Raw genomic sequence first — 57,671 nt, 5'->3', positions numbered from 1 at the left:
ATATCAATGCACATGGAACGGCAACTCCAAACAACGATTTGTCTGAAGGAAGAGCCATCCAACGTATTTTTGGAAATGAAGCACCTGTGTTTAGCTCTACCAAACCCTTTACAGGACATACCTTGGCAGCAGCAGGCGCAATTGAAGCTGTGTATAGTATTTTATCCCTTCAACATGACGTTGTATTTGCTAATTTGAATCATAGCACCCCTATGGAAGAGTTGACTATTGTACCTCAAAGAGAAACCGTATATCAACCCATTGAGGCTGTTATGTCGAATTCATTTGGATTTGGAGGAAATTGTTCAACGATTATTTTTACTAAAGCCTAACAGATGAAAAAGGTATATATCAACGGGTTATCCTCTATTTCAATCCAAGAACAAACGCGTAATTTTTCGGTAGAAACACTGAATAAAATTGAACAAGGTGTCAATGAAGCACAACAGCCTTCGTATAAAGAATTGATTGCTCCTGCTATGGTAAGAAGAATGGCAAAAGGAGTAAAAATGGGAATCTATACGGCTCATAAAGCGCTAGAGGAAGCACATCTTCAAGTGCCTCAGGCCATTATTACCGGAACGGGATTAGGCTGTTTAGTCGATTCGGAAAAATTCTTAGAATTGATGCTAGACAACAACGAGAGTTACCTAACACCTACTTCCTTTATTCAATCGACACACAATACCGTTGGCGGACAAATTGCCTTGCATTTAGGATGTAAGGGATATAATTTTACTTATGTACATCAAAACAGTTCGTTTGAATCAGCCTTACTTGATGGTTTCTTGCAAATCAAAGCGGAAGAAATAGAGCATGCATTGATTGGTGGTATTGATGAAATAGGTAAAACGACAATTATCAATCAACAAGTAGCAGAAATAGTCAATACGGCGGATACGGTTTTTGAAGCAGGGATCAATACAGGAGAAGGAGCTACTTTCTTTGTGTTGGACCAACAGCATACACCTTCTAGTTATGCGGAAATAGTGGATATACAAATCAGTAATGCACCAATAAAGGTAAGCGATTTTTTAGCTCAACATAATTTGACAGCTGATGTCATTGATCTTGTTTATGTAGGAAGTTGTGATTTACCTGTTGATCAAGATTATTTTGATGAGGTAAAACAAACGTTGAATCAAGCTGAAATTGTAACTTATAAGGAATATGTAGGACACCATCATACCGCTTCGTCTTTTGGCTTATTATTAGCTGCAGAGCGAATGAAAAGAGCGGATGGGATGACTTATATTCTGCTGTACAATCAATTTCGAGGAAAAGATCACAGTTTTATATTGCTCAAAAAATGTGGAGAAAAATAGTCGTTGGAATAACCGTTGCCTATGCAATAATTGCGCTTTATTTGATTGTAAATAATAGCCTATCTCTTGCGTGGTTACTTCCAGGATTACTCTTCTTTATTGGTCTGTTTAGTTGGGGGGTTTTTGATATTCGCTTGGGGTTTTTTATTCCTGTTGTTTTTAAAAGCCCAAACCCTCAACCCAGAACCGTTGCCTTAACTTTTGACGACGGACCGACTCCATACACACTCGAAGTATTGGATTTGCTACAGCAATATCAAGCCAAAGCAACTTTTTTTTGCATCGGTCAACAACTCGAGCAATATCCTGATATTGCAAAACGAATCCTAGCGGATGGCCATACTATTGGCAATCACAGCTATTCACATCCCAATTCCATGGGATTTCTATCAACAGCTCAAGTCAAGGAAGAAATACAGAAGTGCGATCAGATCATAGAGCAGCTACTGCAGATTAAATCGCCTTTTTATCGCCCTCCTTTTGGGATTACCAATCCGCATATCGCAAAAGCCCTGCGTCAAACTAAACACCGTGTGATTGGGTGGAATAATCGATCTTTAGATACTGTAATCCAAGATGAAAACACTATTTTTAAGCGCATATACAAGCGCATAGATCGACAGCCGATTGTGTTGCTACACGATACAAGCAATCGATCGGTACAGGTCTTAGCCACACTTTTAAAACAATTGCAGCAAGACAACTATAAATTAGTTAATTTAGTAGAGTTCTTAAACGAAGAAAAACAATGAAAAAATTAATCTTTACCGCTTTATTATGGGGAACAACCCTTGTGGGGTTCAGCCAAGAAAAGGCCATGACAAATGACGAAAAAAGCGCGTTTAAAAAGGAAGTTGTCAGCAGTACTAAAGATATAAAAACCCTATCAACGGATTTTGTTCAATACAAAAACATGAGTTTTATGTCCAAAGAAATTGAGTCTAAAGGACAGATGCAGTTGAGTATTCCCAATAAATTGCTTTGGAAGTACACAACTCCTTTCGCCTATAGTATTGCCTTTGCAGATAATAAAATCACGATTAATGATCAAGGAAAAAAGAATAAAATAGACATTGGAAACAATAAAAAGTTTGCCAAAATCAATACACTGATTGTCGGCAGTATTAGTGGAAATATGTTCGATGAGAAGGAATTCACCATTACCTATTTTAAAAATAAAAATCGACGCATTGCTAAATTAGTTCCGTTGAGCAAGGAAATTGCACAATACATCAGTGAGATTGTCTTGTATTTTGACGAAGGACAAAACACAGTTTCGGAAGTGAAGTTGATTGAACCTTCAGCGGATTATACGCGCATTGTATTTAGCAATAAAAAAGTTAATACTAAATTAGATGAAAAGGCTTTTACTAATTAGTCTGGTTTCTTTAATCTTGTTTTCTTGCAAGAGTTACCACGGCCCCGTGGAGCACAAAGAAAATTATACGCAAGGAACTTTTACGGTGACAAATAACTATTTCGCCACGATTGGAGAAGAGCACATTTTTCGCGCTCATATTCAGGCTTTTAAAAAAGAACTGAGCGGTTTATTAGTTGTAAAACGCATGGATGAGCAACTTCATCGCGTTGTTTTGACCTCTGATTTTGGCAATACCCTCTTCGATTTCTCGATTTACAAAGACCAGCCTTATACGGTTAATTACGTCATGCCCGATTTAGATAAAAAAATTATCCTCAACTTCTTAGCTAAAGATTTTAGCTATTTAGTGGAAGATACCTATACCCTAAATGCCAAAGCGGTGGAGAAGAATACAACGGTTTACAGTGGAAAATACAAAAAGAAAAAAACCTTTGTTGTGGTTAATCAACAAGAGGAAGTAACAGAAGTAATTGCTGCGAGTGCTAGAAAACCAAAAATTTTCTTTGTCTACACCAAAGAAAAGGGAGCCGTTATTGAACACAAAAATTTTCCAATTCGAATTGATTTAACACCTGTAGGAAATTAAAAATTAATGTATGATAAAAAAAATACTATTTGTTACTTGTTTAGCTTTAGGAATTGCTTTTAGTTCTTATGCGCAAAAGAAAAGATGGTTTACTCCTGGGATTAGAGGTGGAGTCAATTTATCTACATTGACAAGTATAGAATCTGATTATAAAACGGATTTTTATATTGGTGTGCAACTTCCAGTCCACTTAGCTAAGTTTTATTCCATACAACCTGAATTGAATTATACGCGCCAAGGAGCTAGAAATGCCAATTTTTATGGAGGTAAAACTTTATGGCCCAGTGATCCTTTTAGTAGTACTCCTGAAACGAATTCCGTTGATTTGTCGTATATTGATGCGAATGTTATCAATAAATTTCGATTTAATAAATTCAATGCACATATTGGTCCAGGTGTAGCTTTTTTATTGAAGGGCAGTGATTATACGGATATAGATGTCGATCTAACAATAAATTTAGGCGTAGGATATAAAATAACCAAATATGTAGAAATTGAAGCTAGATGGAGAACTGGTTTACTTTCTATTGTAGATGAATATGGATATTGGAGTCAAAATAAACATCATATTATAGAGGGAGAGGGGGTACGAAATTCAACGTTTCAAATTGGTGCAACCTTTACCTTTTAAATTTTAGGAATAGCATTTTCTTACCTTGTTTACAAAACGAAATAACCAATAAATTATGATCAAAAAATTACTATTTATTACGTGTTTAACAGTTGGAGTTACTGCTAGCTCGTATGCACAAAAGAAATTCGCACCTGGAGTTAGAGGTGGATTGAGTTTATCTACTATTACTAATGCGGAGGCAGATTTCAAACCTGGTTTCTATGTTGGGGTACAATTCCCTATTCACATTGTAAAGTTTTATACCTTACAACCCGAATTGAACTATACGATGCAAGGGGCTAAAAATGCCAATTTATCTTACATTAGAAATAGCTGGAACAACGGTTGGGAAAGTGCAAATCAAGGAGTAAAATCGGAGGATATCAACCTATCTTATCTCGATATCAATGTGATTAATAAATTCAGTTTTAAAAAATTCAATGCACATGTAGGCCCTGGATTAGCTATTATGACGGAAGGAAAGAGCAAAACAGATTTTTATGCTGATTTAACATTTAACGTGGGAGTTGGTTACCAACTTATGGATAAATTAGAAGTAGAAGCGAGATGGAGACAAGGTGTTGTTCGTGTGGTTGATAAGGATGACTATTATTGGGACAACTATTGGTCTAACAACGATAGCTTTAACTCAAGCTTCCAAATAGGATTGACTTATACTTTTTAATAAAGAAAGAATATAGAGCTCTCTTTCACTCTTGAAAGAGAGTTTTTTGTTTCCAATAAGTAATGTTAAAGCCATTTACATCAATACGAATGGTTTTTCCATAACTATATGTATTTTTTAATTAGTTTTGTGAAATTAAAAATGCAATCTGATATTTTATGTTGATAAAGGATTTTTATCGTGTAGTTTCAATTCAAAATGTGGAAACTGGTTATCAAGCGACCCTTGAACTTAATAAGGACCATGTAGTGTTTGAAGGGCATTTTCCCAATAATCCAGTGATGCCTGGGGTGTGTATGATCCAAATCATCAAAGAATTGGTTGAAACCACCACAGATAAGACACTTTTTATGCAGCAAGTATCCAATGTGAAGTTCATGACACTGATTAATCCACAAGTAGACAATACCCTAGTTGTTCATTTCTCAGTAGAAGAAAAAGAAGACCTAGTAAAAGTGAAAAGCAGTATCAGCTTTCAAGATACCGTAGCGCTCAAAATGAGCAGTGTGTACACGCAAAAATAGAAAACAAATGAAGATAGCCTTAGTTTTATTGGTCAGTTTTATTAGCTTTTTTCAAGTTTCAACTACTGATTTAAGCAAGAGTTTTCAGCAAGCGAGTTTGTCTGCAGAACAAGCCCAAGCCTTTTATGAAAAGGCCTTGACGATTAAAACAACGGACGAATCGGCTACGCTTTACAAAGGAGCAGCCTTGGTGACTAAAGCGAAATTTGAAAAGAAAATCAAAGACAAAAAGGATTTAGTCAAAGAAGGTGCTTTGTTGATTGAAGCCGCTATCGAAAAAGAACCTGCAAATGTAGAATTTCGATTGGTTCGCTTGATTATTCAAGAGAATACACCCAAAATTGTAGGCTATTACAAGAATATTGACAGTGACAAAAATATGATTATCAAACAGTACAGTCACCAATCGACCGCTTTGAAAAAATGGATTAAATCCTACGCAGAGCAATCGAAAGCCTTTACTGCTGATGACCGGAATAAATTGCTTTAACAAGCACGAAGATGACAACAGAGAACCTTGCAACTTATACAACTAAGCTAAAAGAATGGGGTATTTGCATTTTAATCCCCACTTATAATAACCACAAAACGTTACAACGTGTTTTAGATGGCGTGTTAGCCTATACGACAGATGTTGTGGTTGTAAATGATGGTTCTACTGATGAAACAGCCGCTATTTTAGCAACTTATCAAGATCGAATAACACTTATTTCTGTTCCAGCAAATAGAGGAAAGGGAAATGCATTACGAGTAGGATTTACCAAGGCCCAAGCGTTGGGATTTACCTATGCCATTACCATTGATTCAGACGGACAACATTATCCTTCGGATATCCCTGTTTTTGTCGATGCACTAGAGGAAGCAAAAAACAAAGAGGTGTTGTTCATTGGTTCAAGAAATATGAATCAAGATGGAGTACCTAAGAAAAGTAGTTTCGGCAATAAATTCTCTAACTTTTGGTTTTGGTTTGAAACGGGTATTTCCTTGTCTGATACACAATCAGGCTATCGCCTATACCCTTTAAATAAGCTAGCGAAGACTTATTATACGCGCAAGTTTGAATTCGAAATAGAAGTAATCGTAAGAGCCGCGTGGAATGACGTTGAGGTAAAAAATGTACCCGTACAGGTTTTATACAATAGCAGTGAACGCGTGTCTCACTTCCGTCCTTTTAAAGATTTTACGAGAATTAGTGTACTAAACACCCTATTGGTGTGTATTACCTTGTTGTATATTATCCCGAGAAACTTCTTTCGCAGCTTTAAAAAAAAAAGCTTTAAATCCTTTATAACCGAGGATATCCTTGGAAGTAATGATACCGCTTCAGTTAAGGCCTTGTCCATTGGATTGGGTACTTTTATTGGGTTATCACCCTTGTGGGGACTACATTCATTCCTCTCGATTTTTTTAGCCATTACCTTTCGATTAAACAAGGTTTTAGCTTTTGCCTTTTCCAACGTAAGCATACCTCCTATGATTCCCCTTATTGTATATGCTTCCCTTCAAATAGGCTATTTTATGGTGCCTAATGGCAGTCAAAATATATTGATAAGTGAATATAGTTTTTCGGCAATTTCAGAGCATTTATGGCAATATATTTTAGGTAGCTTTGCATTGGCAGTGATGGCTAGCTTTTGTTTAGGATCCATCAGTTTCTTTTTAATCTCAATCGCTCAAAAACAGAAAAATTAAAAATGGCAAATTGGTTTTATAAAATCTATCAATGGGGAGAGAAAAATAAAATACTATTTTTCATTAGTGTGGTGCTGTTTATCAGTTGCATGGCAATGGGAGCATGGCAAATTAAGTTCGAAGAAGATATTACGCGCATTCTACCCAAAAGTGAAAAGTCCAATGTAACAGCAAAAGTATTGGAGCAATTGCGCTTTTCAGATAAGATTACCATTATCATTGAAAAACAAAAGGAGGGTACAACAGACGATATGGTTGAACTAGCTTCGAATCTACTCGATACCCTAGCAACTAAAGAAGAATATATCAAACACATTCAAGGGAAAATTGAGGACGAAAATATCAATGAAACCATCGCCTTTGTTTACCAAAATTTGCCCTTGTTTTTAGAGGAAGAAGATTATCGACAATTAGATCAAAAGATACAACTAGATAGCGTTGCACAAACGGTTGAAGCAAACTATAAAACCTTAGTTTCACCGACGAGTTTAGTGGCCAAGCAATTCATTCAAAAAGACCCTTTTGGCATTGGATTTATCGCCTTAAAGAAATTGCAGAAACTCAATATTGGAGATGGATTTCAATTGATAGATGGATTTTTATTCAACAAGGAAGAAGACAAGTTGTTGTTGTTTATTGATCCTGTATACAGTGGAAGTGATACAGCGCATAATACCGATTTTATTCGCTTTTTAAACGGCGTAAAAGAAGAATTTAATCACAAACAAGAGCAAGTTACCTTGGATTACTTTGGCGCCTCTTTTGTCGCAGTAGCCAATGCTACGCAGATTAAAAGTGATATTCAACAAACGGTGGCCATTTCAATCACCATCCTGATGATCCTGCTCATCGCTTTTTACCGAAGAATAACCATTCCACTTATCCTCTTTATCCCCACGTTTATTAGCGCTTTAATTGCATTGTGTTTCTTGTACTTCATGACTGATGCCATTTCCGCTATTTCCTTGAGTATTGGAGCGATATTAATCGGAATTACCATTGATTATGCCCTGCATATTATGACGCATTACAAGCATTGTAATGACATCAAAGTACTCTATCAAGAAATTACAAATCCCATTATGATGAGTGCTTCTACAACAGCCATAGCCTTTTTGTGTTTGGTTTTTGTGCATTCGGAAGCCCTGAGAGATTTAGGGGTATTTGCCTCTATTACGGTAATGGGAGCGGGAATTTTATCGCTTTTATTGGTTCCGCATTTATATAAACCTTCAGAAAAAGACCGACTCAACCAGTCGAATTCACTCTTAGATAAAATTGCCCATTTTCCTTTTGATCAAAGCAAAGTGCTATTAGGATTGTGTGGCATCATTGTTATTATCAGCCTTTTTACGTTTAAAAATGTCAAGTTTAACAGCGATTTATCTTCGTTGAATTACTTCCCGGAAGAACTAAAACAGGCCGAACAAAAGTTAGAATCCACCGTAGATAGCGGTTCAAAATCCCTTTATTTAACCTGTTTTGGAGACGATATCGAGCAAGTTGTGGAACAAAATGTGGCTTTAGCTAAACAGTTAGAACAAGCCAAAGCCAAAGGAGAAATTTTACATTTTAGCTCGTTAGGTGATTTTGTGTTATCTACTGCACAACAGCAAATAAAAATTGCCCAATGGCAGGATTTTTGGACAAAAAAGAACGCCCCTCAATTCATTGAAAAACTAAAGCAAGAAGGAGCGAAATACGGCTTTAATGAAACCGCCTATCAACCCTTTTTTGCCTTGTTAAATACAACCTTTGAACCGATTAATATCAAAGAATATTCAGAATTAAATCCGCAGATTATCGATGAATTTCTAATCGAGAAAAACGGACATTATACACTGAGTACGGTAGTAAAATTGCCAGAAGAAAATAGACAAGCCTTTATGCAGGCCTTCCCTTCTTCCGATCACTTTATCGTCATTGACAGAAAAGAAATGAACGAAACGTTTTTGGGGAATATCGTCCATGATTTCAACGATTTAGTAAATTATTCTTTTGTTGCAGTATTTGCTATTTTATGGTTGTTCTTTAGGAGAATTGAATTGGTAATTGTCTCCATGATTCCCATTGTAGTTACTGGGTTAATTACCGCTGGATTAATGGGCTTGTTTAATATTGAATTCAATATTTTTAGCACCATTGTGTGTACGATAATTTTTGGACAAGGCGTTGATTTTACCATCTTTATCACCAATGGCTTACAAAAAGAATATACCACAGGAGAAGAAAGTATGCCGACCTATCGCGCCTCTATTATCTTAGCCGTCTTAACAACATTATTGGCGGTGGGAACCTTGGTATTTGCCAAACACCCCGCATTGAAATCCATTTCTTTTGTTTCCATTATAGGGATGAGTGTGGCTGCAATCAATGCGTTTGTGATATACCCTCGTCTATTTAAAATATGCTTCGTCAACAGACAGCGAAAAGGCAACTCGCCTATTACGTTGCGTTTGTTGTTACATAGCATGTTATCCTTTGCGTATTTTGGAGTATTCGGCTTTTTGTATTCTTTGGTGTCCAAAGTATTTTTAATGGTGGCACCAGGGAAAGAGCGAACGAAACTGCGCTTATTTAGCAAGGGGATGCAAGCGTATATGACTTCCGTTTTATACCTCAATGCTTTTGTGCGTAAAAAAGTGAGAAATCCCCATCAAGAAACTTTCGAAAAACCCGCGATTATCATCGCTAATCATACCTCATTTTTGGATTCATTGGTTATGGGAATGGTTTATCCCAATGTCGTTTATTTAGTAAACGATTGGGTATATAAATCGCCAATTTTTGGTAAGGCTATTCAATCAGCTGGTTTTTATCGCGTCTCAGAGGGCGTAGACAACAGCATTGATCACTTAAAGAAACGGGTGGAAATGGGATTCTCCTTGATGATTTTTCCAGAAGGAACTCGTTCTTATTCGAATCAAGTACAACGCTTTCACAAAGGAGCTTTTTTCTTAGCAGAGACCTTACAGTTAGATGTCGTTCCGGTCTATATACACGGAAATTCAGAAACCATTCCCAAAGGAGATTATATCATTTATGATGGACATATTATTGCTACCGTAGGGAAGCGAATCTCACATGACGATGCTTCCTTTGGATCTACCTATACACAGCGAACAAAAGCCATTAGCAAGCACTTTAAAGCGGAATTTGCCCAAATTCGAACTGAATTAGAAGGCGTTGACTACTTCAAGAAAAAAGTTTTCTGGGCGTATTTGTACAAGTTCCCTTATGTGATTAAAGCCGTTAAAGCAGATTATAAACAGTATAGAACATACTATTTTGAACTGAATAAGCATTTGGGTGCACAAGCGGTGATTCACCATCTCGCTGATGATTACGGTCAATTGAATATGTTGTTGACTTTACAACAAAGCAAGCGAAAGATTTATAGTTATATAGCGAATATAGAGAAACGCAGGATTGCAAATACACTTTATATTGTCAAGAGAAGAAAGATTCAATACGTTGATACGCTTGAGGTACAAAGAAAATGTGATACCCTTTTAGTGAGTAGTGCCCATACAGCATTAACCACTGGTTTTATTGCACAGTATAACACCCTTGTTGTGTTGAAAAAAGAAGGTGTTCTCTTGGAGAATTATGAAGGATTTACAAAAAAAGTGGAAGACAACTACGTCGTAGTTTGGAACAAAATAGAAGATGGAAAATAAATATGATGTAGTCATTGTTGGAAGTGGTATTGGAGGATTGGCCTCTGCGGTTATTCTTGCCAAAGAAGGCAAGAAAGTATGCGTATTGGAAAAAAATAACCAATATGGAGGAAATCTGCAGACCTTTTCCAGAGAGAAATCCATTTTTGATACAGGCGTACACTATATCGGAGGATTGGAACAAGGACAAAATTTATACAAGTACTTTTCCTATTTAGGCATTATGGACAAGCTAAAATTGAAGCAAATGGATCCCAATGGATATGATTTGATCTCTTTTGGCGATGAAATGATTCAATACCCCCATGGACAAGGATATGAAAATTTTGTACAGCAATTACTGGTACACTTCCCGGAGGAAGAACAAGCATTGCGCCAATATGTAGAAAAGATTCAAACCATTTGCGATAGTTTTCCCATGTATAACCTTGAGCAAGGAACTGGGTATAACGATCAAATTGTCTCTTATAAACTGTGTGATTTTTTAGATGAAATTACAACCAATGAGCGACTCAAAGGGGTGCTAGTAGGATCTAATTTCCTCTATGTAGCCAACAAAGAGAAAACGCCATTGTATGTACATGCATTAACCGTGAATTCGTACATTCAAAGTGCTTGGCGTTGTATCAATGGGGGGAGTCAGATTAGTAAACTACTCATTGCTGAATTAAAAAAATACGGCGGAGAAGTACATAAAAACACAGCAGTGATCGATTTCGAATTTGACGGAGAAAAGATTACAGCGTGTAAAACCAAAGAAGGTAAAATTTTTAAAGGAGAACAGTTTATTTCCAATATAAATTTAAAACAAACCATTCGCATGGTGGGACCCAATCACTTTTCCAAACCTTTTGTTAAACGCATCATGAGTTTAGAGGAAGTGACGTCGGTTTTTTCCTTGTACATTGTCTTTAAAAAAGATCAATTTCCCTATCACAACAACAATATCTATCATTATAACAGCATGGAAGATATTTGGGATACCAATGGGAAGTGTACGTCAGCTTGGCCAAATTTAGTGGTAGCCTCTATGAATGCAAGTCATTCAGAGCAAACTTTTGCGGATAGTATGACAGCCATGACTTATATGGATTTCTCAGAAGTAGAGCAATGGGAACACACCCATAATGTGTCCACCATCAAAAATTTAGAACAACGCAATGACGCTTACGAACAATTTAAAGCAGAAAAGGCAGAATTACTCCTTCAAAAGCTGGAGCAAATATATCCAGGGATTCGCGAGGCTATTCAAGGGATGTATACCTCAACCCCACTAACCTATCGCGATTTTATCGGGTCAGAAAAAGGAAATATGTATGGATTCATTAAGGATGCAAATAGTCCGATGAAAACTTTTATTTCTCCTCGTTCCAAAATTGGCAATTTGTTTTTTAGTGGGCAAAATGTGCGCATGCACGGAATAATGGGGGTAACCATTGGTGCCTTTGTGACCTGTATGGAGATGATTGATCGAGAAATTCTAACGCAAAAATTAAATCAATATCGAGATGAAGCACCACATATATAGCTTAGTATCTGTAATTCTACTTGCTGTATTGGTTGCTAATTGTGGAATTAAAAAAGGACTTCGAGATTTCCCTTCTATTGAGCAATACGATACGTTGGTACCGCGATTGTCCTATGATACGGACTCTTTAAAGATTACCACACAAGCGTATCTCTATCAAAATAAACAAAAACTTTGGGAGCTCTATGTACAAGGAGATCCCTATCAAATTGGACTACAAACTGGGGCGCTGACCCAACAGCTCTATCAAAAACAAGAAACCGTGTTTTTTGCCAAGGTAGAAGAATTTGTACCTTCTGCTTTTAAGCAAAAAATGTTGGTAAAAATGCTCAAATTTTACAACCGACATCTATATCGCTATATCCCAGCAGAATTTAAAACCGAAATTTACGGCCTCTCTCACTATGCAACCGATCGCTTTGCTTATCTAGGAGATGCTTATCACCGAAATCTGTATCTACACGGAGCACATGATATCGGGCATGCCTTTCAAGATTTGGCTTTAGTGGGGTGTTCCTCTTTAGCCGTATGGGGGGAGCATTCTGAAGATGGAGGTTTGCTTATTGGGCGTAATTTTGATTTCTATGCAGGAGATGAATTTGCAGAAAATAAAATTATTGCTTTTGTCAAACCCAATCATGGACATGCCTTTATGTCTGTTACTTGGGGAGGAATGACTGGTGTGGTTTCAGGAATGAATCAAGAAGGACTAACCGTAACCTTAAATGCAGGTAAATCGGCTATACCCTTAAAAGCAAAAACACCGATTTCCGTGGTTGCACGAGAAATTTTACAATATGCTGCCAATATAGAAGAAGCGATTGCGATTGCTGAAAAAAAAGAAGTCTTCGTTTCAGAATCTATTTTAGTAGGGAGTGCGCAAGATAAAAAAGCAGTGATTATCGAAATAGCACCTAAAAACTTTGGAGTTTATGATATGCCGAATGTCTCTACTGTTATTTGCTCCAATCACTTCCAGAGTGAAGCTTTTGCTCAAGACAAGCGAAACCGCAAGCAGATAGAAGAAAGTCATTCCCAATACCGCTGGGATAAGATAAAAGAAATTGTGGATGAGGAGCGTCAATTGTCTCCGCTGAAAATGGCACATCTGCTGCGCAATACAGAAGGATTAGATCAAAAGGCATTGGGCTATGGCAACGAGAAAGCGTTGAATCAACTCCTCGCCCATCACGGTATTATTTTTCAACCTGAAAAACGATTAGTGTGGGTCTCTTCTAATCCGTATCAATTGGGTGAATTTGTGGCTTATGATCTCAATACCATTTTTTCGAATACCTTTGAAGAAGTGCAATCTTACGCCATTGATAGCCTAACAATAAGTGAAGACCCTTTTGTCCACACTCAGGCGTATGCCAATTATGAAGCATTCAGAAAGGAAAATCGCTTAATGGAAGAAAAAATTAAGGCAAAGGAGAAGGTCGATACAGCTACAATCAAAGCTTATCAGCAGCTGAATCCAGACTATTGGTTGGTGTATTACCGCTCAGGAGTATACTATTACAACCAAAAGGAATATCAAAAAGCCCAAGAAGCGTTTGAACAAGCTTTGACCAAAGAAGTCACGACTGTCCAAGCTTTAGAAGAAATAAAGAAATACCTCAAAAAAATAAAGAGAAAATGGAACTAAATTCGTCAGTCATGTATCAATCCGTTGATGAGATAAAACATTTTCAAGAGCAGAAACTCAAAGAAGTACTGCTCTATGTAACCCAACATTCGCCTTTTTATAAGCAATTATACCAAGAGCAACAAGTGGATCTTTCAGCGATTCAAACCTTGGAGGACATCGCTTTATTGCCTTTGATAACCAAAGACGATTTACAAAAGAACAACGATGATTTCTTTTGTGTAGATAAGACGCAAATCATTGACTATGCCACCACATCTGGTACGTTAGGAGATCCTGTTACGTTTGGATTGACAGATAAAGATTTAGAGCGATTGGCCTTTAATGAAGCCACCTCTTTTACTATTGCTGGCGTTCAAAAAGGAGATACGGTTCAACTGATGACAACCATTGACCGACGATTTATGGCGGGGTTAGCTTATTTCTTAGGCTTGCGAAAATTGGGTGCTGGTGTAATTCGCGTTGGTGCGGGAATTCCGCAATTACAGTGGGATTCAATCCTAAAATACCAACCGAAATACTTGATTGGCGTACCTTCCTTCTTATTGAAACTCATTGATTATGCAGAAAAAGTAGGGATTGATTATAAAAACAGCAGCGTTCAAGGTGTTATCTGCATTGGGGAAGCCCTTCGCACCGCCGATTTACAGCCGAGTATTCTCGCCAATCGCATTTTGGAAAAATGGCCTTTGGAGCTATTTTCGACCTATGCCTCAACAGAGATGGGAGCCGCTTTTACCGAATGTCAATACCATCAAGGAGGACACGTGATTCCGGAATTGATTATTACCGAGATTTTGGATGAAACCAATACAGCAGTACAAGAAGGTGAATTGGGAGAATTGGTCATTACCACCTTAGGCGTTGAGGGAATTCCCTTGGTGCGTTTCAAAACGGGAGATATGGTGCGTAAACATACAGCCGCTTGTTCATGTGGGCGTAATTCCTACCGTTTAGGACCTGTGGAAGGACGCAAAAAGCACATGATCAAATACAAGGGAACAACCTTTTATCCACCAGCGATACACGATATGCTATCTGCGTTTAAAGAAATTCAAATGCATTTAGTGGAAGTGAAAACCAACGATATTGGAACCGATGAAATCGTCATTCGCATTGTTAGTTTGGATACCTCCAATGAGTTTATGAAACACATCAAAGATACGTTTCGCGCTAAATTAAGAGTCACTCCCCAAGTGGTGTTTGAAGCAATGGAAATTTTACAACCGATTGTTTTTAATGCATTAAGCAGAAAACCCATTACATTTATCGACAAACGAGTGCAGTAAGAATAAAAACAAAGGGTTAAAAATTTATAAATGATTTTAAAGGTCTTACAACTTTATAAAAACGATAGTTGTAGTATCTTTGTAAAAATATAATGAATCAAAATGGCTAATCAAGTTCGCGTGCGTTTTGCACCTAGTCCTACAGGACCATTACACATTGGTGGTGTTAGAACAGCATTATTTAATTATTTATTTGCTAAACAGAATAACGGTGTTTTCTATGTGAGAATTGAAGATACTGATCAAAACAGATTTGTGCCAGGAGCAGAAGCCTATATTCTAGAAGCATTGGAATGGTTGGGTATTTCTCCAGATGAAACAATGGGAAAAAACGAAAAGTTTGGACCTTACAGACAGAGTGAACGCAAAGATTTATACAAGCAATACGCAGACCAGTTGATTGAAACAGGATGGGCGTACTATGCTTTTGATACAGCAGAAGAATTAGACGAATTGCGCAAAAAAGCAGAAGAAGCTGGGCAAACGTTTATCTATAACCACAGCAACAGAGAACAATTAAAAACCTCTTTGAATTTGTCAAAAGAAGAGGTGAGTCAATTGATTGCTGCTGAGACACCTTATGTTATCCGCTTTAAAACACCAGTAGGTGAAACCCTGTTGTTGAACGATATTATTCGCGGTGATATCAAGTTTGAAACCAATTTATTAGACGATAAAGTGCTATTTAAGAGCGATGGAATGCCAACCTATCACCTAGCGAATATTGTGGATGACCATTTAATGGAAACTTCTCACGTAATTCGTGGAGAAGAATGGTTACCCTCTCTTCCTTTACACGAATTGTTGTACAAAGCGTTTGGATGGAAAGCACCTCAATTTGCACACTTACCTTTGATTTTGAAACCAGTAGGAAATGGTAAATTGTCAAAACGCGATGGAGATAAATTGGGATTCCCTGTATTTCCACTGGATTGGCAAGATCCAATTTCTGGTGAAAAATCGTCAGGATACCGCGAAAAGGGATTCTACCCAGAAACCGTGTTGAACTTCTTGGCTTTGTTAGGATGGAATGACGGAACAGATCAAGAAATTTTCTCTTTGGATGAGTTAGTGGCAAAATTTGACCTAGGACGCGTGCATAAAGCAGGAGCTAAGTTTGACCCAGAAAAGAACAAATGGTTCAATCAGCACTATTTAAAACAGCAAAAAGACGCAGATCTAGCACAAGCCTTCCAAGTAATCTTAAAAGAAAAGGGAATTCAAGTAGAAGAAGCTTATGTAGAGCAAGTCGTTGGTTTAATCAAAGAACGCGCAACTTTTGTTTCAGATTTCTTTGAATTGAGTGATTTCTTCTTCCAAGCACCAGGAGTTTACGATCCAAAAGCATTGAAGAACTGGAAAGAAGACACGGCTGGATTAATGGAACAAGTGGCTCAAGTCATTGAAAAAATTGAGGCTTTTGAAGCGAGTACAATTGAAAAAGAAGTGAAAGATTGGATCAACGAACAAGGCGTGGGAATGGGCAAAGTCATGCAACCGCTACGCATATGTGTCGTTGGGGAGTTAAAAGGACCCGATTTATTTCAAATTATTGAATTAATCGGAAAAGAAGAAACGCTGAAGCGAATCAAGCAAGCAATTGCAACAATATAAAAAAAGAGAGCTAATTTTAGCTCTCTTTTTTGTTAAAAATAATGTGTAATTTTAATCACATAAAGTAAAAACAGCATGAAAAAAAGGTTGGCTATTTTGATTGGCGTACTCTTACTGTGTATTGCCTGTACTAGCAATGATAATGATACTGCAGATCGAGCCGAAAAAGAGTGGACGAAGTTTATCCAAAAACACCTAATTGGCGAATGGAAACCAGAATCTATTGAAGTCAAACCCTTGCTAGGATCCGTAGTATTAGACAAAAAATACACGAGTTTGCAGCCCACAGGAACACAAGATATTCTTGTGTTGAATCAAGATTATACGGGACAATTTAAAACCTTTCTTTCGCAAGGGCAATTGAAGACGATTGACTTCAAATGGTACCATAAATTAGAGGAATTAGGTGTAATCTTAGAAGATAAGCGCGAATTTAAAAGTATACTATTACACAAATCAAGTAATGAACTTCAAGTTTCCATTCCCTTGAGTATTGTAGTGGACGAGTTGAAAGTGTATATACCAGAAGTAGAAGAGTTAGAAGCTAGAGCAGGCGAACTTTTGTTTGTTCATTTTAATTTTGTTAAATAAATAATATTTTTAGTTAATTTTCTTCTAATTGTAATAGATAATAAATTGTATATTTGAGGGTTAACTAAAAATGATTTTATGAAAAAAGTAATTTTATCCTTTTCATTGCTTGCCTTAGTTCTTGCGGGAACTGTTTCCTGTGGCAGTGACGATAATAGTTCAGAACAACAACAATTAAAAACCTTAGTTTTAGCTTCTCTTAATGGTACTGATGTAACCGTAAATAGTGAGGTAACTTTTGTTGTTACAGTTGGTACAGAGGTAATTGAAGGGGCTCAAATTGAGGTGAATGGAAAACCAGCAACCAATCCGTTTACTTTTGCAGAAGCAGGCACATATAAAGTAGTAGCAAAGAAAGACGGCTATAACAAGAGTAATGAGATTACGATGGAAGTAAAAAAAGCAGTGGCAGATATTTCTTTGGTTAATACTTGGGTTCCAATTCATGTAAACGTTAGTTTACCTATGGGAGATCCTATTTCGATGCCTTATCCTAAAAAAGAAAATTGTGAAGACGATACTCTAATTTTCGATAACTCGGCAACAGTTAAGTTTAACTATCACGATGACAGTTGTGTCGTTTCAACGACTGGAACAACTTGGTCATTCAATGAATCAACCAAAGTATTGACATTTACTTTATTTGATCAAGTGATGAAAGTTAATGTAACTTCACTGACAGCAGATAAGTTTACGATTAAAGCAAAAGGGGATCAATTTGCTGCTTTGATTCCAATTTTAGTACCGGATTTAGCTTCTAGTTTACCACCAGCCATGCTTGCTTTGGTAGAAGTAGAATTACAATTTGATAAGCAATAAAAAGAAAAATCTCCAGTAATGGGGATTTTTTTGTATTTTAACCTACTAATAAATAAATATTGTTATGTTTTTAATTTTCCTTGTACCCGTATTAATTGTTCTCTTTTTGAGTTTTTTCACGGTAAAACAACAATCTTCTGCTATTGTAGAGCGCTTTGGTAAGTTCAACAGTATCCGTCATTCGGGTTTACAGTTAAAAATACCTGTCGTGGATCGTATTTCAGGAGTTGTAAACTTGCGTATTCAACAGTTGGATGTGATGATTGAAACTAAAACGAAGGACAACGTTTTTGTTAAGTTGAAAGTTTCTGTTCAGTTTAAGGTTATTGCAGATCGCGTATATGATGCCTTCTATAAATTAGAATACCCGCATGATCAAATTACCTCTTACGTATTTGATGTGGTACGTGCGGAAGTGCCTAAATTAATTTTGGACGATGTTTTTGAAAGAAAAGACAATATTGCGGTAGCGGTGAAACGCGAATTAAACGAAGCAATGACAACCTATGGTTATGATATCATCAATACATTAATTACAGATATTGACCCTGATATTCAGGTGAAAAATGCCATGAACCGCATCAATGCTGCTGATCGTGAGAAAGTAGCAGCGGAGTATGAAGCAGAAGCAAGTAGAATTCGCATTGTAGCCAAAGCGAAAGCAGAAGCAGAATCAAAACGCTTACAAGGGCAAGGGATCGCAGATCAACGTCGCGAAATTGCACAAGGATTGGTGGAAAGTGTGGATGTATTGAATAAAGTGGGAATCAACTCTCAAGAGGCTTCGGCTCTAATTGTGGTAACACAGCACTATGACACATTACAAGCAGTTGGTGCAGATTCAAGATCAAATCTAATCTTATTGCCAAATTCGCCTACAGCAGCAAGTGATATGCTAACGAATATGGTGACTTCTTTTGCGGCAAGCGCTAAGGTATCAGAAATGAATAATCCAGCGCAATTAAAGCCTTCTAAGAAGGAAAATCACAAAACAGAGGAATAGTAAGCTTTATTAATAATAAAGGCTTTAAAAAGCTTAAAATAAAAAGCGTTGCTTGTTATATAACAAGCAACGCTTTTTTTGTATAATGTAATTACTTTCTAAACTTGCGAATGAAATACTTGAGGATTGATGTAACGAGTAGTGTTTGAACACCACCAGAGTTTCTCAATAGGGAACCAGCCGAGCCTAACGTGTTTTTAATGATGTTTTGTGGGGCTGTTTCTTCTTTCAATTGCTCCAAAGCCATATTAATTTTTTGATAATGGATTTCCCTTTCAATACGCAAAATCTGTAAATCGTGATTAATTTGCTCAAAGGAGGTATAACTCTTTCTCATAGTAGTGTAATTTACGTTCTTACTCATTAAAAATAGCTTCAGAGAGCTTTTTAATTAGAGGTCTATCAACAATGTATTTTCGACAAGTAAAGACAAGAATGCTAATGAATAAATAAAATAATCCAACATAGAGGAAACCAAGGGATCTACTGCCAATTGATTCTCCAATCGCAATAGCTGCAAACATAGAAATAAAGAAGAGCGAGAGTAGAAAAAAGACACCTACAGCAAAGACAGTCATGAAAATGATTGCCGTTTTTGCAGTAATCTTAAGTCCCCACAAACGGAAATAGTCCATACTTGTGTTGATGTACTGTTCCGAATGCTCTTTTATTTCGTTCAAGTTATTTTTGATTTCTTGGAATGCCATGCTCTAGTTTTTATAAAAAGATTATTTTTTTGCGTTTTCTGCCAATTCTTTTCCTTGCTTTTTAAGCTCAGCTAATTTGTGCTCCAAAGCAGAAATGACTTCATCTCTTTTTTTGCCTGCTGCATTGATAAAATCTTCAATACCGTCTTCTAGGCTATCTGATTTTCTACTTACGACATTGCGCACTTGCTTTTTCAAATCGTCTATTTTGTGTGAAAGTTCGTCTTTCGACTCATCAAACGATCTTCTGATTTTTTTTCTTGTCTTCTTTCCTTCATCCGGAGCAAATAGTATTCCAATACCTACTCCTATTGCTGCTCCAGCTACTAAAGCTGCTAATGTACTACCTAAACGATCTGACATAATAATTAATTTTTATGGTTATCTCATAAAGTTAATAAAAAAAGGTGCTTTTGTCCGTTAATATAACGTTAAAAACACCTTTTCTTTATTTTATTTCTAACAAAAATTAATTCTGTTCTACTTTTGCCCAAGTATCTCTAAGCCCTACCGTCTTATTGAAGACCAAGTGATTTGCCTTGCTTTCTTTGTCGACACAGAAGTATCCCATGCGTTGGAATTGGAATTTATCCCCCTCTTTTGCTTCTTGTAAACTTGGTTCTAAATAACCTTTGATTACGGATAGCGAATTGGGATTGATGAATTCTAAAAAGTCAACCTCTTTATTTCCATCAGGGTTTTCGTTGATAAACAAGCGGTCGTATACGCGAATTTCCGCTTCTACTGCGTGTGGAATAGACACCCAGTGAATCGTTCCTTTTACTTTGCGCTTACTAGCCTCTGATCCACTTCCACTTCGGCTATCTGCATCATAGGTTACGTGAATCTCTGTGATATTGCCTTGTTCGTCTTTTACAACGCTCTCTCCTTTGATGATATAAGCATTTTTCAAGCGAACTTCTTTACCTAAAGTCAAACGGAAGAATTTGCTATTAGCTTCTTCTTTAAAGTCTTCTCTCTCAATATACAATTCTCTTGAAAAAGGTACTTTTCGGAATGTCATTACTTCTTCTTCTGGATTGTTTTCTGCATCCAACCACTCTTCTTGTCCTGCTGGATAATTGGTAATCACCAATTTCACTGGATCTAGAACTGCCATAACACGGGGAGCGATTTTGTTTAAATCTTCGCGAACACAAAACTCCAACAAAGAAACATCAATTAAGTTATCTCGTTTTGCAATTCCAATCGTATCCGCATAGTTGCGGATAGAAGCTGGAGTATACCCTCTTCTTCTCAATCCAGAAATGGTAGACATTCTTGGATCATCCCATCCTGTTACATGTCCTTCAGCAACTAATTTGGCTAGTTTTCGCTTACTTACAACCGTGTGAGATAAGTTTCTACGCGCAAATTCACGTTGTTTAGGACGGATATTCTCCCCTTCTACAACCTGATCCAAGAACCAATCGTATAATTCACGGTGAGGTAAAAACTCAAGCGTACAGAAAGAATGAGAGATGCTTTCTAAATAGTCACTCTCTCCATGTGCCCAGTCATACATAGGGTAAATACACCAATCGTTTTGCGTGCGGTGGTGTGCTTTATTGATGATGCGGTACATGATCGGATCACGCATCAACATATTGGTATGTGCCATATCAATCTTAGCACGTAAAATATGCGTTCCTTCTGCGAATTCTCCTTTTTTCATGCGCTCGAATAAATCGAGGTTCTCTTCTACACTTCTATCTCGGTATGGACTGTTTACCCCTGCTGTGGTTGGTGTTCCTTTTTGTTGGGCCATTTCTTCGGAAGTTTGACTATCTACATAAGCCTTCCCTTCTTGAATCATGCGTACTGCCCAATCGTATAATTGCTGGAAATAATCCGATGCATAAACTTCATTTGCCCATTTATAACCTAGCCATTCTACATCGTATTTGATTGCGTCAACAAATTCCTGTTCTTCTTTTGAGGGATTCGTATCGTCAAAACGCAAGTTTACCGGCGCATTGTACTTTAATCCCAATCCAAAGTTTAAACAAATAGAACTCGCATGACCTACGTGTAAATAACCATTAGGCTCAGGCGGAAAACGGAAATGTAGTTTTTCTGTTGGCAAACCATTTTTTAAATCTTCTTCAATGATTTGCTCAATAAAATTTAATGATTTCTCTTTTGTTGACATGGATATAAATATTATAACTACAAAGGTATCAAAAAACTATAGAAGTTAGACGTATTTTACCCAGACAAAAGAGGATATCTAACTAAAAATAGTCGTAATTTTAGCTTTTAAACTAAAAGATGGATACTATGGGGATTATTAGATTGAACAATATCAGAACATTTTCGTTTCACGGTTGTATGCCTGAAGAAGCAAAAATCGGATCGGAATACCGTGTAGATGTTACAGCTACAGGAAACTTTAGAGATGCCGCTGCAACGGACGAATTAGTGAACGCTATTGACTATGTGCAATTGAACCAAATCGTCAAAGAAGAAATGGACAAGCGCTCGAAATTACTAGAAACGGTTGTACAACGCATTATTGATCGCGTGCTCTTAGAAATCAAGCTGGTGGAGAAAGTAACGGTAGCGGTTTCAAAAATTAATCCACCAATTGGAGGAGATGTAGAATATGTAACAGTTGAAATGCAGGGAGTTAGATAGTTTTCACAACATTGGAAGCAAAAAACTCACTAATTTGGTTTTTAAATTTAAAAAATAGTAGTAAGTTTGCATCCAATTAATGGATACGGCATCGTGTCCGAGTGGCTAGGAAGCGGTCTGCAAAACCGTCTACAGCGGTTCGAATCCGCTCGATGCCTCAGAAAAAAGGATAGCAATTCGCTATCCTTTTTTTGTTGGTTGTAATCTTCGATTAAAGGAAGGTTTATATTCTATTTTAAAAAGGTATTTCGTTTTATTGGGCACAAGACCTTGTGCCCCTACGTTTCGATTTTCCCTTCTTATATTCTATTTTAAAAAGGTATTTCGTTTTATTGGGCACAAGACCTTGTGCCCCTACGTTTTGATCTTCCCTTCTTATATTCTATTTTAAAAAGGTATTTTGTTTTATTGGGCACAGGCCCCTGTGTCCCTACGTTTCGATTTTCCCTTCTTATATTCTATTTTAAAAAGGTATTTCGTTTTATTGGGCACAATACCTTGTGCCCCTACGTTTCGATTTTCCCTTCTTATATTCTATTTTAAAAAGGTACTTCGTTTTATTGGGCACAAGACCTTGTGCCCCTACGTTTCGATCTTCACCTCTTTCCTCTTTCCAACACCCTCTCTCTATTTTTCTATTTCTCAATAACTTACAACTAAAAATAAATTTTATATAAAAAAAGTGGTCAAAACTATTGACAGATTGAATTTTTGCCGTATATTTGCACTCACGATACCGAAAGCGGGGTGTAGCGTAGCCCGGTCATCGCGCCTGGTTTGGGACCAGGAGGTCGCAGGTTCGAATCCTGCCACCCCGACTGAATGAAAGCTCTAACGAAAGTTAGGGCTTTTTTTATATCCAGATTGAATCAAGTTCTACTTGAATTCGAATCGGATATAAAAAAGGAATACGAGCGCAGCGAAGCTTTCATTTGGTATAACTCTTCTTTCAAGAGGAACAACGACCGAAGGGAGATAATCCTGCCACCCCGACTTACTGAAAGCGCTGACGAAAGCTAAGGCTTTTTTATTTTAAGAAGTAACTTTACAGCTTCAAAACAAGCAAAGTACAACTACACAATACAAAAAAAGAGAACCCTAGGGATTCTCTTTTTTTGTATCTTATTTTCGTTCTATTTTCGGAAGAGGCAGATTTAATTCTTTATCTGACGTTGGAATAAAGGCTTTTATCATAATGACAAAACCAAAAATGATTAAGAGTATACTGCTGATTTTCTTTACCTTGAGAATGTTTTCTGCAGTGAGTTTCTTTCTCAACTGTTTGGCTAATAGTATTTTGAAAACATCCGTTATAAAATACGCACTAATTGCAAACAAAAAGAAAACGAACATGCGTTCGGTATCCATATCCATTTGAGGACCTAAGGTGATGATGATGGCTAGCCAAAAGCCTAAAACACCTACATTGATAAAGTTCAATAAAAACCCTTTGACAAATAAGTTGAGGTATTCTCTCTTGAGGTTAGGTGGTGCAATTTGAATGGTGTGTACTTGCACTTTTTTTAGCTTGACAAAGGAAATAATCCCATAGGTCAACATCAATAATCCGCCGAAGATAAATAAGGCAGGGTCATCTTTGATAGAGTTAATTAAGCGAAAACTGCTAAAAAAAGCGATGGTGAAAAACAAAGCATCGGCGAGAATTACACCCATGTCAAAAGCAAGAGCTGCTCGAATCCCTCTTGTTATACTTGTTTCAATAAGAATAAAAAAAACAGGTCCAATCATGAAACTTAGGAAGAAACCTAAGGTAACGCCTGTAATTAAATCATCGATCATTTACCACAATTAAAAATGCCAATATATTTGATATATTGGCACCTATGTTAATTACCTACTGCAAGGTACGGCTTTTTATGACAATAGCGCAGGAAAAAAATAAATACTTTTAGTTCTCTTTCTTAATACTGCCGCCCATAACGATCTTTTCGTTTATTTTTTTAGGCTTTCCGAAGATAATGACCTCTCCTCCTGCTCTGGTCTTTGCATCGACTAAATCTGTTGCATTTACTTTGGCAATTCCTCCAGCATTTACGGTCACTTCCGTTTGTTTACTGATTAGTTTTTCATTGTAAATAGTTCCTCCTGCATTGGCCAAGATATCTTGTGTATTTGTTTTTCCTGTTAAGGTAATGGTACCGCCTGTATAACTGCGAACGGTTAGCTTCTCAGCGTCAACTTTCAACTCAACCGAAGCACCTGCTTTACTGTGAATTCTCAAGTTTGTCGCCTTAACTACCTCTTTACTTTCGATACTAGCTCCTTCATCAGCGATGATTTCTTCTAACTCTTTGTAGTACAATTTTACCTTGGTATTACTCCCTTGAAAACTCTTAGACAAATTCATTTTTATCTTTAGGTTTCCATTTTTGTTTACGAAGGTTACATCGTCTGTATTGCTACCGGAAATCTCAATTTTAGTTTCTTTAGCGGGAATTAAAACCAATTCAATCTTGTCAAAGACATTGACATTTTTAAACTCCCCTACTTCTTTTACGTCTTGTGCGAATCCCATTGTTCCACAAAACGCAACAAATAATAAAGCGATTTTTTTCATTTTAGCTTAGTTTTTGGATGTAATTAAAGTCTAATTGTTTTTTTACTAAATCTGCATTTTTAACCGAAACAACCACAGTATCACCTAATTGTAAGGTGTTGTGCGTGGCTTGGCCAACTAAAGCATATTGTTTTTCGTCATAGACGTAGTAATCTTCTTTAATCTCGCGTATGCGCACCATTCCCTCACATTTATTCTCAATGATTTCCACGTAAATACCCCATTCTGTAACACCAGATATTACCCCTGTGAAGGCTTTATCTTGTTGATCCTTCATGTATTTTACTTGCATGTACTTGATGCTATCGCGCTCTGCATTGGCTGCTAAACTCTCCATCGCTGAACAGTGCTTACATTTGGTTTCATACTCTTCTGCATTGACCGAATTTCCATTGTGTAAGTAAAATTCCAATAAACGATGTGCCATGACGTCAGGATAACGGCGAATTGGTGAAGTGAAGTGAGAATAATAGTCAAACGCCAAACCGTAGTGTCCGATGTTTTGCGTAGAATAACTCGCTTTACTCATGCTTCGAATAGCTAAGGTGTCCACTAAGTTTTGCTCTTTCTTCCCTTGGACATTTTTTAGTAATTCATTCAGTGATTTCGAAATCGTATCCCTTGATTTAAAGTTCAACGAGTGACCGAATCGTGAAATAACCGCTTGTAAACCAAATAATTTATCCTGATCTGGCTCATCGTGAATACGGTAAACAAAGGTTTTCTTTTGCTTGCCAATGAACTCAGAAACTTTGCGGTTAGCCAATAACATGAATTCCTCAATGAGGTGATTCGCCTCTTTGGCTTCTTTAAAGAACACTCCAACGGGCTCACTTTCGCTATTTAAGTTGAATTTCACTTCCACTTTGTCAAAGGAAATCGCTCCGGCTTTCATTCGCTTTTGACGAAGGATAATGGCCAATTTATTAAGAGTTAGCACTGCATGTGCCACTTCTTCACTCACTTGCTGTGCTTCTCCTGTAATGGAGATAAACTCAGGAATGGTGCGATCTTGTGTCTCGATGATGTACTGGGCTTCTTCATAAGCCATACGTTGATCCGAATGCGTTACGGTACGACCAAACCACGAATTGACTAACTCGCCTTTCGGATTCATCTCAAATACGGCTGAGAAGGTATATTTATCCTCGTGCGGACGTAGTGAACAAGCAAAATTCGATAAAACTTCAGGTAGCATTGGAACTGTACGATCGACTAAATAGACCGAAGTAGCACGATGAAAAGCCTCATCGTCTAAAATGGTTCCTTCTTGTACATAGTGAGAAACATCAGCAATGTGTACCCCTATTTCGTAGTTTCCATTTTCTAAAGTTTGAAAAGACAAGGCGTCGTCAAAGTCTTTGGCGTCTTTGGGGTCAATGGTGAAAGTTAATACTTCACGCATATCACGGCGTTTTGCTACCTCTTCTTCCTGTATCGAAGTATCCAATTTATTGGCAAACTCCTCTACTTCTTTTGGAAATTCACTCGGTAAACCATATTCTGCTAAGATGGCGTGGATCTCCGTATTGTGTTCGCCTTGTTTACCCAATACCTTCACTACTTTTCCAAAGGGACTGTCTGCTTTTTCTGGCCAATCTTCTAAATCAACCAATACGACATCCCCTGGTTGAGCATCCAAAAATTTGTCTTTCGGAATGAAAATATCCGTGTACATCTTGGCATCTGCTGTGGTAACAAAAGCAAAGTTCTTTTGAATTTCAATGACCCCAACAAATTGTGTGCGGTGACGTTCTAATACTTCCACTACTTCAGCTTCTGGTTTTCTGCCTTTTCGCTTGTTGTAGATGTAAGCTTTCACTAAATCACCATCTAGGGCTTTGTTTAAGTTGTTTGTAGGGATGAATACATCCTCTTCTAGCTCTTCACTGACCAAATAAGCTGTTTTTCTGCTGGTCATATCGATATGTCCTTCTACGTAATTTGCTTTTGGAACAAAGCGATATTTACCAAGTTCAACTTCTTCGATAAGCGTCTTGGAAAGTAAGAATTTTAGTTCTTTAATAATCTCGTTTCTGCCTTGGGTATCTACTACTTCTAATTGGGCAGCTACTTGTTTGTAATTATAAGATTTTGAAGGATTTTTCCCTAAAAATTTTAAAATCTTATTAGAAAAATCAAATTGTTTTTTCTTTTTATGTTTAATTTTTTTTGCCATTTTTTGAGTTTTTTTCCCAGTCTTTTGCCTGTGGAAAGTTGTTTAAATGTACGAAATACTCTTTATTCTGAGGAATAAAAGTCTCTTTTTTGTGTTATTATTGTGAATTACAGGGGCTAAAAAGTGTGCTAATCTCAACTATATTGAAAATATAGTTTTTCATTTTTTTGGTAAAGGCTACAAGGAGAATCAGTTGAAGTCTAAGTCTTTTCAATGGGTTTCTTCTTGTGCAAGGCCTTAAAAAAGTGTAATTCAGTCGGAAAACTGGCAACAAAAGTATTTCTTTTTTCTCATTTTGACTGCATTTATTTAATTTTTCTCTTTAAACAAACCTAAACCAGAGAGAAAAAAAGACCCTTTTTTTACCAAAGAAATAGATGAATGCTCCGTTTTTATTTTGTTGTTATCGTTTTTGCTCTGTGTTCATCTGGGGATTATTTGAGGTTTGTTCTTCTTTTCTTCGACTTGCCTTGGAGATTCCCTCAACTTAACTAGGACATAAGGGTAGTTTGTCGAAGGAAGCCTGAACGAATGTTGAACGAATCCTCAAGGAAGGTTAAGCCTACCCCAAACAAAGTGCGAATTAAGTTCGACTGAAGGTCGTTACAATCCCATAAAAAGAGGGGCTTCAAAGAAGAAGAAAAGGGAGGTGGGTGTAAAACCTCTACTATTTTTTGTATTTTAGGAAAACCAATCCATAAAAACTAAAACAAACAATGAAAGCAATATCTTATGTGCATGGCGCTTCTAATATTCCCTTGTTAGGAGAAACAATAGGAGAAAATCTGAGAAAAATAACGGAATTATACCCCGATAATGAAGCCTTGGTTAGTGCGCATCAAAATTACAGAGCCACTTATCGCGAATTTCACCAACAAACAGCAGAAGTAGCCAAAGCACTTTTGGCTTTATCTGTTGAAAAAGGAGATCGAGTGGGAATTTGGGCACCGAATTGCTATGAGTGGGTGTTGCTGCAATATGCAACAGCGCGCATTGGGGTGATCTTAGTGAATTTAAACCCTGCTTATCGTGCGCATGAGTTAGAGTTTGCAGTCAATCAATCCGAAATCAAAGTGATTATTTCTGCTGAATCTTATAAAACTAGTGATTATCGCAAAATGATTGCTGTGGTACGCGAAGATTGTCCGTCGCTCAAAGAAGTTGTCTTCTTAGGGGAAGAATGGAATCAATTCGTTGCAAATGGACAAGTAATAGACAAGGCCGTTTTAGATGAAATCGAGGCTTCAGTACAATTTGGTGAAGCGGTGAATATTCAATATACCTCTGGAACGACTGGGTTTCCGAAAGGAGTAACCTTGACCCATCACAATATTTTAAATAACGGTTATTTTATCGGCGTTCGATTAAAGTATACCGCAAAGGATCGCGTGTGTATTCCCGTGCCTTTTTACCATTGTTTTGGTATGGTGATAGGCAATTTGTGTTGTACGTCTCACGGAGCAACGATTGTTATTCCCAATGACAGTTTTGATCCTGCAAAAACACTAGAAGTGGTCGAACGCGAAAAGTGTACTTCTCTTTATGGGGTGCCCACAATGTTTATTGCGGAATTGCAATTACCTGACTTTAAAAAGTACAATTTATCCTCTTTGCGAACAGGAGTTATGGCCGGATCCCTCTGTCCAGAACACGTGATGAAACGCGTAAAAACAGAGATGAATATGGATGAAATCAGCATCTGTTATGGGATGACTGAAACGTCGCCTGTATCAACCCAAACCCACATCGGCATTGATATTAAAAAACAAGTGAGTACGGTAGGAACGGTACAAGATCACTTGGAAATAAAAATCGTAGATCCAGAAACAGGAGGAATTGTTCCTAGAGGAGAAGCAGGTGAATTGTGTACGCGTGGGTATTCTGTGATGCTGAAATATTGGAATAACCGCACTTTAACCGCAGAAGTACTGGATGAAAACCGTTGGATGCATACCGGTGATTTAGCGACGATGGACGAGGAAGGATTTATCGCTATTACAGGGCGTATTAAAGATTTAATTATTCGCGGTGGAGAGAATATCTCACCCAAGTGGATTGAGGATTTCTTATATACCCATCCTGATGTAGCCGATGTCCAAGTAATCGGTGTGCCCAGTGAGAAATACGGAGAAGAAGTTATGGCGTGGATTATCTTGAAAGAAGGGACAACGGCAACAGGTGAAAGTATGCGCGCTTTCTGTGATCAGAAAATTGCCCATTACCGCATCCCTAAGTATTGGAAGTTTGTATCCTCTTTTCCAATGACCATTTCAGGTAAAGTTAGAAAGGTGGAAATGCGACAAATAGCCGTAGAAGAATTAGGATTATAAAAGGCAAAAGTTTTACCTTTGTCAAAGAATAATAACACACAACACACATGAAAATAGCAATCGGAAATGATCACGCAGGGCCAGCTTATAAAAAGGCCATTGTCGACTTTTTACAAGCCAAGGGATACGAAGTAACAAACTATGGAACAGATAGTTTTGATTCTGTAGATTACCCCGATTTTGGACATCAAGTAGCCACTGCAGTGGAAAATGGAACTGTAGACTTTGGTATTGTTATTTGTGGAAGTGGAAATGGAATTGCCATGTCTGCGAACAAACACCAAGGCGTGCGTTGTGCGTTGTGTTGGACCAAAGAAATTGCTGAATTAGCGCGTTTACACAACGATGCCAACGTGATTAGTATTCCTGCTCGTTTCACTTCGATTGAACAAGCAGTTGCTATGGTAGAAACGTTTTTAAATACGGCTTTTGAAGGTGGGCGTCATGCCAATCGAGTGAATAAAATCGCTTGTTCTTAAATGGAGAGAAAATAAAGAAATAGGAAAAGGTATTTACGCAAGTAAATGCCTTTTTTTGTTTAGTAGAAATAATGAATCGTTTATTTTAGACGACCGTGTATGAAGAATAAATTGTATTTTTATAAGGTCTTTCTAAAAAATAAGTGCAATGGAGAAAATAACAATACGAAATTTTGCAGGAATCGATAAACTAGATTTAGACATTAAGCCAATTAATATTTTAATAGGTCCTCAGGGCGTGGGAAAAAGCGTCGTGGTGAAACTTGTTTATTTGTTTAAAAAAGTACTCGAAGATATATTTAGCGCTAGAATAGAAAGTTATGAAGAAAAGGAGGTTAAGGATCTCATTTTTAATGATTTTAAAAGAATTTTTGATAAAAGCGTTTGGGAAAACAAGGCGGATTTTGAAATTGTATATACAGATAAACAAGCTTTAAGCTTCAAAATAAAAAGTAGTAGTATTAGCGATTTTACTATTGAATTTTCTACTCAATTAAAAGAAATTTTGAGTGATTTAACTAAATTTCAAGTTGAATTAGAACAAACGAAAATAGAGACAATCAGTGAAAAAGGCGTAAGACATTGGTTGGATCAAAAGATTGATTTACACAATGAGATAACGAAATTTCTGAGAGAAAAATATGGGCAAGAAAGAATAGAACAAATATTTATTCCTGCTGGTCGTAGTTTTTTTACAACAGTAGATAAAAATATTTATTCTATCATTGATAGTAGAGGGAAATATGATACTTCTTTGGATTTCTTTTTGGTGCATTTCGGTACTATATATCAAATGCTTTCGGGCTATGATATACTGAGTTTTAAAGAAAATGAAAATACTTTAGAAGGGAAACGCATAAATGAATTAATTGAAACTATTTTAGGAGGTAAAATAATAGAAGGTAAAGAAGGAATTGAGTTTTTATTACATAAGGATCAAAGAAAAGTAGCCATTAAGCATACATCCTCAGGTCAGCAAGAAGCGCTACCCTTGGTGTTATTAATAAAAGCTTTATATAATAATGTTTTTTGGGACGAAGACTATACTTTATTTATCGAAGAACCTGAAGCACATTTATTTCCCACTGCACAAAAAGCCATAGTAGAACTTTTAGCTAAAGTGCATAATAAGAATTTAGGACATTCTCAGCTTTTTATAACCACACACAGCCCTTATATTTTGACTTCATTTAATAATTTAATCTACGCTGGCAATCTTATCAAAGAAGATGAATCAAGAAGAACCGCTGTAGAAGAGATAATTGATCCAGATGCAATTTTAGATTCGAGTCTTTTCAGTGCTTATGCACTTCAAAAATCAGGTGCAACGGATTTGATGGATGAAGAAAATGGAATTATTAATGCTGAATTGTTAGATGAGGTATCCAATACCATTGGGAAACAATTTGACCAATTACTCGATATTGAATATGTTGGACAAGATTAATGCAAGATGTAAAGAAACAGATTCACGCAGTAAATTTGTTTTTCGAGAAAATGGACGAAAATTAACTTTAATAAACAGTAGTAATGAGGAATCGACAATGATTAAGATTGATGGTTGTCATATTCAAAATAGCAAAGCTTGTGATTTTATGCTAGTGACGCCCAATTATGATTTTTATATTGAATTGAAAGGACAAGATGTTAATAAAGCGCTTGAACAAGTGATAGAAACAATAGAAGTAGTCGGGAAAACAACGAAAAACAGTAGGAAAGCCTATGTAATTTGCTCCAAGGTTCCGAAAACAGATACCTCTATTCAAATGAAGAAAAAAACGTTAAAACATAGATATGCTTGTGATTTAGAAATTGCTTCTAATCAACGGGAGTATAAGTATTAACCTCATTCTCTCCCCTACTTATCGCTTAAACAAAGCAAAAAACAACACGACCTGTATAATAAAAACCGCGTAAAACTTCAGTTTAAAACTCTGTTTGGCGTTTTTGTGTTTCAAATGTCTCATTGCGAGCCATCCTCCTACGCTACCACCTAAAAAGCAGAGCGTAAGCAAATTTTTTTCTGAAATTCTATTCCTGTGTTTGATCGCCCGCTCTTTGTCTATCTTGAACATAGAGTACGTAATATAGTTGATGGCGAAAATGTAAAAGAATAAAAACTTCATCTCATTTATTTATTGGCGCAAAGGTAGTATTTTAGCTATTCTTAAAATAATATATTATGACGTTGATTCATTTTATTCAACAAGCGGTGGATGCCTCTGTAAAGAGCATTGAAAACACGTTAGCCTTGTTAGATGAAGCCTGTACCATCCCTTTTATTGCTCGATATAGAAAAGATAGAACTGGAAATTTAGATGAAGTTGCCATTGAAAAAATTGCCAAGTACCGTGATTTATACCTGGGAATTGTCAAGCGAAAAGAATCAATTTTGGCGTCTATTGAAGAACAAGGAAAGCTAACAGCCGAATTGCGTACTAAAATCGAAGAAAGCTTTGATTTAGTTGAGATTGAAGATTTGTATTTACCCTATAAAAAGACGCGTAAAACCAAAGCAGATGTGGCTAGAGCTTTAGGGTTAGAGCCCTTAGCCAAGGTGATTATGGCACAAAATGCCACGGATATTGAATCGATTGCACGAAAGTATATTACCAAAGAAGTAGAAGACGAAGAGAAAGCTATTCAAGGGGCTTGTGATATTATTGCGGAGTGGATTAACGAACATTTGTATATCCGCAAAGCGTTGAGGAGGAAGTTTCAACGCGAGGCGGTTGTGGGAACTAAGGTTGTAAAAGCTAAAATGGAGGAAGAAGGCGCTCAGAAATTTGAGCAGTATTTCGATTGGTCTGAACCTTTGTATAAAATGCCAGCCCATCGACTTTTAGCGGTATTACGTGCTGAAAAAGAAGGTTATATCCGCATGAATATTGCCGTAGAGAAAGAAGAAGCGATTCAATTTATAGAACAAACCATTATCAAAGGCAAAGGCGATGCTGTTCCTTATTTGCAAAAGGCGATAGCTGATAGCTATAAGCGTTTACTAGAACCCGCGTTGTCTAACGAAGTATTGGGAGAAGCGAAAGCAAAAGCCGATGCGAATTCGATAGCGGTATTCTCGGATAACTTAGCCCAATTATTATTGGCTGCTCCTTTGGGCGAAAAGCGCATTTTGGCGATTGATCCAGGGTATAAAACAGGATGTAAAATCGTTTGTTTGGACGAAAATGGCAATTTGTTGTACAACGAAACGATTTACCCTCATCCACCTCAAAAAGACAGCGTAATAGCAATGAAAAAGGTGCGTTCTATGGTGAATTCCTATCGTATTGAAGCCATTGCCATTGGAAATGGAACAGCATCCAGAGAAACGGAATTCTTCATCAAGAAAATTGCCTTTGATAAACCCGTACAAGTATTTGTGGTCAACGAAGCAGGGGCATCCGTATATTCTGCGTCTAAAATAGCAAGAGAGGAATTTCCCAATTACGACGTTACGGTAAGAGGTTCGGTATCCATTGGAAGACGATTGGCGGATCCACTAGCCGAATTAGTGAAAATTGATCCTAAATCCATCGGTGTAGGACAATATCAACACGACGTGGATCAAACGCTGTTAAAAAGCGAGTTGGATGCGGTCGTGATGAGATGTGTAAACAAGGTGGGAATTAACCTGAATACAGCCAGTAAATCCCTGTTGAGCTATGTGTCGGGTATTGGAGAGAAAATGGCGGAAAATATCGTGCAGTATCGAGCGGAAAATGGAGCGTTTACTTCTCGTACAGCGCTTAAAAAAGTTCCGCGTTTAGGGGAAAAAGCCTACCAACAAGCAGCGGCTTTTATTCGCATTAAAAATGCAGAAAACCCTTTAGATGATTCGGCCGTTCATCCTGAGGCTTATCCCATCGTTCAGCAAATGGCGAAAGATTTAAAAATTACCGTTGATCAATTGATTTCTAATCCAGAAACCATTCAAAAGATTGACATCAAACAATATGAAACCGCAGATATCGGTATTTTAACCCTTACAGATATTGTCAAAGAGTTAGAAAAACCAGGATTAGATCCGCGTAAAGCTGCCAAAGTATTTGAATTTGATCCGTCAGTCAAGCAAATTACCGATTTGAAAATAGGGCAAGTATTGCCAGGGATTATCAATAATATTACCAATTTTGGATGTTTCGTCGATGTGGGTATCAAAGAAAGTGGCTTGGTACATATTTCTCAACTAAAGGAGGGATTTGTTTCCGATGTCAATGAAGTAGTGAAATTACATCAACATGTACAAGTCAAGGTAGTAGATGTGGATCAAGCGAAAAAACGCATTCAATTATCGATGATTTTATAGGAATATCGCCCAAAACACAACTTGGCATAGTCTTTGTTTATTTAGTAATAAGGAAAAGAAATCTTTTTATCTGTAATAGAAAAAGATAGAAGTTAAGTAGTGTTTTTATTATGTTTTATAAGTGAAGCGCCCGTTAAATAGTTATTTATCGGGTGCTTTTTTTGATATCCTTCAATAAAAAATGCGCTATACCAAGGCATAGCGCATGTCAATATCGAGATTCTATTGAATTATTCCGTTTTAGAAGTGTCTTCTTTTGTCGTTTCTTTCTTAGATGTTTGTTGAGTGTTTTCATCTCTAGTAGCATCCTTGAATTCTTTGATTCCAGTTCCTAATCCTTTCATCAATTCAGGAATTTTCTTACCACCAAATAACAACAAGATTAAGGCAACGATAATTACGATTTGCCATGGCCCAACCATTCCTAAAAAAATATGTAATGAGTTCATATTAATTTGTTTGAAGATTTTAATAAAAACAAATATAGGAAGAAAAACCGATTCCGCTTTAGGTCCAATTCGATTATTTAACTTTTAGACCAATAATATTAACATTATGACCGATTTAATATGTGAATAAAAGCAAAAAAGAGAAGAAGTCAACTTTTTTAATGTTTATATTTGTGTAGAAAACAAGTGATTTATGTCTAAGAAAGGACTTCAATGGAAAAAGTGGAAGAAAAGACTTCTAGATAAATATAGAGTAGTAGTGGTGAACGATCGCACGTTTGAGGATGTGAGCTCGTTTAAGTTAAATCTCTTGAATGTGGTTGGTGCGACGACGACCATTGTTTTTTTATTACTCGTTTCCAATGTCATTTTGTTGATTGTTACACCATTAAAAGAATATATTCCAGGGTATTCTTCGGCAGAATTAAAGCAAAAGGCAGTGGATTTGGCCTTAAAGGTAGATTCTCTTGAATCGGAGATTAAAAAAAATGAACAGTATGTTGCAGCTGTAAAGCGCGTGCTGTTGGGAGATATCGAGATTACCTCAACCAGTGTAGATTCCTTGATGAAGACTGAAACGCCTCTTCATGCAATTGAACATACTCAACCCAGTGAAAAAGATTTAGAATTACGCGAATACGTTCGATTGGAGGATAAGTATAATATTTTTACTCATGCGGAAGCGAGAGTGAGTACGGTGCTTTTTGCGCCCATTGAAGGGACGATTGTTCGAAAATACGATCCAAAATCCATGCATTTTGGTATTGATTTTACGGCGGCGAAAAATGCCATGGTCAAATCAGTGGCTAAAGGAACGGTGATTTTTGTAGATTGGACGATTAAGGATGGCTATACTGTGATTGTCTTACATGAAGAAGGAGTCAGTTCAGTTTACAAGCATTTATCTTCTTTAACCAAAAGCGTGTATGAAACAGTACAAGCGGGAGATGTGCTAGGACTGTACAATCAAGAAGAAGTAAAATCGAAAATGAGTCAACCTTATTTGCATTTCGAATTGTGGAAGGATAATTATCCGTTAGATCCTACGTTATTTATTGATTTAGAATAAAAATTATGTCTATAAAATCTTTTGGAGCGAAGATATTTGCTTCGATTATTCACAAGAAAACACAAAAATGGCTCCAAAATCCAGTCGAAACTCAAGCGAGGGTTTTAGCCGATTTAATTGAACAAGCCAAGCATACCGCTTTTGGTCAAGATCACGATTTTAAAGCAATTACCAATGCGCAAACCTTTGCTCAGCGCGTACCCATTCGCGATTATGAAGGATTAAAACCCTATGTAGATCGCGTGGTCAAGGGAGAGGAAAACGTATTGTGGAAAGGAAAACCCCTTTATTTTGCTAAAACCTCCGGAACAACTTCTGGAGCGAAGTATATTCCACTAACGAAGGAATCGATGCCTTATCATATTGAAGCTGCACGAAATGCTATTTTAGCCTATGTGCACGAAACGGGTATTGCTGATTTTGTCGATGGTAAAATGATTTTTTTACAGGGAAGTCCAATTCTAGAGCAAAAGAATGGAATTAACTTAGGTCGATTATCGGGTATTGTTGCACATTACGTTCCGGCTTATCTACAAAAGAATAGATTACCGAGTTGGGAAACGAATTGCATTGAAGACTGGGAAACGAAAGTAGATGCCATTGTAGAAGAAACAGTGCACGAAAATATGACGGTGATTTCGGGAATTCCAAGTTGGGTACAAATGTATTTTGAGCGTTTGAAAGCAAGAGAAGGAAAAGGAGTAGGAGATATTTTCAAGAAGTTTAATTTATTCATTTACGGCGGGGTTAATTATGAGCCATATCGCGCTAAATTTGAACAATTAATAGGAAGGAAAGTTCCCTCTATTGAGCTATTTCCCGCTTCAGAAGGATTTTTTGCCTATCAGGATTCACAAAAAGAGAAGGGATTATTGTTGTTGTTGAATGCGGGTATTTTCTATGAATTCATCAAAGTAGAAGAATTTTTTACAGAAAACCCTAGACGATACACGATTGGAGAAGTGGAGTTGGGGGTTAATTATGTCTTGATCATCTCAACTAACGCGGGATTATGGGGGTATAACATAGGAGATACAGTTCAATTTGTCAATTTGAAACCCCATCGTATTGTTGTATCAGGACGTATCAAACATTTTATTTCGGCTTTTGGAGAGCATGTGATAGGAAAAGAAGTAGAAACAGCCCTTCAACACGCTATGGAAGGTACGCAAGTGCAAGTAAATGAGTTTACTGTTGCCCCTCAAATTACGCCTGCTGAAGGATTGCCTTACCACGAGTGGTTTATTGAATTTGGGCAAGCACCAACTGATTTGGATGCTTTTGCCTTGCGCATCGACGATGCCTTGCGCAAACAGAACGTGTATTACGACGATTTAATTGTGGGAAAAGTGTTGCGCACACTGGTCATTCGATCAGTAGAAAAAGAAGGTTTCCAGGCATATATGAAAAGTATTGGGAAGCTAGGCGGGCAAAATAAGTTGCCTCGATTGAGCAATGATAGGACCATTGCCGATCAATTGAAAATAGAATAATTAAGAAATAAAAATTGGAAGACTATGAGAGAGATTAAAAATATTTCAAGAACAAGAGCACAAGTTTCTTCAGCAGCTATTGAGCGTATTTATATTACGATGCGCCATTTGTTTAACCGTGGGTTTTATAAGCCTATGGGAGTATCTGGAGATACATTAAGAGAGGCGTTACTTGAATTGCGTCCAGAAATTTATGGTACAATTGCAGAGGAAAAGGTAGAATTAGATGGATTGTTATATGTAATTGAACGCCTACCAATTGGTATCGAAGAATGTAGATACATCAATTTAACTTCGGATGAAGGGTATGCTTTTTCGCATTTTCAAGCGTTAGTACCACCCAAAAGAAGAAGAAATTGCTATCGCATTGACGAGGAGCAAATGAATATTGAAATTACCAGAGGACGTTCAGATATCTATGACGTTTTAACGCATTTGACTTTTATCTTCATTGAATCACATAAAATTAAAAATAGAGTGTTGATTGATGAAGAGGGGAAAGTAACGCGTGATTGGAAAAAAATAGAATTAGCTGCGAAGCAAGCGGAGCCACTAGAATTAAAAGACAAAGAAGTGACAATGTCACATTTGGCCAATGTATTGGGGCGATCATTTGCTGAGGTGCTGACGGTATATGAAAAATTTGCTATTCCAGAAAATCCAGATCGCTTTTTGGATGTAATCTATTGGTTGGGAAGACTAGCCATTGAAGAAGAAGTGGACAACAATAAGCGAACTATTACGTTTAGTCCGTTGTTGCGCGAGCGATTAGGACACCATATTTACGGTGAGATTTGGTCAAACCGCATCAAAGAAGTTCTGGTAGAAAAAGGATTGTTGGAACGTCCTATTCACATCATTAGTGCAAATATGCACAGTGTGATGAACTCTATTTTTGCACCTTATGTGATGCAGGGAGAAATTGAGGTGGCTGAAGAAGTGGAGATATATGAAGAATTGAGTAAACCCGAGAATAAAGTCCTACGTAATCTAGTGCGAGAACGCGCGGAAAAAGAGGGCATGGTCTTTTTGTCGGATGATTCGGGAACGAATATCGATGTGCAAATTTTTGATTCAGCGAAGATTAAGTTTGAACAAACGAACTTCAAAGGAGCGAATTTTGAAGGGGAGCACCCTGTTATTATTGTGATGGATTATGCCTTTGGAGAACAAGCTTATGAAACGATTGATGAATTGTTGAAACCGTATAAAAAACAAATTCGCTTAAATGTAGAATCGGTTTCTATTATGGGGAAAGCGGGTATTTTAGAAGGAGGAAAAGGCGATATTATGATTCCTTTTGCCCACATTAACGAAGGAACAGGAGATAACTACCCTTTTGATAATGAATTAACAGTAGAAATGTTTGAAAATCAAGGAATTCCAGTGGTGGGAGGAACAATGGTTACTGTATTGGGAACTTCGCTACAAAATAAAGATCTTTTGAAGTTTTTCCACGATTCTACATGGGGAGTAATCGGATTAGAGATGGAAGGAGCCCATTATCAAAAAGCCATTCAATCCGCTTCTCGAATTCGCAAGAGCATTAACCCAGACGTTAAAGTGCGCTATGCGTATTACGCTTCGGATAATCCATTGGAAACTGGAAGCACATTGGCTTCAGGAGGATTGGGCACGACGGGTGTAAAACCTACCTATTTGATTACAATAAAAATACTAGAACAAATCTTTAATAGTAATTAAGATGGAACAGCAAGAGAAGCAAAAACCAAGTGAATTTGATGAAGCTAATCTACTAGATATTAAAACAGCCACAGTGTCCCTTTTGGATACTGCTGGTTTTTTTGTGTTTAAAATAATTAAGTATATCACCCGTAAGTGGATGTACCTCGCTCTTGGATTAATTTTAGGAGTGATTCTGGGGTATGTACAATACCGCAACTATCATAAAATGTTGCAAACGGCAGAGTTTAGCACGAGTAATGGTGAAGAGGAATATGCAATTTTGTTGTCGCCAAAGTATAATAGTATTGATTACTTGGATCAATTGGTTCAAGTGAAGTTCAGTGATAAATTGGACTATACACAAATTAAATTTTCAAAATTAGAGGGTATAGACGATGTTTTTTCATTTTTAGGTCAAGATAGTTTATATCCCAAAATATTCGAAAACTTGATTGGTAAAGTAGAGCGCTTTGATGAAGCAATTCACAATTATGCAGTGAGTAAAAACTATCCCTATCAACTTTTAAAAATTAAGGCAACTCAACCTTTTGAGATAGAGGGGTTCATTTCTGATTTACAAACTCATTTTAATCAGCATCCTTATTTTGCAAAGCGAAAGCAAATTGAATTAGCGTCCTTGACTTTAGAAAAGGAAACTTTAGAGGAGGAGTTGAAAGGCATTCAGACTTATGGTTCTTTGTTGGACAAGAAACAAGAAATTCTCAAGCGCTTGAAAGAAATTGAGCTTACACAATTAGAATCTCAAGAAGTGTTGTATGTTTTGGATTATATTGTTGTTAATCCTGTTTTAGCCACATCGGAGTATTCGATAGAAAGCAAAATAGCAAAAGACCTTGTGAAGGTAATGCTGTTGTTTTTTGTATTAGGTATGGCGGTTGATTTTGTTCGTTATTATAAAAATAGAGCGTAGACAATGAGAGTTGAATCAACCTTATTCAAAGATTGTTTTGTATTACATCCGCAAGTCTTTCGCGATGAGCGCGGTTATTTTTTTGAAAGTTTTAATCAGGGTTCGTTTGAACAACAAACAGGATTAAAGACTCAGTTTATACAAGATAATCAGTCGTATTCTCAAAGGGGAACCTTAAGGGGGTTGCATTTTCAGACTGGCGTCTGTCAACAAGCAAAATTGGTGCGGGTTATTCAGGGTGAAGTACTGGATGTGATTGTTGATTTACGTCAGGATTCACCAACCTTCGGACAGCATTTAGCCATGGTGTTAAACGGGGTGGAGCAGAAGCAATTGTTTGTACCCAGAGGATTTGCACATGGATTTTTAGTGCTAAGTGAAACGGCAATCTTTGCTTATAAATGTGATAATTATTACAATAAGGAAGCAGAAGGAGGAATCTACTATAAAGATCCAATTTTAGCTATTGATTGGCCTCAACTAGAGCAAGGGTATATTATTTCAGACAAAGATGCGATTTTACCTTCTTTTAATACAATTCAACCTTTATGATTCGGATTCTAGTCACAGGTGCCAATGGCCAAATGGGACAAGCTTTACAATCAATTAGCAATCAGTTTATTGGCTTTGAATTTGTGTTTTTAGCCAGTAAAGTGTTAAATATTTCTAATATTGAGGATTGTAATCGTAATTTTGAGCACTATAAACCAAATATATGTGTTAATTTTGCTGCTTATACGAATGTAGAAAAGGCAGAAGAAGAAATTGAATTAGCTTATCAGGTTAATGCGGAAGGATGTAAGAATTTAGCGGAGGTCTGTTTGCTATATGATACGACATTGGTTCATCTATCTACTGATTTCGTATTTGATGGTCAGCAAAATACACCTTATCGCATTTCGGATACACCTAATCCAATTAATGTTTATGGTGCATCAAAATGGAAAGGAGAACAATATATTCAACATTTTTTAGTTAAGTATTACATTATTCGAACATCTTGGGTGTATTCCGAATTTGGACATAATTTTCGCAACACAATGCTAAAATTAGCGCAGACAAAGTCGGAAATAAACGTTGTAAATGATCAGATAGGTTGTCCAACATATGCTTTGGATATTTGTCATTTTATGATGAATTTGATTTCGACTAAAAAGTATGGATTGGTTCATTTTAGAGGAGATAGAATTTGTAGTTGGTATGATTTTGCCGTATCTATTTTTGAAGAAAATAATATAGATATCAAGGTAAATCCAATTCGTACCACGGAATATCCAACAAAAGCAAAAAGACCTCAATATAGTGTCTTGGAATAAAAATAAAAAAATAAAAGTATTATGTTAATGACTCTGCATCGTGCAGCACATGCTGTGTACAAAAGAAAAATTCCTTTTTTACCTCGTCTTATTTATGTGTTGCAGTATTTTGTTGCAAATTGTGCAATTCCACCTTCTGCACAAATTGGGAAGGGGACTAAATTTGCTTATAGAGGAATAGGAGTTGTGATTCATAAAAATGCTGTAATTGGAGCAAATTGCATGATTGGTCAAGGAATGACTATTGGAGGTAGAAGTAAACATATTGAAGTTCCTATAATAGGAGATAACGTTTATATGGGAGCAGGCTCTAGAGTATTAGGTCCGATCAAGATAGGAAACAATGTGATTATTGGACCGAATGCGGTGGTATTGCAAGACTTACCAGACAATTGTATTGCTGTAGGTATACCTGCTAGGATTATTAAAGAGAACATTAAGGTAGAGGATTTTATTTAAACGTGAATTTAAAAATAGTAAAAGATTTAGTACTGAATAATCTGTCGCAAGGTCTTCAGTTTGGATTACAATGGGTCTTAAATATTGTGATACTCAGTATATTGGGAATGGATTTTTTCGGTTCGTTTTCATTTTATTATTCGATTGCTAATTTTTTAATGCCTATTTTACCTTTTGGAAGTTTTGTCTTCTTAATGAAAAAAGAGTTTGACAATCAAGAAGATGCGGCCAAAGAACTCGCCGTTTCCTTTCAACTTCAACTTCTCTTTTTTGGAGTAATCAGTATTTGTAGTTCCATTTTTTGGTTTTTTTATCCAGGTGAAGAAAACTTTGGACTATTAGTTGTCGCCTTATTAAATGGTTATTTCCTGAGCTTGAATACTTTGATGTTTATTTTTCATAAAAGTTTAGGTGACTTTAAAATCGAGTTAGTGGTTAATCTTTTTAAATCACTTTTGATTGGAGGATTAATAGTTGGGGTTTACCTTTTACCTCAGGTATCAGTTCTGGGGGTATTAATTGTGTTATTACTCATCAATTCGATAACGTTTTTTTTGACTTTCTTAAAGTCTAATGTATTGAAGATGAATTATATTAAGTTGTTTTTTAGGTTTGATTATAAGTTGCTAAAAAGACAATTCACGGATCAAAAATACTATGGGTTACAAGATATATTGACGGTTTCTTTTGTACAAGGAGGAATGCTGTTGTTGCCTCTTCTAGTGATCAATGAAATCTATGGAATGTATCGAGGATTATTACTTATTGTAGCGCCTTTTGGTTTGTTAAATCTTACATTTTCACAAGTGTTGTTGAACCAACTAAAATCGAAGACGGCCATTGAAAAGGGGCAATTATTTCATTTAATGCAAAAAATTGCAGTGGGCATTCTCTTAATCGTTTTAGTGGTGATGTATGTTTTACGTGCATTTGTTATGGAAAAAATAGCCAAGGTAGAACTCAATGAAGAAACGAATTTGGCGTTTATAGGGTTGTGTATCGTTATCGTAAGCAGTTTTGTTTATTCTGGATACGAAATGCTTTTGGTTGCTTTAAACAAGCAGAAAATGCGATTGAGTATTATGATTGTAGGGGCAACAGCGAATATGATTGCTATATTTAGTCTGTTACCTCAATTTGGATTATTGGGTGCTATTAGTACCAATGTTATTTCTTCCGTTATTGTATTTATCTCTATTATGTGGATAGCAGAAAGAGAATTAAAAAGAAGTTATTAATACTGTGATATATGTGTGGAATCTTAGGAAGCGTGAACTTACCCATTACGGAGGAGAGTTTAAATACAATTTTTCATCGCGGGCCCGATAGTGGTGCCATAGAAAAATTTGAGATTGACGAAAGTACGGTATATTTAGGGCATCGACGATTAGCGATTGTTGATCTAACAGCAACAGGGCATCAGCCGATGCTGACTCAGGATGCGAAGTTTGCACTTATTTTTAATGGAGAAATTTACAACCATCTTGAACTTAGAAAAAAACTGAGTGAAATTGCGTTTAAAGGTTCTTCAGATACTGAGACTATACTATATTATCTAGCGAAGTATGGTATTGAAGGAGCAGCGGATTTTAATGGGGTTTTTAGTTTTAGTTTTCTCGATATTGAAGGGAAAAAGATGTATTTGGTTCGCGACCCTTTTGGAGTAAAACCACTATACTATAAATTGGAACACAATACTTTGGTGTTTTCTTCAGAAATTCGACCTATTCAACAGCTTTATCCCAATATTGATTTGGATAAATCGAATATAGCCTCTTTGTTGAAATTGCGTTACAATCCTGCTCCAGATACGATATATAAAGAAATACATAAGTTGAGACCGGGACATATTCTACAATGGGATTTTGCTCAGTCAGCATCAACAACTAGCTCAATCACTTCGTATTTAAAACCCGTGGCTACAACAAAGCAATATAGCTTTGCTCAAGCGGTTGATAAATACGGTGAATTATTTGAAGCTGCTGTGAAACGTCAATTAATGTCTGATGTTGAAATTGGCGTGCTATTAAGTGGAGGAATTGATTCTGCTTTAGTGACCTATTTTGCTCAAAAACACGCTTCAACGAAATTAAAGACCTATACGGTTGGGTTTGCAGATGATGCGTTTGCGAATGAATTGGAAGAGGCAAAGCGCTCTGCGGATTTCTTAAAGACGAATCATCATAGTATTGTTATTTCTGCAGAGAATTTTCAGCAAGTATTTGAAGAAACGTGTAGCATAGTAGAAGAACCTTTGGGGACGACTTCAATCTTGCCGATGTATTACTTGAATGAAGCTGTGAGCAAAGATTTAAAGGTCGTTTTGACCGGGCAGGGGGCTGATGAACCTTTGGGAGGATATGCGCGTTATAAAGGCGAAATGATGGCTCAGCAATATCCTGCATTCCTGTTTGAAGTGATGCGTCCTATTGCTAAGTTATCCAAAAAAGAACAATGGATTCGCGCGACTCAATCCTTAGCTATCCAAGATCCTATTAAGCGTTGGGAACATATTTATTCCCTTTTTTCTGATCGTGAAATACAGTCATTGCTTGGTATTCAAGATAAAAAAAGCAAAGACCGTATTCGCTATTTTTACGACTTGTTGGACTGTAAAAGCAAAAAAGGGGTAGAGGGGATGATGGCTGTTGATACAAGAATGAATTTAGCAGATGATTTGTTGATGTATACGGATAAAGTGTCTATGAATTTTACCATAGAAACTCGCGTGCCTATGCTGGATTTGGAATTAATAGCCTTTTTGGAATCTTTGCCCATCGAATATAAAATAGGAGAGCATCAAACCAAGAGAATTCATAGAGCATTTGCTTCTGAAGTATTGCCGAATGAGATTATCAACCGACCGAAAAAAGGTTTTTTGTCGCCTACTGAAAAGTGGTTTAGAGAAGATTTGGGTGATTATTATATAAATTTATTGAGTAATAGCAATAAAAGTGTTTATTTTGAGCTATTCGATAAACAAGCAGTTTTGCAAGTTTTTAAACAGCATAAGGCAGGGTACAATAGAGAAAAGCAAATTTTCACCTTATTGTCTCTGTACTATTTGATTCAATAAATTATAATTCATGAAATTAGCCATTATTACTTCTAGGTATCCAAAAGAAAATCAACCCTATAATCACATGTTTGTCCATGTTCGGGCGTTGTACTTTCAATCTCAAAATATAGAAGTAACGATTTTAGTTCCAGCCAGTAGTGCTGCTACTTATACCTATCAAGGGATAAATGTGATAGAAGATACGGCTAAGGTCATTGAAGATAAATTAAAGGATTACGATGTGTTGTATCTACATCTACTCAATCATTATCCTTTGGCAAATGGAGGTTACCGTTTATACAAAACGATAATGAAACACCGATATCGAACAGCCATCTATATCCATGGAGCAGATGTGTTGGTTTATCCAGAATATCTATACGATTTTACTTGGTCATTGAAGGGGATTTGTAAGTATCTTTATGTGCAAATTTGGAACTATAGAGCGATGAAGCGCTTTTTGAATCAGATTAGTACATTTGATTCATACGTCATGATGACTCCTTCTAAGTGGATGAAAAACCATACAGAAAAAATATTCAACCGCAAGTTTGAACATTTTTATGCCATACCAAATGGGATTGATACTGAATTATTTGATGTTCCTTTTGATTATAATACAAGGTATAATCTAATAACAATACGCCCCTTATCAGATCCCAAGTATGGGGTGGATATGGCAATAGAATTGATGCGTTTTTTACCAGAGCCATATACCTTAGATATTTATGGAAAAGGTCATTTGAAAAAAACGTATGAAGATTTAATTCGAAAATATAACCTTGAAAAGCGCATTCAAATTATAGATAGTTTTATCGAAAGAGAGGAATTACCTACTTTGTTTTCGAAGTATGGTCAATTTTTGGCTTTTTCTCGTTTTGATTCCCAAGGAGTAATCATGTGTGAAGCTATGGCAGCAAGATTATTGACCATTAGCAATTACAATTCTGCTATTCCTGAATTTATTGAAAACAATACAACGGGATTATTAGGTGATAATCTAGAAGAATTAGCCGAGTCGATTGTTTTAATTTCAAATAATGAAAGACAACTACAAGCATTGGTAGAGAGAGGCCGAGCAAGTATGGAGGAAATGAATTGGATGAAACAAGGAGAAAAAGAATTAACTGTGCTGCGTAAGCTGATGTAAAGACGATAGAAGTTGAAGATAAAAATTCAAGATATAGATGTAATTATTTGGGCTTTATTATTGCCCATTTTAATCATTGATTCCGTCAATGGTTTGCTCTATGAAAATAATATATCTACTCCTTTTTCAATTAGTCAAATTTACAAATTGGGGATTGTTGGTTTATTTGTACTTCGATTAGTAAAAACACCAAAATACCTCCTTATGGTGTTTGCTTTGTTCGGCTATATGATTTTTCCTTCTTGTGTGCAATGGCTCAAGGGAATGATAGATTGGAAAGTCATTATTCAAGATCTAATATTCGCTTTTAAGTATTTAATTATTGTCATTGCTTTTTTCTACTTTCAAGTAGTCTTTTCCACAGTAAATAGATATGAAATTCCAAAATATTTTGTTTGGATTAAATTATCCTATTGGATATTAGCCTTTAATTTAAGCTTGAAATTGGTAGGATTAGCTTATCCTATGTATACGAATGGCAATATTGGCTCCAGAGGTTGGTTTATTGCTGGGAATGAGATTTCAGCCTTACTTATTATTCTCTCGTGTATTTTAGCCTATTACTATTGGGTGATCAATAAGAATTGGAAATTCTTTGTACTATACGGATTAGTCAGTTTCTTATTAGGACTTCTGATTAGTTCAAAGACAGGGCTGTTGGGTATTGTTTTAGTGCATATTTTGATTATTGGCAGTACAACTGCATTTGATATTAGAAATAAGAAAACGAGAAATCGATTGTTGTACGGAGGAGGGATTGCTCTTCTTTTTTGTGGTGGAATTACGGTATTTATACAACAGTCGGCCATTATGAATCGTTATCTATATTTCTGGCATAAAATGGATTTTGTTACATTTATTTTATCTAGTAGAAATATCTTTTTAGCAGAGATGATCCCTATATTTGAAGCGAGTTATACAACGTTTGAGCAGTGGATTGGCGTTGGTAATTATAGGTTTGAAGAATTAGCAAATCAAAAAATTGAAATAGATATTCTCGATATTTTATTTACCTATGGCTACGTAGGCGTTTTTATTTTTTGCGGATTATTGGTCGTGTACAGCTTGAATATTGTAAAGCTGATGAAAAATTGTACGGTTTTTGCTTATGCAAAATTAAGCTTTATCTGCTGTTTAATTCTTGTTGTTTTGTCTTGTCTGTCAGGTCATATTTTTAATTCAGGTATTGCAGGTATATTTATTGGCTTTGTTTTGTCTTTAGCCTATTATAAAAAATCAAATGGATAGAAAACTTGTTTTATACGCCGCAGCTTTTTTCGGAATTGTGACGCCTATTTATACGAAATTAGGCAACGTCGCGATGGCTCTTTTTGCTGTATCAATGGTGGTTTATTTAATTCGAAATGGACAACGCCCTTCGTGGACGATAACTAATATAGGTAAAACTATTTTTGGGACCACCTTTTTTATTGTTGTTTTGTTGCTCTTCGGTTTGTTGTATACGGACCATCTTAGTAGAGCGGTGCGTTTATTTGAAAATTATTTATCCTATATCTTAGTTCCTCTTCTGTTTATTTGTGCCCCATTTGAGGTGTTATATGCAATTCGAGAAAAAGCGATGAAATACTTTGTCTATGGTTGTTTAATCAGTAGTGTTATTTTACTCGGACACAATTTCTACAGCTATTTTCTGTCAAAAGGAGCTTGGGTAATTGAAGAAGATTTATTTGGATATTATTATACGTATCATGAATTTGCTTCATTTTTAAAATTTCACCCAACTTTATTGGGTACTTATTGTATTTTCGCTCTTGTCATTCTCAACGAATCAAATTATTGGAAGAATACATTGATGAAAGCGATTTTTAATTTCATTTTGATTCTTTGTATTGTATTTTTAAATTCTAGAGCTGTATACTTGCTTTTAGGTCTATATGGAATGTACCATTTCCTACAACTAGGAAAACGACTGTATGGAAGGAGTAAGGCCTTACTTGTGGGATTGGTTATGGCAGTAGTTGTGCTTACTTCTGTAGGAATTGTTGCACTTAAAGATACTTATATTTATGAACGCATGACGGATCAATTAATTTGGGAACTTAACGATAATAAGGGAACACTTTATGACGATCAGCATGTGAATGATAGTCGAGTGTCTCGTTGGGAGGCTATCTATGAGCATGCCATGCAAAGACCGCTTTTAGGCTATGGGTCAGGAAGTGAAGATGAGGAGGTTTTAAAAGCCTATAAGGAAGAGGATCTCACCTATGCACTTGAATCTGGATATGGGCCACATAATCAGTATTTATCTTTTTTATTGGAGTATGGACTATTGGGATTGGGCTGTTTCGTGTTCTATTTGGGCTATCAATTGCGATTAGCTTTAATGCACAAGGACGTTATCTATTTTTGTCTCATAGCGGCTATTTCCATTTCTTGTATCTTTGATTCTGTTCTGTATCTGAATACTAATATTATCTTTTTTGCGTTTTTTGGGAATCTATTTACCTTTTTAAGTTGGAGAAACAAAACGACAGATTAATCATTATTAGCGGACTATTTATAGTCCTGCAATTAATTTTAGATTTCATCGGTACGCGATGGTTAACTGGCCCAGAAATAACCACATTTTTAGTTGTAGCAAAAGGGATTAAGTCTCTTTTTCTCTTGTTGATGATCGTGGTTTTATTCCAACGCAAAGTGTATTTGCCCTTGTATGGACTATTTGGTTTGGGTATTCTTGTTTTTTTGGGGCAGCTTACCTTACATGGTTCTTGGCGAGAAATTCCTTGGGGGGAGGTATCCCGAGAATGGATGTTGTATGGTGGAGGAATTATCATCGCCTTTTTTTTCCAAACTTTACACAGACATGGTACGTCAAGTAAGCTGACTTTTATGCTGTACTTTACAATTGGCGTAATATTAGCCGTTTGTTTCTCTGTACTTTTGGGAATTCTTTTTGATATTCCCTTGTTTAAAACGTATCGCGGTGGTTTGCGATTTGGCTATACGGGTGTGCTCCACAAATCAATTACTGCGACCTACTTCTTTATAGGCAGTATTTGTTTGAGTTACTATTATACGTATAGACAGCCCAAGGTGAGACCTTGGATTTTCTTTGTCATTTTATGTAGTTCTTTTATAATCGGAACCAAGGGAATTTATTTGTTTAACGGATTCTTTTTTGTGTATGTCTGTTGGGTACATCAAGTGTATAAAAAGCGTCTATTCTATGGTATTATAACGCTTATAGGCGTTGTGCTTGTCTTGTTTAGGGATCAAATTATGACAAGATTAAATTCTACTTATCTATTATTCCAATCGATTTATCAAGAACATGGATGGTTGACAAGTTTAATGAGTTTTAGAAATGAAATCTTCAAGGAGAAAGCCGTTGTGTATTTTGAAAAATGGCAAGGGAGTAATTATCTTTTTGGAGGAAAATTATGGAATCAAGGCTTGTTTGAAATGAGTCTAGTGGATTTATATGTTTTCTGTGGTGGAATTGGCTCGATTTGTGTAGTATATTTATATTATAAAGGGGGATTGATACATCCAAAGGAGAAGGAAACAAAACAATATATCTTTTTTTGCTATTTGAGTATTTTAATAATTAGTATTTTTGCAGGACAGTTATTTGTTAATTTTTCATCCATATTTTTTATACTTTGGGTTTTATTTTTAATAAATAACGGAGAAATAGTAAAAAAAATAGACTAATTAGTGAAAGCGACACAACACTTTTTTGATATAGATATTGCTAATTTAACGATGTCTGAAACTATTGCTATTATCAATGAATCGATTGATAATAAACAACCTATATTGCATATAGTAGTCAATGCTGCCAAGTTGGTTAATATGCAACAGGATGCAGAATTGAAAGAAAGCATCCGCAAGGCTGATTTAGTGAATGCGGATGGGATGGCTGTTGTTTGGGCCTCAAAAATATTGGGAAAACCACTAAAAGAACGAGTAGCAGGTATTGATCTCTTTGATCATTTGGTTAAAAATGCCAGTGATAGAGGAGAGAAAATATTTTTGTTGGGTGCAAAAGAAGACGTTGTAACGGAAGTGGCGAGGATTTATTCCGAAAAATATGGAGAAGGCATAATCGGGGGATATCGAAATGGGTATTTTACAGCGAAAGAAGAGCGCGATATTGTTGCATCTATTGTAGAAAGTCAATCGACCTATCTTTTTGTTGCGATGAGCTCTCCAAAAAAGGAGATATTCCTGTCTACGTATAAAGATGCACTTCGTTCCGTTGGTTTTATTATGGGAGTTGGCGGAAGTTTTGACGTGATTTCTGGTAAAGTAAAACGAGCCCCTCAATGGATGCAAAAAATAGGAATGGAATGGTTTTATCGTTTTTTACAAGAACCAAAACGCATGTGGAAAAGAAGTTTTGTCGATAATGGCAAGTTTCTTGGGCTAATAGTAAAAGAATTAATACAGAAGAAATGAAACGCATTTTAATAACGGGTGCTGCGGGCTTTTTGGGCTCTCATCTATGCGATCGCTTTCTTGCAGAAGGCTTTTATGTAATTGGAATGGATAATTTAATTACGGGTGATTTAAAAAATATTGAACATCTGTTTGCGGATTCTCATTTTGAGTTCTACCACCACGATGTAACTAAATTTGTACATGTGCCTGGTGATTTAGACTATATCTTACACTTTGCCTCTCCAGCTAGTCCGATTGATTATTTGAAAATTCCAATTCAAACCTTGAAAGTAGGTTCTTTGGGAACACATAATTTGTTGGGGTTGGCTCGAGTAAAAAATGCGCGCATTTTAATTGCCTCAACCTCTGAAATATATGGTGACCCTTTAGTTCATCCCCAAACGGAAGAGTATTATGGCAATGTCAATAGTATAGGGCCAAGAGGAGTTTACGATGAAGCAAAGCGCTTTCAGGAATCCATGACCATGGCTTATCATACTTTTCACGGCTTAGAGACGCGTATTGTGCGTATATTTAATACCTATGGACCTCGAATGCGACTGAATGACGGTAGAGTAATTCCAGCCTTTATTGGACAAGCATTACGAGGTGAAGATTTGACGGTTTTTGGCGATGGACAACAGACCCGTTCTTTTTGTTATGTAGAGGATCAGGTAGAAGGAATCTATCGCTTGTTATTGTCTGATTATCATCTGCCTGTAAATATTGGTAATCCAGATGAAATTACAATTTTGGATTTCGCCCAAGAGATTATTCGCCTGACCCAAAGTGATCAGAAAATAATTTACAAAGATTTGCCAATAAATGACCCGTTACAGCGTTGTCCTGATATAACCAAGGCAAAAACAATCTTGGGATGGACACCAAAGATTGGGAGAGCAGAGGGAATGCAGCGCACATTGGATTATTTTAAGTCCTTTACAGCTGCTGATTTGGCAAAAGAAGAACACAAAGATTTTTCAAACTACATTTATTAATGAGTAAAAAAGCAGGTAGGTATTCTTATTTAATACGTCCGTTAACTACGTGTATTGATTTAATTACAATCAACGGTATGGCTCAGGTGTGGTTTTCCACATTTACTGAGCAGCATTATTTGTTTCATATTGTATTGTCAATAGGTTGGTTGATCGCAGCAGGATTAAGTGGATACTATGACGTTTATAGACATACCAAAACAGTTCGCGTTGCGGAGAAGGTGTTTAAACAATTTGTCTTCCAATTCATTTTGGTCGCGTCTTATAACGGTATATTTGACCGATTTGCTGAAATTAAAGAGCTAATAGGATATGGCATCTCTATTTTTGTTATTATTTGTACAGTAAAATTTACTATTTTCTTTTTGTTGAAGTACATCCGTAAATTCTTAGGAGGAAACTTTAGAAATATTGTCCTCTTGGGGAATGGACGAGAAATTAGCAATTTAAAGTCCGTATTGTTAAAGCGAAAAGATTTAGGTTATCGCATTAATAATCACTTTTTCAATTTAGAGGATGAAAGTTTAGAAGACTTGAAGCAATATCTATCACAGCATATTGTCGATGAGCTTTTCATACAATTCTCTTTTACAAAAGAGAAGAACTTTTTAGAATTCCTTGAATTTGCAGATAATAGCATGATTACAGTGCGTTATGTACCCACGCAAAAAGATATTTTAAACAATCATTTGAGGATTGAATACTACGATTTAATTCCCGTAGTTCCAAGACGCGTAATTCCATTAGATAAACCCTATAACAAATTGGTTAAACGCTTATTTGACCTCGTTTTTTCAATTGCTGTTATTGTGTTCATTTTGTCTTGGTTAGTTCCTGTCATTGCTATTTTGATTAAAAGAGAATCAAAAGGACCTGTTTTTTTCAAACAAAAAAGAACAGGATTAAACGATGAGGAATTTTGGTGTTATAAGTTTAGGTCTATGCGTATGAACGACGATAGCGACAAACAACAAGCCACGCGAAATGACCAACGCATTACGAAGATTGGAGCTTTTTTACGCAAATCGAGCTTGGATGAGTTTCCACAGTTTATCAATGTCTTTTTAGGAGATATGTCTATTGTTGGACCTCGCCCCCATATGGTTGTACATACCAAAATGTACTCCAAACGCGTGAGTCGATTCATGTTGAGACACTTGGTTAAACCGGGGATTACAGGAATGGCACAAACACACGGATATAGGGGAGAAATAGAGAATGACAGAGATATTATCAACCGCTTTAAATACGATTTGTTTTACTTAGAAAACTGGTCCATTCTGTTGGATTTAAAGATTATTTATTTGACGGTTTACAACGTTTTTGCAGGAGAAGAAAAAGCGTACTAACTGCTTTTTATAAAGTTGTCCTTCTTATTCTTAGGAACTTTTTCTTTATTCGTTTTTTTATAATTATTTTTGAACCATAATAACAAACAACACAAGTAATGAAAATTTTATTATTAGGTTCAGGTGGGCGTGAACATGCTCTTACATGGAAGATGTTACAAAGTCCACAGTGTGAAGCTGTGTTTGTAGCTCCTGGAAATGCGGGAACTGCTCAAATCGCTCAAAATATTGCGATTGACCCCAATGATTTTGACGCTGTAAAACAAGTGGTTTTGACGCATCAAATTGACATGGTCGTGGTTGGGCCAGAAGATCCTTTAGTAAAGGGAATTGTCGATTTTTTTAAACAAGATGACACCATTCAACATATTCCTGTTATAGGACCTTCGAAAAAGGCGGCACAATTAGAAGGAAGTAAAGATTTTGCGAAAGAATTTTTGATCAGACATCAAATTCCTACTGCAGCTTATCAAAGTTTTACAAAAGATACGGTTGAAGAAGGGAAAAAATTCTTAGAAACAGTAAAAGCACCTTACGTTTTAAAAGCGGACGGTTTGGCTGCTGGAAAAGGTGTAGTGATTCTTGAAAACTTAGATGAAGCAAAGGCTGAATTAGAAAATATGTTAGTGGACGCCAAATTTGGTGACGCGAGTTCTAAAGTGGTTATTGAAGAATTTTTATCTGGAATAGAATTAAGCTGTTTTGTGTTGACAGATGGACAATCATATCAATTGCTTCCTACTGCTAAAGATTACAAGCGAATTGGAGAAGGAGATAAAGGATTGAATACAGGAGGTATGGGAGCTGTTTCTCCAGTGCCATTTGCAACGGATGAATTCTTGAAAAAAATTGAAGATCGCATTGTTATTCCAACGGTAGAAGGAATTAAAAAAGATCAATTAGATTATAAAGGATTTATTTTTATTGGTATCATTAAAGTTGGAGATGATCCGTTCGTGATTGAATACAATGTACGTATGGGAGATCCTGAAACGGAAGTAGTGATGCCTAGAGTAAAATCGGATTTAGTAGAATTATTCCAAGCGATAGCAAAAGAAGAATTGGCTACAAAAACGATTGAATTGGATGCGCGTAGTGCAACAACGGTAATGCTAGTGTCTGGAGGTTATCCAGAGGATTATGAGAAAGGAAAAGTCATTACTGGGATTGAACAAGTAGAAGATTCTATTGTTTTCCATGCGGGAACTGCATTAAAAAACAATGAAATTGTCACAAATGGAGGACGTGTACTTGCTGTTACCTCTTATGGAAATAGCTACAAAGAGGCATTAAAAAAATCTTATCAAAATATAGATAAACTAAATTTCGATAAGATTTATTATCGTAAAGATATCGGTTTCGATCTTTAAGATAGTTGATTACTTTAGAAATGAGTGGGCTGTCGTATCTTGTGTATCTTCGTTCTTTGATTTGAACAATTGTAATTGTTTTAACCAAAATACAAAGAAGTAGCACGTAATTAGGATGAAAATCCAAGTAATTATGTTTGCAGTCCACCAGTTCTTAAGTTCTAGTTTTGCAAAGATATCCATTGGGATGAAAAGTATCTTTTCAAACAAGAATCCTAAACCATTAAAAAATGAAGTCATTTCCTTTATTTTTAAATTAGATAATATTATTTGAATTTTTATAATATTTGGTACGAATACAAAATACCCAAACAAACAAATAGTACTACAAAAATATAAAATATATACATGTTAGCAAGTATTTTTAGTAAAACTAGACCGATTAACTATATCATGCTTACGCTTTTAATCGTAGTAGGCTATAGTTTGTTTATTGTTTTGGATTCTAGTATAGAATGGACCACTTTTGAAATGAGTAAACGAGGATGTGTGCTGTTGTTGCTCTTGATGATGATGTATGTCTCCCAATTTATTGTCTCACGAAATAGGTTGGTGGATGATTCGGCTTATGTACCGCTGTTATTTACGAGTTTTTTATTCCTATTTCCCACTTCTTTTGACAATGTAAGAGTCATTATTGCAAGTTATTTTATTCTATTAGCTCTAAGGCGTATTTTCTCTTTACATTCCCTAAAACAATCTAAAGAAAAGCTTTTGGACGCTTCGTTGTGGATTTGTATCGCGAGTCTTTTTCACTTTTGGAGTATTTTATACTTTATCTTATTGTTTTACGCGATTGCCTTTTTTGGAGCGAAAGACTATAGAAATTGGGTCATTCCCTTAGTCTCGTTTTTTGGTGCGTCTATTTTTCTTAGCCTTTACTTGTTGATTCAAGACATAAATTTTGTCACTTGGTGGTCTGAACGTGTACAAGTGAGTTTTAATTTTATGTATTTTGAGAACGTTTTTCAAAATATTGCTTTGGCCGTTTTTGTTTCTATAGCTTTATTGTATGCCGTTTCCCAAGCATTAGCCATTAAAAGCAAACCGTTTAATATGCAAAACACCTACAAGAAAATTGTACTTTCATTTCTTATAGGTGCTGCAATATATGTTATTTCGGCTGATAAGTCGAACGGATTGTTGCTGTTTACTTTTTTCCCTTTAGCCATCTTAGGTGCTAATTACATTGAAGGAATTCCACAGCGATGGAGAAAAGAAGCCAATGTATACAGTATTTTCTTGATTGGTTTATTCTTTTATTGTATGCAATTGATTATCTTATAGTTTTTGACCATAAGCCAAATCGCCTGCATCTCCTAAACCAGGAACAATGTAGTTGTGATCGTCTAGTTTTTCATCTAAGGTAGCCACCCATAAGTGTACATCAGCAGGAAGATTTTCTTCTAGATACTGAATTCCTTCAGGGGCAGCAATTACAACGGCAAGGTGTAGTTCCTTCGGTTTTTCTTCTGTCATTAGTTTATTGATTACAGCAACAAGTGATTGTCCTGTTGCTAGCATAGGATCAATAAGAATTAGAATTTTATCTTGAAAGGAAGGTGCTGCTTGATATTCAACTAGAATTTCACTCGCTTCACCGTGTTTACCATGACGGCGATAAGCAGAAACGAATCCATTTTCAGCGTCGTCAAAAAAGTTCATAAAACCTGTATGTAAGGCCAAACCTGCACGTAGAATAGAACAAAGAACTACATTGTCTTCAATGCAAGTAGTGTGTTTAATTCCCAAAGGAGTTTGAACGTCTAGCGCTTTAAACGGTAGTTTTTTGCTTAGTTCATAAGCCATAATTTCGCCAATACGCTCAATGTTTTTTCTAAAACGCATGCTGTCTTTCTGAATGGTAACATCGCGAAGTTGAGCCAAGAAATGATTTAAAATGCTATTCTCCTCTGAAATATAGTGAATTTTCATAACGGTATAATTAGTACCATAAAAGTATTAAAACTATATTTGTAAATAAAATTATTCATATGTTTTCAGCATTAGCCTTTCCAATATTCGAAGAGAGTATTCGTGACTATCATAAATACGATAATGTAGATCAGCCAATTAGCAATCCTTATCCAAAAGATGATATCAAACATTTATTATATCTAAAAAATTGGATTGATACCGTTCAATGGCATTTTGAAGATATTATTCGCGATCCGCAAATTGATCCAGTAGCTGCTTTGGCTTTAAAGAGAAGAATTGATGCATCGAACCAAGAGAGAACGGATATGGTTGAGTATATCGACAGTTATTTCTTAAATAAATACAAAGATGTTCAAGTAAAAGCAGAGGCTAAAATCAACTCTGAAAGTCCGGCTTGGGCAATCGACCGCTATTCTATTTTAGCATTGAAAATTTATCATATGCGCGAAGAAGCTACAAGAGCGGAAGCAACACCTGAACACCGAGCAAAATGTCAAGAAAAACTAGATGTTTTGTTAGAACAAAAACAAGATTTATCAACAGCAATTGACGATTTATTAAACGATATTGCTCAAGGAGATAAATACATGAAGGTGTACAAGCAAATGAAAATGTATAATGACGAGGAATTAAACCCTGTGTTGTATCAAAATAAAAAATAAAAAAAGGCGTGTGAAAAACACGCCTTTTTTTATGCTAGACAACGTGGGGGATTTTAATTTGATTGCTTCATGGAAAATGAACGGACGAAAATATCTTTTTTTCTATCAGTAAAAAAAATTACTTTTGTTTTGTAAAGCGTGGATAATCACGCTTTTCTTGTTCAAAATAAATTATATTTTAGTGAAAGGCTTAAAACATATCGTTATTTTTAGATTATCGGCTATGGGTGACGTGGCTATGACCGTACCTGTTATTCGCGCGTTAATCGAACAACATCCTAATTTGCGTGTAACGGTGGTTTCACGACCTTTTTTCAAACCTTTCTTTAAAGGGATTGAGCGCGTTGATTTCTTTGCTGTGGATGTGAAGAAAAAACACAAAGGATTTCTAGGTTTGATTCGTTTATATCAAGATATCAAGCGATTAAAACCCAATTATTTTGCGGATTTTCACAATGTGTTGCGCGCACAAGTTGTGCGTACGTTATTTAAGCTCTCAGGCATTCCAACGGCTGCCTTAGACAAAGGCAGAGATGCTAAAAAGGCTTTGACGCGTGCTGAAAATAAAGTGTTTAAACCCGTGCAAACCATGGTGGAAAATCACGTACAAACACTTGCTAAATTGGGCTTTTCAGTCAATTTAAACAATCCTATTTTCCCAACTGTGCCGCCTTTGGCCCAGGAATTAGAAAGTTTTGCGAAAGATCAAGGGAAAACTTGGATTGGTATTGCGCCTTTTGCCCAATACGATAGTAAAGTCTATCCCCTTGATTTGATGCAACAAGTAGTCGATGAACTAGCAGAGCAAGAAAACAATAGGATCTTTCTTTTTGGGGGAGGAGAAAAGGAAATCGCCTTGTTAAACCAGTTGAAACGCGATAACGATAACGTAATTGTCATGGCTGGAAAAGTAAAATTAGAGGTAGAGATGAATCTAATTCAACATTTAGATGTAATGCTTTCCATGGACTCTGGAAATGCCCACATTGCCGCTATGTTAGGAGTAAAAGTTGTAACTTTATGGGGTGCGACTCATCCCTATGCGGGGTTTGCACCATTTAATCAACCAGCGGACTATTGCATTACTGCTGATCGTGAAAAATATCCCTTATTGCCCACCTCTGTTTATGGAAATAAAA

The 57,671-nt window shown here is 36.4% G+C and carries 55 protein-coding genes and 2 tRNA genes (2 of these 57 cut by a window edge); 46 read left to right on the top strand and 11 right to left on the bottom strand.

What is annotated here, in order from left to right:
- The 18 genes from HX004_RS00560 to HX004_RS00475 form a co-directional block, all read left to right on the top strand.
- On the top strand, window positions 1-332 hold the 3' end of the coding sequence (locus tag HX004_RS00560) for a beta-ketoacyl-[acyl-carrier-protein] synthase family protein (RefSeq protein ID WP_286440334.1). 865 nt of this gene lie to the left of the window's left edge; only the last 332 of its 1,197 coding nucleotides appear in the window; its start codon lies off the left edge, out of view; the stop codon is at window positions 330-332.
- A gap of 3 nt (window positions 333-335) precedes the next feature.
- A complete protein-coding gene (locus HX004_RS00555; protein WP_286440333.1) occupies window positions 336-1,325 on the top strand; it encodes a beta-ketoacyl synthase N-terminal-like domain-containing protein in 990 nt (329 codons plus the stop codon).
- Window positions 1,310-2,077 carry a polysaccharide deacetylase family protein gene (locus tag HX004_RS00550; protein WP_286440331.1) on the top strand — a complete coding sequence of 256 codons (768 nt, stop codon included), beginning with the start codon at window positions 1,310-1,312 and terminating at the stop codon, window positions 2,075-2,077. Before HX004_RS00555 ends, HX004_RS00550 begins: the two co-directional genes overlap by 16 nt.
- Window positions 2,074-2,703, top strand: a complete 630-nt coding sequence (gene lolA2, locus HX004_RS00545; RefSeq protein WP_286440330.1) for a flexirubin biosynthesis/transport protein LolA2 — start codon at window positions 2,074-2,076, stop codon at window positions 2,701-2,703. Before HX004_RS00550 ends, lolA2 begins: the two co-directional genes overlap by 4 nt.
- A complete protein-coding gene (gene lolB2 / locus HX004_RS00540) occupies window positions 2,681-3,292 on the top strand; it encodes a flexirubin biosynthesis protein LolB2 (protein ID WP_286440328.1) in 612 nt (203 codons plus the stop codon). The genes lolA2 and lolB2 overlap by 23 nt, the downstream gene beginning before the upstream one ends.
- A 10-nt stretch (window positions 3,293-3,302) precedes the next feature.
- Window positions 3,303-3,923: an outer membrane beta-barrel protein gene (locus tag HX004_RS00535; protein WP_286440327.1), complete on the top strand. Its 621-nt coding sequence runs from the start codon at window positions 3,303-3,305 to the stop codon at window positions 3,921-3,923.
- A 55-nt stretch (window positions 3,924-3,978) separates the two neighbouring features.
- A complete protein-coding gene (locus tag HX004_RS00530; RefSeq protein WP_286440326.1) occupies window positions 3,979-4,590 on the top strand; it encodes an outer membrane beta-barrel protein in 612 nt (203 codons plus the stop codon).
- 158 nt (window positions 4,591-4,748) lie between these two features.
- Window positions 4,749-5,114, top strand: a complete 366-nt coding sequence (locus HX004_RS00525; protein WP_286440325.1) for an ApeI family dehydratase — start codon at window positions 4,749-4,751, stop codon at window positions 5,112-5,114.
- A gap of 7 nt (window positions 5,115-5,121) precedes the next feature.
- On the top strand, window positions 5,122-5,604 hold the full coding sequence (locus HX004_RS00520) for a hypothetical protein (RefSeq protein WP_286440324.1): 483 nt from the start codon (window positions 5,122-5,124) through the stop codon (window positions 5,602-5,604).
- Between the two features lie 11 nt (window positions 5,605-5,615).
- Window positions 5,616-6,806: a DUF2062 domain-containing protein gene (locus HX004_RS00515; RefSeq protein WP_286440322.1), complete on the top strand. Its 1,191-nt coding sequence runs from the start codon at window positions 5,616-5,618 to the stop codon at window positions 6,804-6,806.
- Window positions 6,807-6,808: 2 nt separating this feature from the next.
- Window positions 6,809-10,486 carry a 1-acyl-sn-glycerol-3-phosphate acyltransferase gene (locus tag HX004_RS00510; protein ID WP_286440319.1) on the top strand — a complete coding sequence of 1,226 codons (3,678 nt, stop codon included), beginning with the start codon at window positions 6,809-6,811 and terminating at the stop codon, window positions 10,484-10,486.
- The gene (locus tag HX004_RS00505; protein WP_286440318.1) at window positions 10,476-12,014 is read left to right on the top strand and encodes a phytoene desaturase family protein; all 1,539 of its coding nucleotides are present in this window, start codon (window positions 10,476-10,478) and stop codon (window positions 12,012-12,014) included. The genes HX004_RS00510 and HX004_RS00505 overlap by 11 nt, the downstream gene beginning before the upstream one ends.
- Window positions 11,995-13,662, top strand: coding sequence for a C45 family autoproteolytic acyltransferase/hydrolase (locus HX004_RS00500; RefSeq protein WP_286440317.1), 1,668 nt, complete (start codon window positions 11,995-11,997; stop codon window positions 13,660-13,662). Before HX004_RS00505 ends, HX004_RS00500 begins: the two co-directional genes overlap by 20 nt.
- Window positions 13,653-14,951 carry a flexirubin biosynthesis putative acyl-CoA ligase FlxY gene (gene flxY / locus HX004_RS00495; RefSeq protein ID WP_286440316.1) on the top strand — a complete coding sequence of 433 codons (1,299 nt, stop codon included), beginning with the start codon at window positions 13,653-13,655 and terminating at the stop codon, window positions 14,949-14,951. The genes HX004_RS00500 and flxY overlap by 10 nt, the downstream gene beginning before the upstream one ends.
- Window positions 14,952-15,053: 102 nt before the next feature.
- Window positions 15,054-16,565, top strand: coding sequence for a glutamate--tRNA ligase (gltX, locus tag HX004_RS00490; protein WP_286440315.1), 1,512 nt, complete (start codon window positions 15,054-15,056; stop codon window positions 16,563-16,565).
- A gap of 75 nt (window positions 16,566-16,640) precedes the next feature.
- A complete protein-coding gene (locus tag HX004_RS00485; RefSeq protein ID WP_286440314.1) occupies window positions 16,641-17,156 on the top strand; it encodes a hypothetical protein in 516 nt (171 codons plus the stop codon).
- 78 nt (window positions 17,157-17,234) lie between these two features.
- Entirely contained in the window at window positions 17,235-17,975 is a 741-nt protein-coding gene (locus tag HX004_RS00480) for an META domain-containing protein (RefSeq protein WP_286440313.1), read from the top strand.
- A 64-nt stretch (window positions 17,976-18,039) separates the two neighbouring features.
- Window positions 18,040-18,978 carry an SPFH domain-containing protein gene (locus HX004_RS00475; protein ID WP_286440312.1) on the top strand — a complete coding sequence of 313 codons (939 nt, stop codon included), beginning with the start codon at window positions 18,040-18,042 and terminating at the stop codon, window positions 18,976-18,978.
- Window positions 18,979-19,069: 91 nt separating this feature from the next.
- Here HX004_RS00475 and HX004_RS00470 read toward each other — a convergent pair whose 3' ends face one another.
- The 4 genes from HX004_RS00470 to HX004_RS00455 form a co-directional block, all read right to left on the bottom strand.
- Window positions 19,070-19,315, bottom strand: a complete 246-nt coding sequence (locus HX004_RS00470; RefSeq protein ID WP_286440311.1) for a DUF6327 family protein — start codon at window positions 19,313-19,315, stop codon at window positions 19,070-19,072.
- A gap of 19 nt (window positions 19,316-19,334) precedes the next feature.
- Complete coding sequence (locus HX004_RS00465) at window positions 19,335-19,685, bottom strand: hypothetical protein (RefSeq protein ID WP_286440310.1); 351 nt, start codon at window positions 19,683-19,685, stop codon at window positions 19,335-19,337.
- Between the two features lie 21 nt (window positions 19,686-19,706).
- Window positions 19,707-20,048, bottom strand: coding sequence for a YtxH domain-containing protein (locus HX004_RS00460; RefSeq protein ID WP_286440309.1), 342 nt, complete (start codon window positions 20,046-20,048; stop codon window positions 19,707-19,709).
- A gap of 106 nt (window positions 20,049-20,154) precedes the next feature.
- Window positions 20,155-21,837, bottom strand: coding sequence for a glutamine--tRNA ligase/YqeY domain fusion protein (locus HX004_RS00455; protein WP_286440307.1), 1,683 nt, complete (start codon window positions 21,835-21,837; stop codon window positions 20,155-20,157).
- Window positions 21,838-21,965: 128 nt separating this feature from the next.
- Between HX004_RS00455 and folB the strand changes: the two genes are divergently transcribed.
- The 3 genes from folB to HX004_RS00440 all read left to right on the top strand — a co-directional run bounded on the left by folB (window position 21,966) and on the right by HX004_RS00440 (window position 23,140).
- A complete protein-coding gene (gene folB, locus HX004_RS00450; protein ID WP_286440305.1) occupies window positions 21,966-22,322 on the top strand; it encodes a dihydroneopterin aldolase in 357 nt (118 codons plus the stop codon).
- A gap of 87 nt (window positions 22,323-22,409) precedes the next feature.
- Window positions 22,410-22,480, top strand: a tRNA-Cys gene (locus HX004_RS00445).
- Between the two features lie 585 nt (window positions 22,481-23,065).
- Window positions 23,066-23,140, top strand: a tRNA-Pro gene (locus HX004_RS00440).
- Window positions 23,141-23,444: 304 nt separating this feature from the next.
- Here HX004_RS00440 and HX004_RS00435 read toward each other — a convergent pair.
- The 3 genes from HX004_RS00435 to rnr form a co-directional block, all read right to left on the bottom strand.
- Window positions 23,445-24,122: a LysE family translocator gene (locus HX004_RS00435; protein ID WP_286440303.1), complete on the bottom strand. Its 678-nt coding sequence runs from the start codon at window positions 24,120-24,122 to the stop codon at window positions 23,445-23,447.
- Window positions 24,123-24,231: 109 nt separating this feature from the next.
- Window positions 24,232-24,900 (bottom strand): head GIN domain-containing protein, encoded by a 669-nt coding sequence (locus HX004_RS00430; RefSeq protein WP_286440302.1) that lies wholly within the window; start codon window positions 24,898-24,900, stop codon window positions 24,232-24,234.
- Window position 24,901: 1 nt separating this feature from the next.
- Window positions 24,902-27,079 (bottom strand): ribonuclease R, encoded by a 2,178-nt coding sequence (gene rnr, locus HX004_RS00425; protein ID WP_286440300.1) that lies wholly within the window; start codon window positions 27,077-27,079, stop codon window positions 24,902-24,904.
- Between the two features lie 716 nt (window positions 27,080-27,795).
- Here rnr and HX004_RS00420 point away from each other — a divergent pair.
- The 4 genes from HX004_RS00420 (at window position 27,796) to HX004_RS00405 (ending at window position 31,732) form a co-directional block, all read left to right on the top strand.
- Window positions 27,796-29,409 (top strand): AMP-binding protein, encoded by a 1,614-nt coding sequence (locus HX004_RS00420; RefSeq protein WP_286440299.1) that lies wholly within the window; start codon window positions 27,796-27,798, stop codon window positions 29,407-29,409.
- Window positions 29,410-29,456: 47 nt separating this feature from the next.
- Window positions 29,457-29,888 (top strand): ribose 5-phosphate isomerase B, encoded by a 432-nt coding sequence (gene rpiB, locus HX004_RS00415; RefSeq protein ID WP_002988491.1) that lies wholly within the window; start codon window positions 29,457-29,459, stop codon window positions 29,886-29,888.
- Window positions 29,889-30,036: 148 nt separating this feature from the next.
- Window positions 30,037-31,335 (top strand): AAA family ATPase, encoded by a 1,299-nt coding sequence (locus HX004_RS00410; RefSeq protein WP_286440298.1) that lies wholly within the window; start codon window positions 30,037-30,039, stop codon window positions 31,333-31,335.
- Window positions 31,319-31,732 carry a hypothetical protein gene (locus HX004_RS00405; protein ID WP_286440297.1) on the top strand — a complete coding sequence of 138 codons (414 nt, stop codon included), beginning with the start codon at window positions 31,319-31,321 and terminating at the stop codon, window positions 31,730-31,732. Before HX004_RS00410 ends, HX004_RS00405 begins: the two co-directional genes overlap by 17 nt.
- An 18-nt stretch (window positions 31,733-31,750) precedes the next feature.
- On the opposite strand, the gene HX004_RS00400 is transcribed toward HX004_RS00405, so the two are convergent.
- Window positions 31,751-32,014: a DUF1294 domain-containing protein gene (locus HX004_RS00400; protein WP_286440296.1), complete on the bottom strand. Its 264-nt coding sequence runs from the start codon at window positions 32,012-32,014 to the stop codon at window positions 31,751-31,753.
- A gap of 56 nt (window positions 32,015-32,070) precedes the next feature.
- Between HX004_RS00400 and HX004_RS00395 the strand changes: the two genes are divergently transcribed.
- On the top strand, window positions 32,071-34,194 hold the full coding sequence (locus tag HX004_RS00395; protein WP_286440295.1) for a Tex family protein: 2,124 nt from the start codon (window positions 32,071-32,073) through the stop codon (window positions 34,192-34,194).
- Between the two features lie 230 nt (window positions 34,195-34,424).
- Here HX004_RS00395 and HX004_RS00390 read toward each other — a convergent pair whose 3' ends face one another.
- Window positions 34,425-34,643 (bottom strand): Sec-independent protein translocase subunit TatA/TatB, encoded by a 219-nt coding sequence (locus HX004_RS00390; protein ID WP_286440294.1) that lies wholly within the window; start codon window positions 34,641-34,643, stop codon window positions 34,425-34,427.
- Between the two features lie 193 nt (window positions 34,644-34,836).
- Here HX004_RS00390 and HX004_RS00385 point away from each other — a divergent pair, with 193 nt between their 5' ends.
- From HX004_RS00385 to purD, 17 genes are all read left to right on the top strand, one after another.
- Window positions 34,837-35,712, top strand: coding sequence for a murein hydrolase activator EnvC family protein (locus HX004_RS00385; RefSeq protein ID WP_286440293.1), 876 nt, complete (start codon window positions 34,837-34,839; stop codon window positions 35,710-35,712).
- Between the two features lie 5 nt (window positions 35,713-35,717).
- Window positions 35,718-37,205 carry a GH3 auxin-responsive promoter family protein gene (locus HX004_RS00380; protein WP_286440292.1) on the top strand — a complete coding sequence of 496 codons (1,488 nt, stop codon included), beginning with the start codon at window positions 35,718-35,720 and terminating at the stop codon, window positions 37,203-37,205.
- A 24-nt stretch (window positions 37,206-37,229) separates the two neighbouring features.
- A complete protein-coding gene (locus HX004_RS00375) occupies window positions 37,230-38,909 on the top strand; it encodes a DUF6909 family protein (RefSeq protein WP_286440291.1) in 1,680 nt (559 codons plus the stop codon).
- 1 nt (window position 38,910) lies between these two features.
- A complete protein-coding gene (locus HX004_RS00370) occupies window positions 38,911-39,822 on the top strand; it encodes a hypothetical protein (protein ID WP_286440290.1) in 912 nt (303 codons plus the stop codon).
- 3 nt (window positions 39,823-39,825) lie between these two features.
- Entirely contained in the window at window positions 39,826-40,374 is a 549-nt protein-coding gene (rfbC, locus tag HX004_RS00365) for a dTDP-4-dehydrorhamnose 3,5-epimerase (RefSeq protein ID WP_286440289.1), read from the top strand.
- Window positions 40,371-41,138, top strand: coding sequence for a dTDP-4-dehydrorhamnose reductase (gene rfbD, locus HX004_RS00360; RefSeq protein WP_286440288.1), 768 nt, complete (start codon window positions 40,371-40,373; stop codon window positions 41,136-41,138). The genes rfbC and rfbD overlap by 4 nt, the downstream gene beginning before the upstream one ends.
- A 21-nt stretch (window positions 41,139-41,159) precedes the next feature.
- Window positions 41,160-41,597 (top strand): serine O-acetyltransferase, encoded by a 438-nt coding sequence (locus HX004_RS00355; protein ID WP_286440287.1) that lies wholly within the window; start codon window positions 41,160-41,162, stop codon window positions 41,595-41,597.
- A 2-nt stretch (window positions 41,598-41,599) separates the two neighbouring features.
- The gene (locus HX004_RS00350; protein WP_286440286.1) at window positions 41,600-42,835 is read left to right on the top strand and encodes a lipopolysaccharide biosynthesis protein; all 1,236 of its coding nucleotides are present in this window, start codon (window positions 41,600-41,602) and stop codon (window positions 42,833-42,835) included.
- A gap of 11 nt (window positions 42,836-42,846) precedes the next feature.
- Window positions 42,847-44,673, top strand: coding sequence for an asparagine synthase (glutamine-hydrolyzing) (gene asnB / locus HX004_RS00345; protein ID WP_286440285.1), 1,827 nt, complete (start codon window positions 42,847-42,849; stop codon window positions 44,671-44,673).
- A gap of 10 nt (window positions 44,674-44,683) precedes the next feature.
- Entirely contained in the window at window positions 44,684-45,805 is a 1,122-nt protein-coding gene (locus HX004_RS00340) for a glycosyltransferase family 4 protein (protein ID WP_286440284.1), read from the top strand.
- A gap of 12 nt (window positions 45,806-45,817) precedes the next feature.
- The gene (locus HX004_RS00335) at window positions 45,818-47,053 is read left to right on the top strand and encodes an O-antigen ligase family protein (RefSeq protein ID WP_286440283.1); all 1,236 of its coding nucleotides are present in this window, start codon (window positions 45,818-45,820) and stop codon (window positions 47,051-47,053) included.
- On the top strand, window positions 47,046-48,308 hold the full coding sequence (locus HX004_RS00330; RefSeq protein WP_286440282.1) for an O-antigen ligase family protein: 1,263 nt from the start codon (window positions 47,046-47,048) through the stop codon (window positions 48,306-48,308). The genes HX004_RS00335 and HX004_RS00330 overlap by 8 nt, the downstream gene beginning before the upstream one ends.
- A complete protein-coding gene (locus HX004_RS00325) occupies window positions 48,284-49,486 on the top strand; it encodes a hypothetical protein (protein ID WP_286440281.1) in 1,203 nt (400 codons plus the stop codon). Before HX004_RS00330 ends, HX004_RS00325 begins: the two co-directional genes overlap by 25 nt.
- A 3-nt stretch (window positions 49,487-49,489) precedes the next feature.
- Window positions 49,490-50,233: a WecB/TagA/CpsF family glycosyltransferase gene (locus HX004_RS00320; RefSeq protein ID WP_286440280.1), complete on the top strand. Its 744-nt coding sequence runs from the start codon at window positions 49,490-49,492 to the stop codon at window positions 50,231-50,233.
- Window positions 50,230-51,213 carry a UDP-glucuronic acid decarboxylase family protein gene (locus HX004_RS00315; protein ID WP_286440278.1) on the top strand — a complete coding sequence of 328 codons (984 nt, stop codon included), beginning with the start codon at window positions 50,230-50,232 and terminating at the stop codon, window positions 51,211-51,213. Before HX004_RS00320 ends, HX004_RS00315 begins: the two co-directional genes overlap by 4 nt.
- Window positions 51,213-52,562: an exopolysaccharide biosynthesis polyprenyl glycosylphosphotransferase gene (locus tag HX004_RS00310; protein ID WP_286440277.1), complete on the top strand. Its 1,350-nt coding sequence runs from the start codon at window positions 51,213-51,215 to the stop codon at window positions 52,560-52,562. The genes HX004_RS00315 and HX004_RS00310 overlap by 1 nt, the downstream gene beginning before the upstream one ends.
- Before the next feature lie 98 nt (window positions 52,563-52,660).
- Window positions 52,661-53,932 (top strand): phosphoribosylamine--glycine ligase, encoded by a 1,272-nt coding sequence (gene purD, locus HX004_RS00305; RefSeq protein WP_286440276.1) that lies wholly within the window; start codon window positions 52,661-52,663, stop codon window positions 53,930-53,932.
- Window positions 53,933-53,941: 9 nt separating this feature from the next.
- Here the strand turns inward: purD and HX004_RS00300 are convergent, their stop codons facing one another.
- Window positions 53,942-54,172, bottom strand: a complete 231-nt coding sequence (locus HX004_RS00300; RefSeq protein ID WP_286440274.1) for a DUF6341 family protein — start codon at window positions 54,170-54,172, stop codon at window positions 53,942-53,944.
- Between the two features lie 108 nt (window positions 54,173-54,280).
- Here HX004_RS00300 and HX004_RS00295 point away from each other — a divergent pair, with 108 nt between their 5' ends.
- On the top strand, window positions 54,281-55,219 hold the full coding sequence (locus tag HX004_RS00295; protein WP_286440272.1) for a DUF6427 family protein: 939 nt from the start codon (window positions 54,281-54,283) through the stop codon (window positions 55,217-55,219).
- On the opposite strand, the gene upp is transcribed toward HX004_RS00295, so the two are convergent.
- Window positions 55,214-55,867: a uracil phosphoribosyltransferase gene (gene upp / locus HX004_RS00290; protein ID WP_286440270.1), complete on the bottom strand. Its 654-nt coding sequence runs from the start codon at window positions 55,865-55,867 to the stop codon at window positions 55,214-55,216. The two genes, HX004_RS00295 and upp, sit on opposite strands and share 6 nt — an antisense overlap.
- 59 nt (window positions 55,868-55,926) lie before the next feature.
- Here upp and HX004_RS00285 point away from each other — a divergent pair, with 59 nt between their 5' ends.
- Together HX004_RS00285 and HX004_RS00280 are read left to right on the top strand one after the other, a co-directional pair.
- Window positions 55,927-56,532 (top strand): DUF4254 domain-containing protein, encoded by a 606-nt coding sequence (locus tag HX004_RS00285; protein WP_286440269.1) that lies wholly within the window; start codon window positions 55,927-55,929, stop codon window positions 56,530-56,532.
- Between the two features lie 181 nt (window positions 56,533-56,713).
- On the top strand, window positions 56,714-57,671 hold the 5' portion of the coding sequence (locus HX004_RS00280; RefSeq protein WP_286440267.1) for a glycosyltransferase family 9 protein. Its footprint extends 86 nt past the window's final position; 958 of the gene's 1,044 nt are visible here — the first part of the coding sequence; the start codon lies at window positions 56,714-56,716; its stop codon lies off the right edge, out of view.

This window comes from Myroides sp. 1354 (assembly GCF_030324495.1).
GTDB lineage: Bacteria > Bacteroidota > Bacteroidia > Flavobacteriales > Flavobacteriaceae > Flavobacterium.
The sequence above is the reverse complement of the archived record's forward strand: the minus strand, read 5'-3'. Positions and strand labels throughout refer to the sequence as shown.

Coding starts and splice junctions, on each gene's coding strand:
- HX004_RS00555 (WP_286440333.1), top strand. CDS start 336: ATGAAAAAGGTATATATCAACGGGTTATCCTCTATTTCAATCCAAGAA.
- HX004_RS00550 (WP_286440331.1), top strand. CDS start 1,310: ATGTGGAGAAAAATAGTCGTTGGAATAACCGTTGCCTATGCAATAATT.
- lolA2 (WP_286440330.1), top strand. CDS start 2,074: ATGAAAAAATTAATCTTTACCGCTTTATTATGGGGAACAACCCTTGTG.
- lolB2 (WP_286440328.1), top strand. CDS start 2,681: ATGAAAAGGCTTTTACTAATTAGTCTGGTTTCTTTAATCTTGTTTTCT.
- HX004_RS00535 (WP_286440327.1), top strand. CDS start 3,303: ATGATAAAAAAAATACTATTTGTTACTTGTTTAGCTTTAGGAATTGCT.
- HX004_RS00530 (WP_286440326.1), top strand. CDS start 3,979: ATGATCAAAAAATTACTATTTATTACGTGTTTAACAGTTGGAGTTACT.
- HX004_RS00525 (WP_286440325.1), top strand. CDS start 4,749: ATGTTGATAAAGGATTTTTATCGTGTAGTTTCAATTCAAAATGTGGAA.
- HX004_RS00520 (WP_286440324.1), top strand. CDS start 5,122: ATGAAGATAGCCTTAGTTTTATTGGTCAGTTTTATTAGCTTTTTTCAA.
- HX004_RS00515 (WP_286440322.1), top strand. CDS start 5,616: ATGACAACAGAGAACCTTGCAACTTATACAACTAAGCTAAAAGAATGG.
- HX004_RS00510 (WP_286440319.1), top strand. CDS start 6,809: ATGGCAAATTGGTTTTATAAAATCTATCAATGGGGAGAGAAAAATAAA.
- HX004_RS00505 (WP_286440318.1), top strand. CDS start 10,476: ATGGAAAATAAATATGATGTAGTCATTGTTGGAAGTGGTATTGGAGGA.
- HX004_RS00500 (WP_286440317.1), top strand. CDS start 11,995: ATGAAGCACCACATATATAGCTTAGTATCTGTAATTCTACTTGCTGTA.
- flxY (WP_286440316.1), top strand. CDS start 13,653: ATGGAACTAAATTCGTCAGTCATGTATCAATCCGTTGATGAGATAAAA.
- gltX (WP_286440315.1), top strand. CDS start 15,054: ATGGCTAATCAAGTTCGCGTGCGTTTTGCACCTAGTCCTACAGGACCA.
- HX004_RS00485 (WP_286440314.1), top strand. CDS start 16,641: ATGAAAAAAAGGTTGGCTATTTTGATTGGCGTACTCTTACTGTGTATT.
- HX004_RS00480 (WP_286440313.1), top strand. CDS start 17,235: ATGAAAAAAGTAATTTTATCCTTTTCATTGCTTGCCTTAGTTCTTGCG.
- HX004_RS00475 (WP_286440312.1), top strand. CDS start 18,040: ATGTTTTTAATTTTCCTTGTACCCGTATTAATTGTTCTCTTTTTGAGT.
- HX004_RS00470 (WP_286440311.1), bottom strand. CDS start 19,315: ATGAGAAAGAGTTATACCTCCTTTGAGCAAATTAATCACGATTTACAG.
- HX004_RS00465 (WP_286440310.1), bottom strand. CDS start 19,685: ATGGCATTCCAAGAAATCAAAAATAACTTGAACGAAATAAAAGAGCAT.
- HX004_RS00460 (WP_286440309.1), bottom strand. CDS start 20,048: ATGTCAGATCGTTTAGGTAGTACATTAGCAGCTTTAGTAGCTGGAGCA.
- HX004_RS00455 (WP_286440307.1), bottom strand. CDS start 21,837: ATGTCAACAAAAGAGAAATCATTAAATTTTATTGAGCAAATCATTGAA.
- folB (WP_286440305.1), top strand. CDS start 21,966: ATGGGGATTATTAGATTGAACAATATCAGAACATTTTCGTTTCACGGT.
- HX004_RS00435 (WP_286440303.1), bottom strand. CDS start 24,122: ATGATCGATGATTTAATTACAGGCGTTACCTTAGGTTTCTTCCTAAGT.
- HX004_RS00430 (WP_286440302.1), bottom strand. CDS start 24,900: ATGAAAAAAATCGCTTTATTATTTGTTGCGTTTTGTGGAACAATGGGA.
- rnr (WP_286440300.1), bottom strand. CDS start 27,079: ATGGCAAAAAAAATTAAACATAAAAAGAAAAAACAATTTGATTTTTCT.
- HX004_RS00420 (WP_286440299.1), top strand. CDS start 27,796: ATGAAAGCAATATCTTATGTGCATGGCGCTTCTAATATTCCCTTGTTA.
- rpiB (WP_002988491.1), top strand. CDS start 29,457: ATGAAAATAGCAATCGGAAATGATCACGCAGGGCCAGCTTATAAAAAG.
- HX004_RS00410 (WP_286440298.1), top strand. CDS start 30,037: ATGGAGAAAATAACAATACGAAATTTTGCAGGAATCGATAAACTAGAT.
- HX004_RS00405 (WP_286440297.1), top strand. CDS start 31,319: ATGTTGGACAAGATTAATGCAAGATGTAAAGAAACAGATTCACGCAGT.
- HX004_RS00400 (WP_286440296.1), bottom strand. CDS start 32,014: ATGAAGTTTTTATTCTTTTACATTTTCGCCATCAACTATATTACGTAC.
- HX004_RS00395 (WP_286440295.1), top strand. CDS start 32,071: ATGACGTTGATTCATTTTATTCAACAAGCGGTGGATGCCTCTGTAAAG.
- HX004_RS00390 (WP_286440294.1), bottom strand. CDS start 34,643: ATGAACTCATTACATATTTTTTTAGGAATGGTTGGGCCATGGCAAATC.
- HX004_RS00385 (WP_286440293.1), top strand. CDS start 34,837: ATGTCTAAGAAAGGACTTCAATGGAAAAAGTGGAAGAAAAGACTTCTA.
- HX004_RS00380 (WP_286440292.1), top strand. CDS start 35,718: ATGTCTATAAAATCTTTTGGAGCGAAGATATTTGCTTCGATTATTCAC.
- HX004_RS00375 (WP_286440291.1), top strand. CDS start 37,230: ATGAGAGAGATTAAAAATATTTCAAGAACAAGAGCACAAGTTTCTTCA.
- HX004_RS00370 (WP_286440290.1), top strand. CDS start 38,911: ATGGAACAGCAAGAGAAGCAAAAACCAAGTGAATTTGATGAAGCTAAT.
- rfbC (WP_286440289.1), top strand. CDS start 39,826: ATGAGAGTTGAATCAACCTTATTCAAAGATTGTTTTGTATTACATCCG.
- rfbD (WP_286440288.1), top strand. CDS start 40,371: ATGATTCGGATTCTAGTCACAGGTGCCAATGGCCAAATGGGACAAGCT.
- HX004_RS00355 (WP_286440287.1), top strand. CDS start 41,160: ATGTTAATGACTCTGCATCGTGCAGCACATGCTGTGTACAAAAGAAAA.
- asnB (WP_286440285.1), top strand. CDS start 42,847: ATGTGTGGAATCTTAGGAAGCGTGAACTTACCCATTACGGAGGAGAGT.
- HX004_RS00340 (WP_286440284.1), top strand. CDS start 44,684: ATGAAATTAGCCATTATTACTTCTAGGTATCCAAAAGAAAATCAACCC.
- HX004_RS00330 (WP_286440282.1), top strand. CDS start 47,046: ATGGATAGAAAACTTGTTTTATACGCCGCAGCTTTTTTCGGAATTGTG.
- HX004_RS00315 (WP_286440278.1), top strand. CDS start 50,230: ATGAAACGCATTTTAATAACGGGTGCTGCGGGCTTTTTGGGCTCTCAT.
- HX004_RS00310 (WP_286440277.1), top strand. CDS start 51,213: ATGAGTAAAAAAGCAGGTAGGTATTCTTATTTAATACGTCCGTTAACT.
- purD (WP_286440276.1), top strand. CDS start 52,661: ATGAAAATTTTATTATTAGGTTCAGGTGGGCGTGAACATGCTCTTACA.
- HX004_RS00300 (WP_286440274.1), bottom strand. CDS start 54,172: ATGACTTCATTTTTTAATGGTTTAGGATTCTTGTTTGAAAAGATACTT.
- HX004_RS00295 (WP_286440272.1), top strand. CDS start 54,281: ATGTTAGCAAGTATTTTTAGTAAAACTAGACCGATTAACTATATCATG.
- upp (WP_286440270.1), bottom strand. CDS start 55,867: ATGAAAATTCACTATATTTCAGAGGAGAATAGCATTTTAAATCATTTC.
- HX004_RS00285 (WP_286440269.1), top strand. CDS start 55,927: ATGTTTTCAGCATTAGCCTTTCCAATATTCGAAGAGAGTATTCGTGAC.